Annotated in this window: 32 protein-coding genes (2 of these 32 running past the window's edge); 13 read left to right on the top strand and 19 right to left on the bottom strand. The window is 74.7% G+C overall.

Annotation, left to right across the window (positions count from 1 at the left end):
• On the bottom strand, positions 1 to 9097 hold the 5' portion of the coding sequence (locus tag CLV43_RS43755) for a type I polyketide synthase (protein WP_425445803.1). Its footprint begins 4925 nt before the window's first position; the window shows 9097 of its 14022 coding nt (coding positions 1-9097); it begins with the start codon at positions 9095 to 9097; the stop codon falls past the left edge of the window.
• A gap of 341 nt (positions 9098 to 9438) precedes the next feature.
• Between CLV43_RS43755 and CLV43_RS43750 the strand changes: the two genes are divergently transcribed.
• Positions 9439 to 10641, top strand: coding sequence for a cytochrome P450 (locus CLV43_RS43750; protein ID WP_106196394.1), 1203 nt, complete (start codon positions 9439 to 9441; stop codon positions 10639 to 10641).
• A gap of 173 nt (positions 10642 to 10814) precedes the next feature.
• On the top strand, positions 10815 to 11294 hold the full coding sequence (locus CLV43_RS43745) for a DinB family protein (protein ID WP_106196393.1): 480 nt from the start codon (positions 10815 to 10817) through the stop codon (positions 11292 to 11294).
• Positions 11295 to 11345: 51 nt separating this feature from the next.
• Here the strand turns inward: CLV43_RS43745 and CLV43_RS43740 are convergent, their stop codons facing one another.
• Positions 11346 to 12554, bottom strand: a complete 1209-nt coding sequence (locus CLV43_RS43740) for a cytochrome P450 (protein WP_245887479.1) — start codon at positions 12552 to 12554, stop codon at positions 11346 to 11348.
• Positions 12555 to 12742: 188 nt separating this feature from the next.
• On the opposite strand from CLV43_RS43740, the gene CLV43_RS43735 reads away from it, so the two are divergent.
• Complete coding sequence (locus tag CLV43_RS43735) at positions 12743 to 13624, top strand: 3-hydroxyacyl-CoA dehydrogenase family protein (RefSeq protein WP_106196391.1); 882 nt, start codon at positions 12743 to 12745, stop codon at positions 13622 to 13624.
• A complete protein-coding gene (locus tag CLV43_RS43730) occupies positions 13621 to 13878 on the top strand; it encodes an acyl carrier protein (RefSeq protein ID WP_106196389.1) in 258 nt (85 codons plus the stop codon). Before CLV43_RS43735 ends, CLV43_RS43730 begins: the two co-directional genes overlap by 4 nt.
• Before the next feature lie 37 nt (positions 13879 to 13915).
• Here CLV43_RS43730 and CLV43_RS43725 read toward each other — a convergent pair whose 3' ends face one another.
• From CLV43_RS43725 to CLV43_RS43705, 5 genes are all read right to left on the bottom strand, one after another.
• A complete protein-coding gene (locus CLV43_RS43725) occupies positions 13916 to 14584 on the bottom strand; it encodes an O-methyltransferase (RefSeq protein WP_106196387.1) in 669 nt (222 codons plus the stop codon).
• Entirely contained in the window at positions 14577 to 15656 is a 1080-nt protein-coding gene (locus CLV43_RS43720; protein ID WP_211304846.1) for an HAD-IIIC family phosphatase, read from the bottom strand. Before CLV43_RS43720 ends, CLV43_RS43725 begins: the two co-directional genes overlap by 8 nt.
• Positions 15657 to 15671: 15 nt before the next feature.
• Positions 15672 to 29441, bottom strand: a complete 13770-nt coding sequence (locus CLV43_RS43715; RefSeq protein ID WP_106196386.1) for a type I polyketide synthase — start codon at positions 29439 to 29441, stop codon at positions 15672 to 15674.
• Between the two features lie 200 nt (positions 29442 to 29641).
• Positions 29642 to 30199: a TetR/AcrR family transcriptional regulator gene (locus CLV43_RS43710; protein WP_106196384.1), complete on the bottom strand. Its 558-nt coding sequence runs from the start codon at positions 30197 to 30199 to the stop codon at positions 29642 to 29644.
• Positions 30200 to 30291: 92 nt separating this feature from the next.
• Positions 30292 to 33762, bottom strand: coding sequence for a DEAD/DEAH box helicase (locus CLV43_RS43705; RefSeq protein ID WP_245887478.1), 3471 nt, complete (start codon positions 33760 to 33762; stop codon positions 30292 to 30294).
• Between the two features lie 111 nt (positions 33763 to 33873).
• On the opposite strand from CLV43_RS43705, the gene CLV43_RS43700 reads away from it, so the two are divergent.
• A complete protein-coding gene (locus CLV43_RS43700; RefSeq protein ID WP_106196383.1) occupies positions 33874 to 37017 on the top strand; it encodes an ATP-binding protein in 3144 nt (1047 codons plus the stop codon).
• Here CLV43_RS43700 and CLV43_RS43695 read toward each other — a convergent pair.
• The 6 genes from CLV43_RS43695 to CLV43_RS43670 all read right to left on the bottom strand — a co-directional run bounded on the left by CLV43_RS43695 (position 36995) and on the right by CLV43_RS43670 (position 44689).
• Positions 36995 to 37783, bottom strand: coding sequence for an ABC transporter permease (locus tag CLV43_RS43695; protein ID WP_106196381.1), 789 nt, complete (start codon positions 37781 to 37783; stop codon positions 36995 to 36997). The genes CLV43_RS43700 and CLV43_RS43695 overlap by 23 nt on opposite strands.
• Positions 37780 to 38739 carry an ATP-binding cassette domain-containing protein gene (locus tag CLV43_RS43690; RefSeq protein ID WP_106196379.1) on the bottom strand — a complete coding sequence of 320 codons (960 nt, stop codon included), beginning with the start codon at positions 38737 to 38739 and terminating at the stop codon, positions 37780 to 37782. The genes CLV43_RS43695 and CLV43_RS43690 overlap by 4 nt, the downstream gene beginning before the upstream one ends.
• 95 nt (positions 38740 to 38834) lie before the next feature.
• The gene (locus CLV43_RS43685) at positions 38835 to 39662 is read right to left on the bottom strand and encodes a carbohydrate ABC transporter permease (protein ID WP_106196377.1); all 828 of its coding nucleotides are present in this window, start codon (positions 39660 to 39662) and stop codon (positions 38835 to 38837) included.
• Positions 39659 to 40537 (bottom strand): carbohydrate ABC transporter permease, encoded by an 879-nt coding sequence (locus CLV43_RS43680; protein WP_211304845.1) that lies wholly within the window; start codon positions 40535 to 40537, stop codon positions 39659 to 39661. The genes CLV43_RS43685 and CLV43_RS43680 overlap by 4 nt, the downstream gene beginning before the upstream one ends.
• A 5-nt stretch (positions 40538 to 40542) precedes the next feature.
• Positions 40543 to 41865, bottom strand: a complete 1323-nt coding sequence (locus CLV43_RS43675) for an ABC transporter substrate-binding protein (protein WP_106196374.1) — start codon at positions 41863 to 41865, stop codon at positions 40543 to 40545.
• A 25-nt stretch (positions 41866 to 41890) separates the two neighbouring features.
• The gene (locus CLV43_RS43670; protein WP_106196372.1) at positions 41891 to 44689 is read right to left on the bottom strand and encodes an alpha-L-rhamnosidase; all 2799 of its coding nucleotides are present in this window, start codon (positions 44687 to 44689) and stop codon (positions 41891 to 41893) included.
• A gap of 178 nt (positions 44690 to 44867) precedes the next feature.
• Here CLV43_RS43670 and CLV43_RS43665 point away from each other — a divergent pair, with 178 nt between their 5' ends.
• A complete protein-coding gene (locus CLV43_RS43665) occupies positions 44868 to 45791 on the top strand; it encodes an AraC family transcriptional regulator (protein ID WP_106196371.1) in 924 nt (307 codons plus the stop codon).
• A 71-nt stretch (positions 45792 to 45862) separates the two neighbouring features.
• Here the strand turns inward: CLV43_RS43665 and CLV43_RS43660 are convergent, their stop codons facing one another.
• Positions 45863 to 46393 (bottom strand): hypothetical protein, encoded by a 531-nt coding sequence (locus CLV43_RS43660; RefSeq protein ID WP_106196369.1) that lies wholly within the window; start codon positions 46391 to 46393, stop codon positions 45863 to 45865.
• A gap of 205 nt (positions 46394 to 46598) precedes the next feature.
• Between CLV43_RS43660 and CLV43_RS43655 the strand changes: the two genes are divergently transcribed.
• The 4 genes from CLV43_RS43655 to CLV43_RS43640 all read left to right on the top strand — a co-directional run bounded on the left by CLV43_RS43655 (position 46599) and on the right by CLV43_RS43640 (position 51015).
• Positions 46599 to 47852, top strand: coding sequence for a sensor histidine kinase (locus CLV43_RS43655; protein WP_106196367.1), 1254 nt, complete (start codon positions 46599 to 46601; stop codon positions 47850 to 47852).
• Positions 47849 to 48505: a response regulator gene (locus CLV43_RS43650; RefSeq protein ID WP_106196365.1), complete on the top strand. Its 657-nt coding sequence runs from the start codon at positions 47849 to 47851 to the stop codon at positions 48503 to 48505. The genes CLV43_RS43655 and CLV43_RS43650 overlap by 4 nt, the downstream gene beginning before the upstream one ends.
• 100 nt (positions 48506 to 48605) lie before the next feature.
• Positions 48606 to 50117 (top strand): carotenoid oxygenase family protein, encoded by a 1512-nt coding sequence (locus CLV43_RS43645; RefSeq protein ID WP_106196363.1) that lies wholly within the window; start codon positions 48606 to 48608, stop codon positions 50115 to 50117.
• Positions 50092 to 51015, top strand: a complete 924-nt coding sequence (locus tag CLV43_RS43640; RefSeq protein ID WP_106196361.1) for a winged helix-turn-helix transcriptional regulator — start codon at positions 50092 to 50094, stop codon at positions 51013 to 51015. The genes CLV43_RS43645 and CLV43_RS43640 overlap by 26 nt, the downstream gene beginning before the upstream one ends.
• Positions 51016 to 51085: 70 nt before the next feature.
• Here CLV43_RS43640 and budC read toward each other — a convergent pair whose 3' ends face one another.
• A complete protein-coding gene (budC, locus tag CLV43_RS43635; RefSeq protein ID WP_211304844.1) occupies positions 51086 to 51871 on the bottom strand; it encodes a meso-2,3-butanediol dehydrogenase in 786 nt (261 codons plus the stop codon).
• A gap of 146 nt (positions 51872 to 52017) precedes the next feature.
• Here budC and CLV43_RS43630 point away from each other — a divergent pair, with 146 nt between their 5' ends.
• Both CLV43_RS43630 and CLV43_RS43625 read left to right on the top strand, forming a co-directional pair.
• A complete protein-coding gene (locus CLV43_RS43630; protein ID WP_211304843.1) occupies positions 52018 to 53004 on the top strand; it encodes a helix-turn-helix domain-containing protein in 987 nt (328 codons plus the stop codon).
• 251 nt (positions 53005 to 53255) lie between these two features.
• Positions 53256 to 53921 (top strand): DUF1345 domain-containing protein, encoded by a 666-nt coding sequence (locus tag CLV43_RS43625; RefSeq protein WP_106196360.1) that lies wholly within the window; start codon positions 53256 to 53258, stop codon positions 53919 to 53921.
• On the opposite strand, the gene CLV43_RS43620 is transcribed toward CLV43_RS43625, so the two are convergent.
• From CLV43_RS43620 to CLV43_RS43605, 4 genes are all read right to left on the bottom strand, one after another.
• On the bottom strand, positions 53902 to 55149 hold the full coding sequence (locus tag CLV43_RS43620) for an acetyl-CoA acetyltransferase (protein WP_106196358.1): 1248 nt from the start codon (positions 55147 to 55149) through the stop codon (positions 53902 to 53904). The two genes, CLV43_RS43625 and CLV43_RS43620, sit on opposite strands and share 20 nt — an antisense overlap.
• A 58-nt stretch (positions 55150 to 55207) precedes the next feature.
• The gene (locus CLV43_RS43615) at positions 55208 to 55459 is read right to left on the bottom strand and encodes a DUF6289 family protein (RefSeq protein ID WP_106196357.1); all 252 of its coding nucleotides are present in this window, start codon (positions 55457 to 55459) and stop codon (positions 55208 to 55210) included.
• Positions 55460 to 55577: 118 nt separating this feature from the next.
• On the bottom strand, positions 55578 to 56780 hold the full coding sequence (locus tag CLV43_RS43610; RefSeq protein ID WP_245887477.1) for a sensor histidine kinase: 1203 nt from the start codon (positions 56778 to 56780) through the stop codon (positions 55578 to 55580).
• Positions 56777 to 57433, bottom strand: a complete 657-nt coding sequence (locus tag CLV43_RS43605) for a response regulator transcription factor (protein WP_106196355.1) — start codon at positions 57431 to 57433, stop codon at positions 56777 to 56779. The genes CLV43_RS43610 and CLV43_RS43605 overlap by 4 nt, the downstream gene beginning before the upstream one ends.
• Before the next feature lie 127 nt (positions 57434 to 57560).
• Between CLV43_RS43605 and CLV43_RS43600 the strand changes: the two genes are divergently transcribed.
• Positions 57561 to 57671, top strand: partial view of a hypothetical protein gene (locus tag CLV43_RS43600; RefSeq protein WP_106196354.1) — the 5' portion only. It continues 246 nt past the right edge of the window; only the first 111 of its 357 coding nucleotides appear in the window; the start codon lies at positions 57561 to 57563; its stop codon lies off the right edge, out of view.

Here is a 57671-nt window from a genome sequence, read left to right as displayed (position 1 = left end):
GGTCGCCGAACAGGCCGCTCAGGTCCCAGCCGCGGTCGGTCGGGAAGTCGGAGATGGCGTCGGTGCCGCTGTCGAGCAGGTCCCAGAACTGCTCCGGGGTGCTGACGCCACCGGGGAAGCGGCAGCTCATCGCCACGATCGCGATCGGGTCGTCGGTCGCGACCTCCCGCGCCGCGGGTGCGGCGACGGGCTCGTCGTCCCCGGCCAACCCGGCGCGCAGGTGGGCGACTAGCGCTTCCACCGACGGGTGGTCGAACACCAGGGTCACCGACAGCGGCACGCCGGTGCGTTCGGCCAGCCGGTTGCGCAGCTCCACGGCCGTGACGGAGTCGAAGCCGAGGTCCTGGAAGGCGCGGTGCACGTCCACCGAGCTGGGGTCGGCGTGGCCGAGGACGTCGGCGACGGTGCCGCGGACCAGGTCCAGCAGCAGCCGGTCGCGTTCGGCCGCCGCCACGGCGGTCAGCGCGGGCTTCACCGCATCCGGCAGCACCGCTTCGGGCAGGTCGGCGAACATCCGGGTCGGGCGGGCCGTGGTGTAGACGTGGGCGTAGCGCTGCCAGTCGAAGTCGCCGACCACCACACGGGTGTCGCCCAGGGTCAGCGACCGGCGCAGGGCGGCCAGCGCCCGGTCCGGCGGCATCGCGGGCAGGCCGTCGCGGGCGATCCGCTCGCCGACGGCGCCACCGGCCAGTCCGTCGGCCGCCCAGAGGCCCCAGGCCGCGGACGTGGCGGGCAGACCCACCGCACGCCGGTGTTCGGCCAAGCCGTCGAGGTAGGCGTTGGCCGCCGCGTAGACGGCCTGGCCCGCGCCGCCGAGGGTGGCGGCGAGCGAGGAGAACAGCACGAACGCGGACAGGTCGAGGTCGAGCGTCAGCTCGTGCAGGTTCCGGGCGCCCGCGACCTTCGGCCGCAGCACACCGCGGGCCCGGTCGGGGGTGATGGCGCCGACGACGGAGTCGTCCAGGACGCCCGCTAGGTGGAACACGGCGGTCAGCGGGGCGTCGGCCGGGACGGCGGCGATCACCTCGGCGAGCCGGTCGCGGTCGGCGGCGTCGCAGGCCGCGACGGTGACGCGCGCGCCGAGCCCTTCCAGGTCCCGCACCAGTTCCGCGGGGGCGTGACCGGTCCGGCTCGCCAGCAGCAGGTGCCGGGCGCCGAGGCCCGCCAGCCAGCGGGCGACGTGGCCGCCGAGCGCTCCGGTGCCGCCGGTGACCAGCACGGTGCCGTCGGTCCGCCACGGCGTGCCACCGGGCGGGGTGGCGGCGCGGTGCAGGCGGCGGCCGAAGACGCCGGACGCGCGCACGGCGACCTGGTCCTCGCCACCGGGGTCGGCGAGCGCACCGGCCAGCCGGTCGGCGACCCGTCCGTCCACATCGGACGGAAGGTCGACCAGTCCGGCCCAGCGGTGCGGGTTCTCCACGCCCGCGACGACACCGAGCCCCCAGAGCGCGGACTGGGCGGGGTCGACGGACGTGCCGGAGCCGCCGACCGGCACCGCGTCACGGGTCGCCCACCACAGCGGGGCCGCGACACCGGCGTCGGCGAGGGCCTGGATCACCGCGACCGCGCGCAGCAGTCCCGGCTCGGCCTCCGGGTGGTCGAGCGAGCACAACGACAGCACGCCGACGGGCGCGCCGTCCGCGGTCGCGAGGCGGACGCGGTCCGCCACCGTCGCGCGATCGTCGTCGCCGACCTCCGCGGTCACCACGGACGCGCCGCGGTCGCGCAGGGCGTCCAGGAGCACGGTCGGCGCGCCGCCCTCCGGGACGAGCACCAACCAGGTCCCGGACAGCCTCGTCGAGCCGCCGGTGACCGGCTGCCAGGCGGTGCGGTAGCGCCAGGAGTCCGCTTCGGACCTCTCGCGGCCGCCCCGGTACCACTCCGCCAGCGCGGGCAGCGCCGGGCGCAGCGAGTCCAGCTCGGCGGGCAGCCCGTCGCCGCTGGTCACGGCGTCCCAGAACCCGCGCTCCACCGCGGACTGACCGGTGACCGGTGCCGCGGCGGGCGGAAGCCAGTACCGCTCGCGCTGGAAGGGGTAGGTCGGCAGCGGCACCACCCGGCCGGTCGGCAGGGCGGACGGCCAGTCCACCTCGACGCCGCGGACGTGCAGGCCCGCCAGGGAGGTGAGCATCCGCGCCGCTCCCCCGTCGTCGCGGCGCAGCGAGCCGACGGCGGTCACCGTCGCGCCCGCGTGCTCGGCGATCTCCTCGACGTTCGTCAGCAGCGCCGGGTGGGCGCTGCACTCGACGAACGCGCGGTGCCCGTCGGCCAGCAGCGACCGCACCGCGGCCAGGAAGTCGACCGGATGGCGCAGGTTGTCGTACCAGTACCCGGCGTCCAGGCCACCGGTGTCGAGGAGGCCACCGGTCACCGTGGAGTAGAACGGGACCTCGGCCGGGCGCGGGCGGATCCCGGCCAGCGCGGTCAACAGCTCGTCGCGCAGGGACTCGACCTGCGGGGAGTGCGCGGCGAAGTCGACACCGGGCACGACCCAGCGCCACACGCCGTCCTTCGCGAGCGCGGCGCTGAGCTCGTCCAGCGCCGCGACGTCGCCCGCGACGGTCACGGCCGACTCGCCGTTGACCGCGGCCACCGACAGGCCCGGCCACGGCGCGAGCCGTTCCAGCACCTCGGCGCGCGGGCGCAGCACGAACATCATGCCGCCGGTGCCGGTCGTCGCCCGCAGTGCGCGGCTGCGCAGCGCCACTACGGTGACGGCGTCGGCCAGCGACAGCGCGCCCGCGACGCAGGCCGCGGCGACCTCGCCCTGCGAGTGCCCGACCACCGCGTCCGGCCGCACGCCGAACGACCTCCACAGCGCGGCCAGCGACACCATGACCGAGAACAGCGCCGGCTGCACGACGTCGACCCGGTCCAGGTCGGGCCCCTCGCCGCGCAGCACGTCCAGCACCGACCAGTCCAGGTGCGCGCGGAACGCCTCGTCGCACTCGCGCAGCCGGTCGGCGAACACCGGGTAGCGCCCGGCCAGCTCCAGTCCCATGCCCAGCCACTCGACGCCCTGGCCGGGGAACACGAACACGGTCCTGCCCCGCTTGCCCACGGTGCCGCGGACGACACCCGGCGCGGACTCGTCCGCCGCCAGCGCCCGCAGTCCGGCCGCCAGGTCCGCGGCGTCCTCGCCGACCACGGCGGCGCGGTGGTCGAACGCGGTGCGCGCGGTCGCCAGCGACCGCGCGACGTCGGCCGGGGCCGCGTCCACGGCCAGCAGCCGGGAAGCCTGCTCCCGCAAGGCTTCCGGCGTGCGCGCGGACAGCACCCACGCCACCGGGCCCGACCCGGGATCGGCGGCGGGAGCCTCGGGCGCGGCCTGCTCCAGGATCACGTGCGCGTTGGTGCCGCTCAGCCCGAACGCGGACACGCCCGCCCGCCGGGGCCGTCCGCCGGTCTCCCACGGCCGGTTCTCCGTGGCCAGCTCGACCGGGGCGGACGCCCAGTCGATGAACGAGGACGGTGTCTCGGCGTGCAGGGTGCGCGGCAGGACGCCGTGCTCGAAGGCCAGCACCACCTTGATCACGCCCGCCAGGCCGGAGGCGGCCTGGGTGTGGCCGATGTTCGACTTCACCGAGCCGAGCAGCAGCGGACGGCCCTCGGGCCTGCCCTGGCCGTAGACCTCCTGCACCGCTTGGGCCTCGATGGGGTCGCCGAGCCGCGTGCCGGTGCCGTGGGCCTCCACGACGTCCACCTCCGCGGCGGTCAGCCCGGCCCCGGCCAGCGCCTGCCGGATGACCCGCTGCTGCGCGAGCCCGCTCGGCGCGGTGAGGCCGTTGCTGGCGCCGTCCTGGTTGACCGCGCTCGACCGCACCACGGCCAGCACCCGTCGACCGGCCGCGCGGGCGGTCGACAGCCGTTCCAGCAGCACGAGACCGGCGCCCTCGCCGATGCCGAAGCCGTCGGCTCCTTCCGCGAACGCCTTGGACCGGCCGTCCACCGCCAGCGCGCGCTGCCTGCTGTACGTACCGAACGCCAGCGGCGCGCCCATCACGGTGACGCCACCGGCCAGTGCCAGCGAGCACTCGCCCGAGCGCAGCGACCGCGCGGCCAGGTGGAGCGCGACCAGTCCGGACGAGCACGCGGTGTCCACGGTGATCGCCGGGCCTTCGAGCCCGAAGGTGTAGGACACGCGGCCGGACAGCACGCTGGTGGAGATGCCCGCGACGATGTGGGTCTCGACGCTCGGGTCGGCCTGCGCCGGGTCCCCGCCGTAGCCCTGGTAGGCCGCGCCGACGAAGACCCCGACGGGTGCGCCGCGCAGGTCGTCGGCGCGGATGCCCGCGCGTTCGAACGACTCCCACGCCAGCTCCAGCGCGAGCCGCTGCTGCGGGTCCATGGCCAGCGCCTCGCGGGGCGAGATGCCGAAGAAGCCGGGGTCGAACCGGTCGGCGTCGTGCAGGAAGTACCCGCCGCGCACGTAGCTGTGGCCGGGGCGGTCCGGGTCGGGGTCGTAGCGGCCCTCGACGTCCCAGCCGCGGTCCAGAGGCAGGTCCGTGCAGGCGTCGCGGCCGTCGGCGACCAGCCGCCACAGGTCCTCGGGCGTCCGCACGTCGCCGGGGAACCGGCAGGCCATGGCGACGATCACGACCGGGTCGTCGGCGTCGTCGGCGACACCCGCCGGGAGGACGGTGTCCGCGGTCTCGTTCCTGCCGCCGAACAGCTTCCCGACCAGGTGGCGGGCGAGCGCGTCGACGCTGGAGTGGTCGAACACGACGGTCACCGGCAGGGGCAGGCCGGTCACGGTGGCCAGCCGGTCGCGCATGGACACGGCGGTCAGCGAGTCGAACCCGAGGTCGCGGAACGCGCGGCCGTCGGCGATCTCGTCCGGCGAGTCGTAGCCGAGCACACCCGCGGTCTGGTCGCGGACGAGGTCCGCCAGCGCGCGCAGCCGGTCGGCCGCGGGCAGTCCGCGCAACCGGTCCCGCAGCAGGGCGGCGATGTCGTTGCCGTCGTCGGGTTCGGTGTCGTCGACGCCGAGGACGCGCCGCACCTCGGGCAGGTCGGCGATCAGCGGGCTGGGGCGCGCGGAGGTGAACACCGGCGCGAACCGGGTCCAGTCCACGGCGGCGCAGACGGTCAGGGCGGAGTCGCCGGAGAGGATGCGGCCGAGGCCGTCCAGCGCGGTGGCCGGGTCCATGAACGGGATGCCCTGCGCCAGCAGCCGGTCCTCGGCGAGCTCGGCGGCCATGCCACCGCCCTCGGTGGGATCCCAGATGCCCCAGGCGATCGAGGTCGCCGCCAGGCCGCGGCCGCGGCGGTGCTCGGCCAGCCCGTCGAGGAAGGCGTTCGACGCGGCGTAGGCGCCGTGCACGGCACTGCCCCACACGCCGGAGATCGAGGAGAACAGGACGAAGTCGGTGACGTCGGCGCCGACCTCCGCGTCCAGGTTGACCGCGCCCGCCATCTTGGCCCGCGCGGTGGCGGCGAACTCGGCCACGTCGGTGTCCGCCAGCGCGACCAGCTCGCCGGACGCGGCGGCGTGCAGGACCGTGCCGATGCGGTGGCCGTCGGCCCGCAGGCCCGCGACCGCCGCGCGCAACGCCTCGGCGTCGGCCACGTCGCAGGCCACAGCGGTGATCTCGGTGCCCAGCGCGGCCGCGCGGGCGACGAGGTCCGCCGGTGCCGCGCCTCCGCGGCTCATCAGCACGACGCGCCCGGCACCGCGCCCGGCCAGCCACTCGGCGAGCTGGACACCGATCCCGCCGGTGCCGCCGGTGACCAGCGTCGTGCCCGTGGGCCGCCACGCCGTGTCCGCGGGCAGTGCCGTCCGCACCAGCCGTCGCACCGACAGGCCGTTCGCGCGGACGGCGATCTGGTCCTCCGGTCCCGCGCCGGCCAGGGCGCGGGCCAACAGCGGCGCGGTCGAGGAGTCGAGGACCGCGGGCAGGTCGACGAGGCCGCCCCAGCGGCCGGGGTGTTCGAGGGCGGCGACCCGGCCGAGCCCCCAGGCGACCTGCTGGGCCGGAGCGGTCACCGGGTCGTCGGCACCGGTCGTCACGGCGCCGCGGGTGGCGCACCAGAGCGGCGCGGTCCCGTCGAGCGCCCGGACCAGGTCGAGGGTGCTCGCGACACCGCGGGGCAGGAACGGGTGGTCGGGGTGCGGGCGGTCGTCCAGGGCGAGCAGGGACAGCACACCGGTGGCGCCTGCGAGGGCTTCGCGGTCGGCCGCGGTCGTCGTCACCGCGCCGGGACCCACTGCTTCCAGGACGGCGGCGAGCACGGCGGCGTCCAGGTCCGGTGGCGTGACGACGACCCAGCGGCCGTCGAGCGGGGCGTCCTCGCGGATCGCGAGCGGCACCCAGGACACGGAGTAGCCCCAGTCGTCGAGGCTCGTCGCCGACTCGTCCGCGGTGGACTTCATCGGCAGCCAGTAGCGCTTGCGCTGGAACGGGTAGGTGGGCAGGTCCGGGGTGCGCACGGCGCCGGCGGGCAGCACGGCGGTCCAGTCGACGGCCACCCCGGCGGTCCACGCCTGCCCGAGCGCGAGCGCCCAGGTGACGGGGCCGCCCTGGTCGCGGCGCAACGTGGGGATGACAGCGATGTCGGCACCGGCCTGCTCGGCGGTGTCGTGCACTGCCAGGGTGAGCACGGGGTGGGCGCTGGGCTCGACGAACACGCCGAACCCGTCCCCCACCAGGCTCCGCACCACGTCGGCGAGGCGCACCCGCTGCCGCAGGTTGCGGTACCAGTAGCCGGCGTCCGCCGACGCGTCGCGCACCCACTCACCGGTCACCGTCGAGCACCACGGGACCTCGGGCACCAGGGCGACGACGTCCCGCAGGACCTCCGCCAGCTCCTCGCGGACCTCCTCCACGACAACGGAGTGCGACGCGTAGTCCACGGCGATCCGGCGCACGCTCGTCGAGCCGCACCGGGTGACGAACTCCTCCAAGGCGGCGGTGTCGCCGGACACCACGACCGCGCCGGGCCCGTTGACCGCCGCGATGGACACGCCATCACCGAGCAGCGCCTCGACCTCGGCCAGTGGCGCGGCCACCGACACCATCCCGCCACGACCCGCCAACCGCCCGATCGCCTTGCTGCGCAACGAGACCACACGGGCGCCGTCCTCCAACGACAACGCCCCGGCCACCACAGCGGCCGCGATCTCACCCTGCGAATGACCCACCACCGCGGACGGCTCTACACCCGCCGAACGCCACAGGTGCGCCAAGGACACCATCACCGCCCACAGCACCGGCTGCACCACGTCCACGCGCAGCAACAACGCCTCGTCGGACAACGCCTCCCGCAACGACCAGTCCACGAACGGCGCCAACGCCCGCTCGCACTCAGCCATCCGCGCCGCGAACACGGGCGAGGACGCCAACAGCTCGACACCCATCCCGACCCACTGCGACCCCTGACCGGGGAACACGAACACCACCCGACCGTCGGACCTCACCGGTCCGGTGCCGAGCACAGCGCCGTCGGCGGGCACACCGCCTTCGGCGAGGACGTCCAGCCGTGCGGCGAGATCCGCCGCGTCACACCCGGCCACGACGGCCCGGTGCTCCCACGCGGACCTGTCCAGCGCCAGCGACGCGGCCACGTCCGCGGGCCGCGCGTCCCCGTTGCGGGCCACCCACGCCGACAGCCCGGCGGCCTGCGCGCGCAGAGCGGCGCCCGACCGCGCGGACAGCACCCACGGCACGACGCCACCGGCCTCGACGACCTCGGCGGGCTCCACCGCCGGGGCCTCTTCGAGGATCACGTGCGCGTTGGTGCCGCTGATCCCGAACGCCGACACGCCCGCACGGCGCGGCCGGTCGGAGGCGGGCCAGGCGCGGGCCTGGGACAGCAGCCGGACCGCGCCGGTCGACCAGTCCACGAACGGCGAGGGCTCGTCGGCGTGCAGGGTGCGCGGCAGCAGCTCGTGCCGCAGCGCCTGCACCATCTTGATCACACCGCCGATGCCCGCGGCGGCGGAGGTGTGGCCGATGTTGGACTTCAGCGAGCCGAGCCACAGTGGACGGTCGGCCTCGCGGTTGCGGCCGTACTCCGCGAGCAGCGCCCCGGCCTCGATCGGGTCGCCGAGCCGGGTGCCGGTGCCGTGGCCCTCCACGGCGTCCACGTCGACCGGGGCGAGCTCGGCCGCGGCCAGCGCGTCGCGGATGACCTCGCGCTGCGCGGTGGCGTTCGGCGCGGCCAGGCCGTTGCTGGCGCCGTCCTGGTTGACCGCGCTGGACCGCAGCACCGCGAGGACGCGGCGGCCGTTGCGCAGCGCGTCGGACAGCCGTTCCAGCAGCACCACCCCGACGCCCTCGGACCAGCCGGTGCCGTCGGCCCCGGCGCCGAACGCCTTGCAGCGCCCGTCCGGGGCGAGGCCGCCCTGCTGGCTGAACGAGACGAACGGGTCGGGCACGGGCATGACCGTCACGCCGCCCGCGAGCGCGAGCGCGCAGTCACCCGCGCGCAGTGCGCGGGCGGCGAGGTGCAGTGCCACCAACGAGGACGAGCACGCGGTGTTGACGGTGATCGCCGGGCCGCGCAGCCCGAGGGTGTAGGCGACCCGGCCGGACACGACGCTGGTGTGCGTCCCGGTGTCCAGGAACCCTTCCGCCCCAACGGGGACGTCGAACGCGCGCGAGCCGTAGCCGTTCTCGATGGCACCGAGGAACACGCCGGTCCTGCTGTCGCGCAACGACGAAGGCGCGATGCCCGCCCGTTCCACCGCGTCCCACGAGGTCTCCAGCACGAGCCGCTGCTGCGGGTCCATCGCCAGCGCCTCGTTCGGGGACACGCCGAAGAACCCGGCGTCGAAGTCGCCCGCGTCGTCGAGGAACCCGCCCTCGCGGCACAACGACTTCCCCGGCACGGCGGGGCCGGGGCGGTACAGCTCGGCGGTGTTCCAGCCGCGGTCGGCGGGCCACTCGGCGATGGCGTCGCGGCCGCCGGCGACCAGGTCCCACAGGTCCTCCGGGGACCGGACCCCGCCGGGGTAGCGGCAGCTCATCGCCACGATCGCGATGGGCTCGCCCGCCTTGGCCTCCAGGTCGCGCACCTGGGTGCGGGCGTCGGCCAGCTCGCCCATGGCGCGGCGCAGGTACCCGAGCAGCTTCTCGTCCTCGGCCATCGGGGTCACACCGTCCCGAAGTGGTCGCCCGCGCGCTGTGCCCCGTGCCAGAACATCCGTTACCCCGTCTTCGACTTCTTCCGCGCAGAACTCGGCGGCCCTGAAGGACCCAGCCCAAGCTAGGAAGTGGGCATAGCGCGTGAATATCGCCCTTCACCAGCGACGACGCGGCGGGGCACCGCACCGGGATCCGGCGCTATCACGGCGATAGGGACGATGACCGATCATCACGGCCGAGGTCACCCGAACGACCGGGCCGCCGCGCGGACGTGGGAACGCGGCGCGGGCGACCGGGACGTGACGATCCGGCGCGGGCCGCCTCGGGGACCGACTGGCCCGGGAGGAATCGCATGAGCACGCAAGAGACGACGCCGCAGTACCCGGTCGGCGACACCAGCCGGCTGAGCGCGGACCCGTGGTACCGGGCCGCCCGCGAGGAGGGCCCGGTGGCCAGGGTGCGGATGCCCTACGGCGGCGAGGCGTGGCTGGCGCTGCGGCACTCGTCGGTCCGCACGGCGCAGTCCGACCCCCGGTTCAGCCGCGCCGCCTCGGCGGAGCTCGGCGAGGCGGCGCCGCGGATGGTGCCGGGCACCCCGCCGGTCGGGTCGGTGCTGACCATGGACGGCGCGGACCACACGCGGGTGCGCAGGTTCATGGCCAAGGCGTTCACCGTGCGCCGCATCGAGCAGCTGCGGCCGCGGGTGCAGGAGATCGTGGACGGGCTGCTCGACGAGATGGCCGCGCACGGGTCGCCCGCGGACCTGAAGAAGTTCGTCGCGGAACCCCTGCCGGTCATGGTGATCTGCGAGGTGCTGGGGGTGCCGCCCGCCGACCGCGCCGACTTCCGCGTGCTCACCGAGACGATCATGTCCGGGGTGTTCACCTCCGACGAGGCCCAGGAGTCGATCACCAGGTTCCTCGGCTACCTCAACGGGCTGGTCGCGACCAAGCGCGCCGAGCCCGGCGAGGACGTGCTCAGCACGCTGGTGACCGCGGTGGACGGCGAGGACCGGCTCAGCGAGATCGAGCTGGCCTCCCTGGCGATCGCCCTGCTGGTCGGCGGGCACGAGACGATCCTCAACACCGTCCTCAACTTCACCTACACGCTGCTGACCACCCCCGACGAGCTCGCCAAGCTGCACGCCCGGCCGGAGCTGGTCAACCAGGCCGTGGAGGAGCTGCTGCGGCACGTCCCGATCAACTCCGGCGGCGCGTTCGGCACCGTCGCCAAGGAGGACGTCCAGTTCGGCGAAGTCGTCGTGCGGGCGGGCGAGACCGTGGTGGCCGACATCGCCTCGGCCAACCGCGACGCGGGCGTGTTCCCGGACCCGGACGTGCTGGACCTGGACCGCAAGGGCGTCCAGCACCTGACGTTCGGGTTCGGCCCGCACCACTGCATCGGCGCCCAGCTGGCGCGGATGGACCTCCAGGTGACCCTGGGGACCCTGCTCCGCCGCTTCCCGGACCTGCGGCTCGCCGTGCCGCCGGAGGAGGTCGAGTGGCGCGAGGGCGTGCTCATCCGCGGCGTGGAGGCGCTGCCGGTGGCCTGGTGACCGTCCTCCGCGCGGTGTGACGGGCCCAGGGGCGCACGGGTACCGCTTCGGACACAAGGGACGGGGCCGCGGGCCCCGTCCCTTCGCGCGTTCCCCGACCCGCCGGTCCTGCACCCGCCGACGGCGCCTGGTTGACTGGCGCCGCCGTGCCGTGCCGGGAGAGAGGGCTTGCGATGGGGTCGTTCGACGTGCCGCTGGACGACGAGCGCACGCAGCTCGACGCCTTCGTCGAGGAGTACCGCGGCGCGATCGAGGCGACCCTCGACTCGCTCACCGAGGAGCAGGCCCGCAGCAGGCTCGTCCCGTCGGCGACCACGCCGCTCGGGCTGCTCAAGCACGTCACGTGGATGCAGCGGGTGTGGTTCGAGGAGTGCGTCGGCGGCACGACCCGCCGCGAGCTCGGCCTGGTCCAGGGTCCGGACGACTCGTTCCGGCTCTCCGACGACGACACCATCGCCTCGGTCACCGCTGCCCACCGGCAGGCCTGCGCCACGGCCAGGGCAGCGGTCGCGGACCTGCCGCTGGACACCGTCGTGACCGGTCACCGGTCCGGACCGCGCACGCTGCGCTGGGTGTACCTCCAGGTGCTGCGGGAGCTCGCGCACCACTGCGGGCACGCCGACATCCTGCGCGAGCAGCTGCTCACCGGCTGAGTCCCGCAGCCTGCCAGGAGGGCGGGGCCGCCACCGCGGCCCCGCGCCGGGTCACCAGGTGATCGGCAGCTCCACGACGCTGCGCATGAACGTGCCGGTGCGCCACTTCAGGTCCTCGTCCGGCACGGCGATCCGCAGCTCCGGGAACCGCTCCAGCAGCGTCTCCACCGCGATCTGCATCTCCATCCGCGCCAGCGCCGCGCCGAGGCAGTGGTGGGCGCCGTGGCCGAAGCCGACGTGCGGTCCCGGCTGGCGGGTCAGGTCGAGCTCGTCGGCCCGCTCGAACACGTCCTCGTCGCGGTTGGCCGACCCCAGCGACGCCACCACCGGTTCCCCGGCGCGCACGAGCACCCCGCCGACCTCGACGTCCACCAGCGCGTAGCGCGCCAGCACGGGGCCGAGCCCCAGCGGGATGTACCGCATGAGCTCCTCCACGGCCTGCGGCACCAGCTCCGGGTCGGCGCGCAGCCGGGCCAGCTCGTCCGGGTGGCGCAGCAGCGTGTAGACGAAGTTGGGGATCTGGCTGGTGATGTTCTCGTGGCCAGCGCCGAGCAGCACGATCGCCAGGCTGAGGATCTCCTCGGCGGTGAACCGGTCGTCCTGGTCGCGGGCCAGCACCAGGCCGCTGAGCAGGTCGTCGGCGGGTTCCTCCTGGCGCTGGCGCAGCAGCTCCGACATGTACTGCACGAGGCTGCCCAGGCGTTCCTGGGTCTCCTCCGCGGTCAGCGTGGTGGACGAGGCGAACACCTCCGACCAGACCAGGAACCTGTGCTGGTCGGCCACCGGGACGCCGAGCAGCGTGCAGATCATCGCGACGGGCAGCGGGGAGGCGAAGTTCTCGATCAGGTCGACCGGCGAGCCCTGCTCGACCATCCGGTCCACCAGCTCGTTCGCGACCTGCTTCGCCTTGGGGCGCAGGCGTTCCACGTTGCGGTGGGTGAAGGCCTTGCCCGCCAGCCTGCGGATGCGGGAGTGCTCCGGCGGGTCCATCGACAGGATCACGCCGGGGCCGACGGTCTGCGGTGACGTGCGCGGCTCGTCGAGGCCCGCGGCGGCCGCGGCGGCGCGGCTGAAGCGCTGGTCCCCCAACACGGTCCGGACGTCCTCGTGGCGGGTGGCGAGCCAGCCCTCCTCGCCGTAGGGCATCTTGACGCGCACCAGCTTCCGGCCCGCGCGCGCCCTCGCGTAGCGCTCGTCCAGCTCCAGGTCCTCGGCGCGGTTGAAGGGGTAGCCGACCGGCTCGGCCCGAGTGGTGTCCACGGTGTCCTCTCCCAGGTGTCGCCGGGCCGGGCGGGGGTGCGACAGGTGACCCGGTCTGCCGGTCGGGGAGGTTAGCCGGCGGGCATAGCGCGGTCCTAGCGGGAACGCGGGCGCGGCCACGCTATCGGGACGATAGCGGCGGTGGCCGACCATGGCGGGCAGCAGCACATCCGACGCAAGGAGGTCCCGTGACGGCCGCGGCACGCGAGGAAGGTGGTCCGCTGGTCGTGGTGGGCGCGGGGGTGATGGGCACCGGGATCGCCACGCTCGCCCTCGTGCACGGGGTGCCGGTGACGCTGGTGGACCTGGACCGGGCCGTCCTGGACCGGGCGGAGGTCGCCATCGCGCGGAACCTGCGGACGGCGGCGCTGCTGGGCGCCGCTCCCCCCGACACCGCGCCGGGTGCCCTGACGACCTCCACGTCGCTGCCCGACGCGCTGACCGGGTCGACCGCGGTCGCCGTGGTCGAGGCGGTGACCGAGGACCCGGCGACGAAGGCGGCGGTGCTGGCGCGGGTGTCGGCGGCGGTGCCGGAGGGCACGCCGTTGATCTCGAACACCTCGTCCATCCCGATCGACGAGCTGGCGGCGGCCGTGGCGCGTCCGGCGGACCTGCTCGGCACCCACTTCATGAACCCGGCCTACCTGATCACCACCGTCGAGGTCGTCCCCGGTCCGCGCACGGCGCCGGACGTGGTGGCCTCGGCGACGAAGCTCCTCGGCGAGCTGCGCCGGACACCGATCGTCGTGCGCGACTCGCCGGGGTTCGTGACCAGCAGGCTGCTGCACCCGATGATCAACGACGCGGCCCGGCTGGTGGAGGAGGGCGTGGCGTCCGTCGAGGACGTCGACGCGCTCATGCAGGGATGTCTGGGACATCCCACCGGTCCACTGAGGACGGCCGACCTGATCGGCATCGACAACCTCGTCGACGCGCTCGACGTGCTGCACCTGCGCACCGGCGACGAACGCAGCCGTCCGTGCGGGCTGCTGGTGGCGAAGGTGCGCGACGGGCACCACGGCCGCAAGAGCGGCCGGGGGTTCTACGACTACGAAGAGGCGCTGCCATGACGGTCTCGGTTACCCCGGACACCATCGAGCGGGAGCTGGTCGAGTTCCTGGAGACGCGGACGAAGGCCGGGTGGACGGCCACCCGCGACCTGTTCGGCGAGGGCGGGCTGTCGTCGCTGTTCGCGATGGAGCTGGTGGTGCACCTGGAGCAGCGGTACGGGATCGCGATCTCGGGGGCGGACCTGAAGCTGGCGAACTTCCGGACGGTGCGGGCGATGGTGGAGCTGGTGGTGCGGCTGCGGGACGGCGGCTGAGCGCCGGGCGGGGGACGACGGTGTCCCCCGCCCCGTGTCAGACCGTCCTGCGCCGCACCAGGGTGAGGCCGTCCGCCACCGGCAGCAGGACGACGTCCACCGAGTGGTCGTCGCGGACGCGGGCGTTGACCTCGCGGACGCCCTCGGTGTCCGGGTCGGTCGCCGAGGGGTCGACGACCCGGCCGAAGAAGAGCGTGTTGTCCAGGACGACCAGGCCGCCGGGGCGGACCAGCCGGACGGCCCGCTCGTAGTAGGCCGGGTAGCCCGCCTTGTCCGCGTCGATGAAGACGAGGTCGAAGGTGTCCGCCCCGCCGTCCTCCAGCAGCGCGTCCATCGTGGACTCGGCCGGTCCGACGCGCAGGTCGATCCGGTCGGCCACCTCGGCGCGCTTCCAGTACGGCGCCCCGATGTCGGCCCAGCGGGCGGTGATGTCGCAGGTGAGCAGGCGGCCGTCGGGCGGCAGCGACCTGGCCATGCAGAGCGCGCTGTACCCGGTGTAGGTGCCCAGCTCCAGCACGGTCCTGGCGCCCACCAGGCCCACCAGCATGGCCAGGAACTGGCCCTCCTCCGGCATGACCTGCAACGAGCGGCCGCCGGGCAGCTCGGCGGTCTCCTCGCGGAGCTCGCGGAGGACCGCGTCCTCGCGCAGGGACATCGCGCGCACGTACCCGGCCAGTTCCGCGGAGACGTCCAGCTGGTCAGCCACGGCGCACCTCCACCGCGGCCAGGTCGACCGCGTCGAGCGTCACGACCGGCGACACCGGTCGGGGTTCGGGCAGCAGGTGCAGCCGCAGGACGTCGTCGGACACCGCGGGCGCCAGCGTGGCCAGGCACGCGCAGGCCTCGTCGTCGAAGCCCGCGAACCGGTAGGCGATGTCCATCATGCGGTTGCGGTCGGTGGGCCGGAAGTCGGCGGCCAGGTGGACGCCCGCCAGTGCCGCCCGGTCGACGACCCAGTTGAGCAGCGTGGACCCGGCGCCGAACGCGACCACCCGGCAGGAGGTGGCGAGCAGCTTGAGGTGCCACACGTCGGCGGTGCGGTGCAGCAGGACGATGCCGACGGCGCCGTGCGGGCCGAAGCGGTCGGACATGGTGACCACCAGCACCTCGTGGTCCGGGTCGTCCATGAGAGCGCGCAGGTCGGCGTCGTCGTAGGGCACGCCCGTGGCGTTCATCTGGCTGGTGCGCAGGGTCAGCTCGGCCGCGCGGGCCAGTTCGCGTTCGGTGGCGCGCACGACGGACATGCGCAGGTCGAGGGTGCGCAGGAAGTCCTCGTCGGGGCCGGTGAACCGCTCGCGCTCGGTGTCGCGGCGGAAGCCCGCCTGGTACATCCGCCGTCGGCGCGCCGAGTCCTCGGTGACGACGGGCGGGGTGAACTCGGGCAGCGCGGCCAGGTCGGCCGCCTGCTCGGCGGGGTAGCAGCGCACCTCGGGGAGGTGGAAGGCGACCTCGGCGCGTTCGGTCGGCTGGTCGTCCACGAACGCGATGGTGGACTCGGCGAAGTCCAGCCGCTCCGCGATCTCCTTCACCGACACCGATTTCGGGCCCCAGCCGATCCGCGGCAGCACGAAGTACTCGGCCAGGCCCACCTGTTCGAGGCGGGCCCACGCGACGTCGTGGTCGTTCTTGCTGGCGACCGACTGCAGGACGCCGCGCGCGTCCAGTTCGGTGATCACGCGCCGGATCTCCTCCGGCACCTCCACGTCGTCGCCCTCGGCCAACGTGCCTCGCCACAGCGTGTTGTCGAGGTCCCACACCAGGCACTTCACGATCGTCATGCCGCTCCGTTCTCGTCAGCCCGTGCTGAAGTCGGTGTCGAGCAGTGCGAACAGCTCGTCGGCGCTGGCGGACTCCAGCTCGCCGCCACGCGCGGGGGCGCCGCGCTCGTCCCAGCGCCGCACCAGCGCCCGCAGCCGGGCGCCGACCTTGTCGTCGGCGGGCAGGGCGTCGAGCACGCCGGTCAGCCGGTCGAGGTCCGCGAGCGCCTCCGCGACCGGGTCCGGTGGCGCGCAGAGCCGTTCGTGCAGGTGCCGGGCCAGTGCGGCCGGGGTGGGCTCGTCGAACACGACGGTCGCGGCGATGGCCAGACCGGTCGCGGCGACCAGCCGGTTGCGGAACTGGACGGCCAGCAGCGAGTCGAACCCGGCCGCGGCGAACGGCGCGTCGGCGCGGACCTCGCCGGGGCCGGTGTGGCCGAGCGCGGCCGCGGCCTGCTCGGTGACCAGGCCCAGCAGCACGCGCAGCTGCTCGTCGGCGGCCAGTCCGGCCAGGCGGTCGGCCAGGCCGTCGCCGACCGGGACGTCCCGCCGCGCCTCGCGGCCCTCGGGGAGTTCGGCCAGCAGGTTGAGCTGGCGCGGGGAGGACACCGTGGACACGAGCGAGGACCAGTCGACGTCGAGCACGGCGGTCTCGGGCTGGTCGTGGTCCAGGGCCTGCCGGACGGCGGCCATCACGTCGTCCACGTCCACCGCGCGCTGCTGCGGGTCCCAGCCGCCGACCGCGACCACCGCGGCCCGTCCGCCGCCTGCCCGCAGCCGGCGCACGTGGGCCGCGGCTCCGGCACTGCGGGCGGCAGCAGCGCCTTGCCGGGCCGCGCCCCAGAGGCCGCTGAGCGGGTGCAGCAGGACGACGGTGGCGGCGATCGGGAGGTCGTCCAGGGAGCCGAGGTCCCCGTCCGGCAGCACGCCCGCGGGCGACTCGGCGGCGAGGACCTGGATGACGGTGTCCGGCACGTCGTCGGCGCTTGCCTCCTCGACACCGTTGCGGTCGAACCAGGCCGTCAGCCCGGCGGCGAGGTCGGCGTCCGCCCCGCGCACCAGGACCTTGCCGGGCCGCCACGGGCGGTCGGCGCGCGGCGGTGAGCCGAACGGGACCAGCCTGCGCACGCGCACGCCGTCAGCCCGCACCCTGAGCTGGTCCTCGCCCCCGCCGAGGACCCCCGACAGGTGGGCGACGACCGCGTCGTCGACCTCGGCGGGCAGGTCGACCAGGCCGCCCCAGCGCTCCGGCTGCTCAAGGCCGAGCACCTGGCCCAGGCCCCAGACGCGGGCCTGGTCGGGGTCGTGCTCGGCGTCTGTGGTGACCAGCCACAGCGGGGTCCCGGCGTCCAGCCGCCGCACGAGGTCGAGGGTGGCCTCGGCGGGCAGCAGCGACACGACGGCCACGGCCATGCCGATGTCGGCCGGGTCGGTGACGACCCTGGCGCCGGGGAGCCGGGCAGCCGGGTGGCCGCCGACAGGGGTCACGACCACCCAGCCGTCGAGGGGGCGCGGTCGCGGATCGGGTTTCTTGCGCCACTCGGTGCGGTAGGTGAGCTGTCGGGCCGGTGCCGCGCCGGTGCGGCCCGGCGTGGGCAGCCAGTAGCGCTCGGTCTGGAACGGGTAGGGCGGCAGCGCGACCAGCCGCCCGGCACCGGTGACCTGGCTCCAGTCCACGTCGGCGCCCGCCACCCACGCCCGCGCCAGTGCCGAACGCAGCTCGCGGCGGCCCGCGGAGTCGCGGCGCAGCGTGCCGAGCACGGCGACCGGCCTGCCCGCGGCCGTGCCCTCGATCGCGGCGACCAGCACCGGGTGCGGGCTGACCTCGACGAACAGCGTGTGGCCGTGGCCCATGAGCTGCTCGGTGGCCGCGCCGAAGCCGACGGGTTCGCGCAGGTTGCGGTACCAGTACTCGGCGTCGAGGGCGGTGCCGTCCACGAGCTCGCCGAGCACGCTGGACAGCAGCGGCACGTCAGCGGCCCGCGGCCGGATCCCGACCAGCGCGGCGAGCAGTTCGGCGCGCAACGGCTCCACGTGCGCCGAGTGGGCGGCGTAGTCGACCGGGATCGACCTGGCCCGCACGCCGTCGCGGGCGCAGTCGGCGACCAGGTCGGCCAGCGCGTCCGGCTCCCCGGCCACCACCACGGCGTCAGGTCCGTTGACCGCGGCGATCTCGATCCGACCGGCGTACCCGGCCAGCCGCTCCCGTGCGGCGGCCTCACCGGCGGCCACGGCGACCATGCCGCCGTTGCCCGAGATGGCCAGGATCGCCTTGCTGCGCAGGGAGACCACCCGTGCACCGTCCTCAAGGGACAGTGCGCCCGCCACCACGGCGGCGGCGATCTCGCCCTGCGAGTGGCCGACCACGGCCGCGGGCTCGACGCCGTGCGCGCGCCACAGCGCCGCCAGCGACACCATCACCGCGAACAGGGCGGGCTGCACGACGTCGACCCGGCTCAGCGCGGCCTCGTCGGCCAGCACGTCCCGCAGCGACCAGTCCACGTGCGCGGCCAGCGCCTCCGCGCACTCGTCGAGCCGGGCCGCGAAGACCGGCTCCGACCCGGCCAGCTCCAGCGCCATGCCGGTCCACTGGGTGCCCTGGCCGGGGAAGACGAACACCACTCCCCCACCGGTCGTGCTGCCGCGCACGACGTTCGGGGCGGTGTCGGGTGAGGCGAGCCCGGTGAGGTGGTCGCCGACGACCACGGCCCGGTGCTCGAACCGCGGCCGCGCCGCCAAGGTCCTGGCCACGTCCGCGGGCGCGTGGTCCCGCACCGACCCGTGCAGCCGGGCGAACTGGTCGGCCAGGGCGCGGGCGGTGCGCGCCGACAGCAGCAACGGCAGCGAGTCGTCCGCGACGGGCTCGGCGGCCTCGACGGGGACGTGTTCGAGGACCACGTGCGCATTGGTGCCGCTCATGCCGAACGCGGACACCCCGGCCCGGCGCGGCCCGTCCCACGGGCGCGACTCGCGCAGCAGCAGGGCGTTCCCGGCCGACCAGTCCACCTGCGTGGACGGTTCGGCCGCGTGCAGGGTGCGCGGCTGCACGCCGTGCCGCATGGCCATGACGACCTTGATGATCCCGGCGATCCCGGCGGCGGCCTGGGTGTGGCCGATGTTGGACTTGACCGACCCCAGTCCGAACGGCCGGTCGCGGTCCTGCCCGTAGGTCGCCAGCAGGGCCTGGGCCTCGATCGGGTCGCCCAGGGTGGTCCCGGTGCCGTGCGCCTCCACCAGGTCCACATCGGACGGTGCCAGGCCGGCGGCGGCCAGCGCCCGCCGGATCACCCGTTGCTGGGCGAGACCGTTCGGGGCGGTCAGGCCGTTGGACGCGCCGTCCTGGTTGACCGCGCTGCCGCGCACCAGCGCCAGCACGGGGTGGCCGAGCCGGCGGGCGTCGGACAGCCGTTCCACGACCAGCACGCCCACGCCCTCGGACCAGCCGGTGCCGTCGGCCTCGGCGCCGAACGACCGGCAGCGCCCGTCCGCGGACAGGCCGCGCTGCCTGCTGAACTCGACGAACAGGTCGGGACTGGCCACCACGGCCGCCCCGCCGACGATCGCGAACGAGCACTCGCCCGACCGCAGCGACTGACCGGCGATGTGCAGCGCCACCAACGAGGACGAGCACGCCGTCTCGACCGTGACGGCCGGGCCCTCGGTGCCCAGGGTGTAGGCGATCCGGCCGGACGCGACGCTGGTCACCGTGCCCGCGAGCAGGTGGCCCTCGACCTCGCCCGCCGGTCCGGTGCCGTAGCCCTGTCCGGCGACACCGACGAACACCCCGCCGTCGCTGCCGCGCAGCGCGGAGGGGTCGATGCCCGCCCGTTCCAGGGCTTCCCAGCTCGCGGTCAGCAGCAGCCGCTGCTGCGGGTCCATGGCCAAGGCCTCGCGGGGCGAGATGCCGAAGAAGGCGGCGTCGAAGTCACCCGCGTCGGCCAGGAACCCGCCGCCGCGGGCGTAGAACGTGCCCGCCTTGTCGGGGTCGGCGTCGTAGAGCCGGGCGAGGTCCCAGCCGCGGTCGCCGGGCAGCTCGCCGATGGCGTCCCGGCCCTCGTCGACCAGCCGCCAGAGGTCCTCCGGGCTCGTGACGCCGCCGGGGAACCGGCAGGCCATCGACACGATCGCCAGCGGCTCGTCCGGGACCGCCGACGGCACCGGGGTCTCGGCCGCGGGGACGTCGTCGCCCAACGCGGCGGCGAGCGCGGCGATCGACGGGTGGTCGAAGACCACGGTCACCGGCAGCGCGCGACCGGTGCGCTCCACCACGCGGTTGCGCAGGTCGACGGCCATGAGCGAGTCGAAGCCGAGGTCGCGGAACGACCGGTCGGCGTCCAGCGCCACCGCGTCGCCGTGCCCCAGCACCTCCGCGGCCAGCTCCGCGAGCTCCCGCTGGGACAGCGACCTCACGACAGCGTCCACAGTGGACTGCTCCGGGAGGCGCGCCTCGGGGAGGTCGCGGAACAGCGCGCTCGGCCGGGTCGCGGTGAACGGCGGCAGGAAGCGCGCCCAGTCCACGTCCGCGACGACGACCGCCGTCTCGTCACCGTCCAGGGCGTCCTGCAAGGCCGCCAGCGCGACGGCGGGCGACAGCGCGGTCAGGCCGTGCCGCCGGATGCGCTCCCCCGTCTCGCCCGCGGCCATGCCCGGTCCCGCCCACGGGCCCCAGGCCACCGACGTGGCCTTCAGACCGCGTCGCCCGCGGTCGACGGCGAGCGCGTCCAGCGCGGCGTTGGCGGCGGCGTACCCGGCCTGCCCGCCGCTGCCCCACGTCGCGGCCACGGAGGAGAACAGCACGAACGCGTCCACGTCGCCGACGAGGGCGTCCAGGTGCCGGGCGCCGCGGACCTTGGCGGCGGTCTCGGCGGCGAGGTGGTCGGGTGTGCAGTCGACGAAGGGGCGGTCGGTGACGACCCCGGCCGCGTGGAACACGGCCGTGAACGGCCCGGCCTCGGCGACCAGCCGTTCCACCTGGTCGCGGTCGGCGACGTCGCACGCCAGCACGGTCGTCGGCACCCCGAGGTCGGGCGCCTCGCCGCCCGACCGGCTCACCAGCACCAGCTCCTCGGCACCGTTCCCGGCCAGCCAGCGGGCCACGTGCCCGCCGAGCCCACCGGTACCGCCGGTCACCAATACGCGGCCACGGGGCCGCCAGCGGGAGCCGGACCGGGGCCGGTCGGCGCGCACCAGCCGCCGGGCCCGCACGCCGTCCGGCCGGATGGACACCTGGTCCTCGCCAGAGTCGCCGGTCAGCACGGACACCAGGTCCGCCACGTCGGCGTCCGGTGACCAGTGGACCAGTCCGCCCCACTTGTCGGGGTGTTCCAGGGCCGCGACCCGGCCCATCCCCCACAGCGGTGCCTGCTCCGGGTCGTCGGGGTCGGCCAGCACCCACACCGGGGCCTCCGCGCCCGCCACCACCCCGACCAGCTCGTCGGGCGCGCAGCCGGGCAGCACCAGCACCCCGGACGGGTCGCCCTCGCCCAGCGCGGCGGCGATCCGGTCGGCACCCGGCAGGTCGCCGACCAGGCGCCACGATCCCGGAGGCCGGGTGCCCGTGACGGTGACGGGGGTCCACTCGACCCGGTAGCGCAGCCGGTCGAGCGCGGCCGTGAACCGGGCTCCCGGCCAGAAGCGCGTGCGCTGGAACGGGTACAGCGGCAGGTCGACGTGGGGACCGCGCGCCGGCCAGCGCACCGGCACGCCGCGGAGGTGGGCGTGGGCGAGCGCGTCGACCACCGTGTCCACCTCGGGCCGGTCGTCGCGCAGCAGCGGCACAGCGCCGTCGACCAGCGTCGACAGGACCCCGCCGGGGCCGAGCTCGAACGCGGTGGCGGCGTCGAGGGCGCGGACGCCGTCGGCGAACCGGACGGTCTCGCGCACGTGCCGCACCCAGTACTCCGGCGAGCGCAGCTGCTCGGCCGTGGCGACCGCGCCGGTGCGGTTGGAGATCACGTCGAGCCGTGGAGGGCGGTAGGTGAGACCTGACGCGACCTGCCGGAACTCGGCGAGCACGGGGTCCATCCGGGCGGAGTGGAACGCGTGGCTCACGGGCAGCCGCTTGGTGCGCCGACCGCGGTCGCGGAACAGCCGCGCGACCCGTTCGACGGCGTTGGTGTCACCGGAGAGCACGACGGCGTTCGGGCCGTTGACCGCGGCGACGGCCACCTCGTCCGCCACCTCGCGGGCCTCGGCCTCGGTCGCCTCGACGGCGACCATGGCGCCGCCGGGCGGCAGCGCGTCCATGAGCCTGCCGCGCGCGGCGACCAGGTCGACGGCGTCGGCGAGGTCCAGCACGCCCGCCAGGTGCGCGGCGGTCAGCTCGCCCACGGAGTGGCCGAGCAGCACGTCCGGCCGCACGCCGCGGTCCTCGAGCAGCCCGGCCAGCGCGACCCCGATCGCGAACAGGGCGGGCTGGGCGTAGCGGGTGCGGTCGAGCAGGCCGTCCCCGCCGTCGGACATGACCTCGCGCAACGGCCGGTCCAGGTGCCGGTCGGCCAGTGCGCACACCTCGTCCAGGGCGGCGGCGAACACGGGTTCCGCCGCGTGCAGGGCGACCCCCATCCCGGCGCGCTGGCTGCCCTGGCCGGGCAGCAGGAACGCGATCCGGCCGGGGTCGCCCGCGAGACCGGTGGTCAAGCGCGTGCCGAGCACGGCCCGGTGCGGCAGGTGCGCCCGTCGGGTGGCCAGCGCGTCGGCCGGGTCGGGAGCCCCTGGGAGCGCGCGGACCCGGTCGACCTGGGCCTGGAGCGCTTCGGCGGACGCGGCCGACACCAGCACCGGGGTCGGCAGGCCCGCCGGGCGGACCGGGTGCTCCGGTGCGGGTGGCGCGCTCTCCAGGATGACGTGGGCGTTGGTGCCGCTGATGCCGAACGCCGACACCCCGGCCCGGCGCGGCCCGTCGTGGGCGGGCCAGGGTTCGCGCTCGGTGACCAGCCGCAGCACGGCCGGGTCCCAGTCGACCTCCGGGTTCGGCTCGGCGGTGTGCAGGGTCGGCGGCAGCTCGGCGTGCTTCAGCGCGAGCACGGTCTTGATCACGCCTGCCACGCCCGCCGCGGCCTGGGTGTGCCCGAGCACCGACTTCACCGCGCCCAGCAGCAGCGGCCGGTCGCGTCGCCCGTAGGCCGCGCGCAGGGCGTTGCCCTCGATCGGGTCGCCGAGCCGGGTGCCGGTGCCGTGCGCCTCGACGGCGTCGACCTCGTCCGCCGCGACGCCCGCGTCGGCCAGCGCGGCGGCGATGACCCGCTGCTGGGACAGCCCGTTCGGCGCGGTGAGGCCGTTGGAGGCGCCGTCCTGGTTGACGGCGCTGCCGCGGATCACCGCGTGCACCCGGTGCCCGTGGGCCAGGGCGTCGGACAGCCGTTCCAGCACGAGGACGCCGACGCCCTCCGACCAGCCGGTGCCGTCGGCGTCGGCGGAGAACGACTTGCAGCGGCCGTCCGGGGCCAGCCCGCGCTGCCTGCTGAACTCGGTGAACAGCCACGGCGTGCTCATCACCGACGCGCCGCCCGCGATGGCCTGCTCGCAGTCGCCCCGGCGCAGCGCCTGCACGGCCAGGTGCAGCGCGACCAGCGACGCCGAGCACGCGGTGTCCACGGTCAGCGCCGGACCCTGCAGGCCCAGGACGTAGGAGATCCGCCCGGACAGCACGCTGGCCAGGGTGCCGGTCAGCCGGTGGCCCTCGGGGACGGCGGGGTCACCGGCCAGCGCGACCGGGTAGTCCTGGCCGTTGGTGCCGACGAACACGCCGACCGGGCGGCCGCGCAGGTCGGTCGGCGCGATCCCGGCGTCCTCCACGGCGTGCCAGGTGGTCTCCAGGAGCAGCCGCTGCTGCGGGTCCATGGTCAGCGCCTCGCGCGGGGAGACGCCGAAGAACCCGGCGTCGAAGTCGGCCGCGCCGGTCAGGAACCCGCCCTCGCGGCAGTAGCTCGTGCCGGGGTGGTCGGGGTCGGGGTGGTGCAGCGCGTCGAGGTCCCAGCCGCGGTCGGTGGGCCACGGCCCGATGGCGTCCTGCCCGGACACCAGCAGCCGCCACAGGTCGTCGGGGGTCTCCACGTCGCCGGGGAACCGGCAGCCCATGCCCACCACGGCGATCGGCTCGTGCTCGGCCACGGCGGTCCGCGGCACCACCGGGGCGTCCACCGGGATGCCCGTCGGTGTACCGGTGGGGGCGTCGAGGTGGTCGGCGAGCGCCCGCGGGGTCGGGTGGTCGAACAGCGCGCTGGTCGGCAGGCGCAGACCGAGTGCGGCGTTGAGCCGGTTCCGCAGCTCCAGCACGGTCAACGAGTCCAGGCCCAGCTCCGCGAACGCGGTCCGCGCGGGCACCGCGTCGCCCGAGGCGTGCCCGAGGACGGCCGCCAGGTGCGTGCGGATGACCTCCAGGGTGGACCCGCGGGGCTCGGGAGTGGTCGTCACGCCGGGAAGTTCGCTGACCAGCGCGGCCCGCAGCCCGGCCGCCCCGGCGTACCGGCCCCAGTCGACGTCGGCGACCACGGTGGTCGCCTCGGTGACCCGTCCGATCAGCTCGACGGCCCGGTCGGGGTCCATGCCCGGCAGGCCGCGGGCGGCCAGCTTCGCGGCGAGGTCGTCCTCCAGCATCCCCGGACCGCCCCACACGCCCCAGGCGATGGACAGACCCGGCAGACCCGCTTTGCGGCGGCGGGCCACCAGCGCGTCGAGGGCGGCGTTCGCGGCGGCGTAGTTGGCCTGCCCGGCGTTGCCCACCACGCCCATGACGGACGAGAACACGACGAACGCGTCCAGCTCGCCCGCGAGCTCGTGCAGGTGCGTCGCCGCGGTGACCTTGGCCCGCAGCACGGACGCCAGCCGGTCGGGGGTGAGCGCGTCCAGGGTGGCGTCGTCGCGGACGCCCGCCGCGTGCACGACCGCGTCCACCGGGTGCTCGGCCAGCAGCCGCGCGACCGCGTCGCGATCGGTGACGTCGCAGGCGAGCACGGTGACAGCGGGCCCGGGATCGGGGAGTCCAGGGGTGTCCGGGCCCCGACGGCCGACCAGCAGCACCCGGTCGGCACCCGCGGCGACCAGCCAGCGGGCGACCGTCGCGCCGAGCCCGCCGGTGCCGCCGGTCACCAGCACCGTCCCCCGTGGACGCCAGCCGTCCGACGAGCGCAGCCCCGGCAGCAGCCTGCGGCCGTGCAGTCCGTTCCGGCGGACCGCGAGCTGGTCCTCGTCGCCGAAGGCGAGCGCGGCGACCACCAGCGCGGCGCCCTGAGCGTCCAGGACGTCGGGGAGGTCGATCGCGCCGCCCCAGCGGTCCGGGTTCTCCAGTCCGAACGACTTGGCCAGCGCGACCGCCGCGGCCTGCGCGGGCGACGGGTCCTCGGTGCCGTCGACGACCACCGCGCCGCGGGTCAGCACCCACAGCGGCCGGGTCGTCGACCGCGCCAGCTCCACCGCGGCCCACAGGTCGGCGTGCTCGCCCAGCGACAGCACGCCCGCGAAGTCGCCGTCGGGCAGTCCGTCGGTGGTGACGTCGAGCCCGGCGTCCCGCAGGGCCGTGACGACCTCGGCCCCCGAGCCGTCGGGCGGGAGCACCGCCAGCCATCGTCCGGTGGGCGCGGCGGCCACGGGGGTGAGCCGACGCCAGCCGATCCGGTAGCACCACCCGTCGTCCACCGCGTCCGTCGTGGGACGCGCGGGGTCCAGCCAGAACCGGTCGCCCCCGAACGGGTACGTCGGCAGGTCTACGGACCCGGTCACGTCGGCGAAGAACGGCGTCCAGTCGACCGGGACGCCGTGCACGTGGAGCCTGCCCACGGCGGTGGTGAACTGCCGGGGACCGTCCTCGTCGCGGCGCAGGGTGCCGGTGACGACCGCGTCGGGCACCGACTCGGTGACCCCCGGCGTGAGCACGGGGTGGGCGCTCGTCTCGACGAACGCGCCGAACCCGTCGCGCGCCAAGAGGTCCACGGCCTCGGCGAACCGCACCGGCTGCCGGAGGTTGCGGTACCAGTACCCCGCGTCGAGGTCCGCGCCGTCGGCCCAGTCCGCGGTGACCGACGACAGGAACGGCACCCGTGCCGCGCGGGGCGCGATGCCGTCCAGTGCGGCGCGGACGTCCCGCTCGATCCGTTCCACCTGCGCCGAGTGCGACGCGTAGTCCACCGGCACGCGCCGGGCCCGTGGCACCGAGGCCACCACCGCGGCCACTCCGGCGACGTCACCGGAGACGACGACCGACGACGGGCCGTTCACCGCGGCCACCGACACGCCGTCCGGGAGCAGGGCCCGCACCTCGTCGAGCGGCAGCGGGACGGACGCCATGGCGCCGCTGCCCGCGATGGCCAGGATCGCCTTGCTGCGCAAGGAGACCACCCGTGCACCGTCCTCAAGGGACAGTGCGCCCGCGACCACGGCGGCGGCGATCTCGCCCTGCGAGTGGCCCAGCACCGCGTCCGGCTCGACACCCACCGAGCGCCACAGCTCCGCCAGCGACACCATCACGGCCCAGAGCGCGGGCTGGACGACGTCCACCCGCTCCAACGCCTCCGCGTCACCGAGGACGTCGGCGAGCGACCAGTCCACGAACGGGTCCAGCGCGGCCTCGCACGCGGCCATCGAGCGCGCGAACACCGGTGACCAGTCCAGCAGGTCGCGGGTCATCCCGGTCCACTGGGCGCCCTGGCCGGGGAAGACGAACACGACCTTGCCGCCGTCGCCCGCGGCCTCGCCGACCACGAGCTCCCGCAGACCGGCCAGCAGCTCCGCGCGGTCGGCACCCACGACGACGGCCCGGTGGTCGAACGACGTCCGCGTGCGGAGCAGCGACGCCCCCACGAGCGCGGGGTCGGCGTCGGCCCGTGCCGGCAACCGGGCGGCCTGCTCGCGCACGGCGTCGGCCGTGCGCGCGGACAGCACCCACGGCCGCACCCGCGCCGGGACGTCGACGGTCCCGACCGGCTCGTCGGGCGCCTCGGCCAGCACGGCGTGGGCGTTGGTGCCGGACACGCCGAACGACGACACACCCGCGAGCCGGGGCCGGTCGGCGGACCGCGGCCACGGCCGGGGCTCGGTCAGCAGGGCCAGATGTCCCCGCGACCAGTCGACCCGCGACGAGGGCGCGTCCACGTGCAGCGTGCGGGGCAGCAGCCCGTGCCGCAGCGCCAGCACCGTCCTGATCACGCCGACCACCCCGGCGGCGGCCTGGGTGTGGCCCACGTTCGACTTCAGCGACCCCAGCCACGCCGGGCGCGCCGGGTCGCGGTCCTGACCGTAGGTGGCCAGCAGCGCCTCGGCCTCGATGGCGTCACCGAGGACCGTGCCCGTGCCGTGCGCCTCGATCGCGTCGACGTCCGCCGCGGCGACCCCGGCGTCGGCCAGCGCGGCGCGGATGACCCGCTCCTGCGACGGCCCGTTCGGCGCGGTGAGCCCGTTCGAGGCACCGTCCTGGTTCACGGCGCTGCCCTTGACGACCGCGAGCACCGGGTGGCCGTGGCGGCGGGCGTCGGACAGCCGTTCCAGCACCACGACCCCGACGCCCTCGGCGAGGCCGAACCCGTCGCCCGCCTCGGCGAACGCCTTGCACCGCCCGTCCGCCGACAGGGCGCCGAGCTGGGAGAACTCCACGAACATGGACAGCCCCGGCAGCACCGTCGCGCCGCCCGCCAGGGCGAGGTCGGTCTCCCCGGACCGCAGCGACCCGACCGCGAGGTGCAGGGCCACCAACGACGACGAGCACGCCGTGTCCACCGTGACCGCGGGCCCTTCCAGGCCCAGCGCGTAGGCGACGCGGCCGGAGGCCACGCTGCCGGTGGACCCGGTGAAGCCGTAGCCCTGCAAGCCGGACGCCGGGTCCAGCGGCGAGCCGTAGCCGAGGGTGTAAAGGCCGGTGAACACGCCGGTACGGCTGCCGCGCAACGCCTCCGGCACGATCCCCGCCGACTCCAGCGCCTGCCACGACGTCTCCAGCAGCAGCCGCTGCTGGGGGTCCATGGCCAGCGCCTCGCGGGGCGAGATCCCGAAGAACGCGGCGTCGAACCGGTCCGCGTCGTGCAGGAAGCCCGCCTCGCGCTGGTAGTGGCGGCCGGGTGTGCGGGGGCGCGGGTCGTAGCCCGCGGTGTCCCAGCCGCGGTCGACCGGGAACGGCCCCACCGCGTCCACGCCGTCCACCAGCAGCCGCCACAGGTCGTCGGTGTCGGCCACGCCGCCGGGGAGGCGGACTCCCATGCCCACCACGGCGATCGGGTCGTCGTCCACCCGCGCGGGGCGGGCCGGTGCCGCGGCGGCGGGTTCACGCCGTCCGTCCAGGTACCCGGCGAGCCGGGCCGGGGTCGGGTGGTCGAACACCACGGCCGCGGGCAGCGCGACGCCGAGCACCTCGGCGAGCCGGGCCCGCACCTCCAGCGCGGTGGCGGAGTCCAGACCGAGGTCCACGAAGGACCGCCGGTGGTCGGCCGGGGTAAGCGGGTCGCCGCCGAGCACGGCGGCGGTCACGGAGCACACCACGTCCAGCGCGGCGACGGGCCGGTGCGCCGCGGGCTCCGCGGCGGTGACCTCGTCGAGCTCCACCGGTGCGTCCACGTCGCCCGCGGGCCAGTCGATCCGCGCGCCCGCCGCGTACAGCTCGCCCAGCGCGGCGTTGACCGCGTGCGACCCGCCGTGCCCGCGGCGCAGGGTCGCGCACACGCTGCTGCTGTTGCCCGCCTCCTCGACCAGCTCCAGCATCGCGCCGGTGAGCAGCGGGTGCGGGCTGACCTCGAGCAGCACGTGCCGGTCGCCGGTCGCCAGCAGGGAGCGCAGCGCCTCGTCGAACCGGAGCGGGTCGCGCAGGTTGCGGCACCAGTAGTCGGCGTCCATCGGCAGCCCGTCGAGTGGACCGCCGGTCAACGACGAGTAGTACGGCAGGCCCGGCGCCACCGGTCGCACCGGGGCCAGGTCCGCGCGCATCCGCGGCACGATCGCGTCGAACTGCGGCGAGTGCGTGGCCAGGTCGACGGCGGACCGGCGGGCGGAGATCCCGGCCGCGGCCATCGCGGCCACCAGCTCCGCGGCCGCCTCCGCGCCGCCCGACACCAGCACCGACGTGGGGGCGTTCAGCCCGGCCACGACCAGCTCGCCGTCCCAGCGGGACACCCACTCCGCCACCACGTCCAGCGGCGCCCGCACCGACACCACGTCACCGCGACCGGCCAGCGGCACCTGAGCGAGGCCCCGCAACGCCGACACGCGCGCCCCGTCGTCCAGGGTCAGCGCGCCGGTCACCACCGCCGCCGCCACCTCGCCGAGGCTCTGCCCCACGACCACCGCGGGCCGCACGCCCAGGTCGTCCCACACCGCCGCCAACGACACCTGCACGGCGAACAGCAGCGTCTGCACCACGTCGACCCGGTCGAGCGCCGACCTGGTCAGCGGGTCGGCCACGACCTCGGCCACCGGCCAGTCGACGAACGGCTCCAACGCCTGCGCGCACTCGTCCATCCGGGCCCGGAACACCGGCGAGGCCGTCATCAGCGCGCTGCCCATCCCCGGCCACTGCGAGCCGATGCCGGGGAACACGAACACCGGGTCGGCCTCGGGCGCCGACCCCAGCGCCACCGCGCCACCGCGGGCGAGGTCCGCCAACCCGTCCAGCAGGGACTCCCGGTCCCGTCCGCTCACCGCGGCCCGGAACGGGCGCGCCACCGCCGCCCGTGCCATCAGCCAGCGCCCCACGGTGTCCGCGTCCACGTCGGGTCGCGCCCGCAGCCGTTCCGCCAGCCGTCGCGCGGTCTCCCGCAGTGCCGGGAGGCCGTCCGCGGACAGCACCCAGGGCAGCGGACCGCGGTCCCCCGCTGACGACACGTCCATCCGCTTCCTTCCCCACCCGCGTTCGGCACCTCGGCGGCAGGCGGTCCCCGAGACCCGCGCGGGACACGCCGACGACGGGCTCTCGGCCCGTGCGCCATTGCACCGGGTCGGTCGCCGCGCGCGGATAGCGTCCGGATAGCACTCACCGGCGGCACGCGGGACCGCCGGACCAGGGCGGTCCGGTCGGGTCTCCGGGTCGGTCAGCGCTCCGGGCTGATCCCCACCACGGCCAGCGCCAGCAGCCTGCGGGCCTGACCGGCGGGATCGGCGTGGTGCTCGGTGGCCAGGGCGATGCCCGTCACCAGCGCCACCAGGTCGGCGGTCGTCACGTCCGCCCGCACCTCACCGGCCCGCACGGCCTCCAGCAGCAGCGGGTCGACCGCGCCCACGAGCTGGGTCGAACAGGCGTGCACGTGCTCCGGGGTCGCCTCGTCCAGCGCCAGCGCCGCGGCCAGCCCCCGCGCGGTCGTGGCGTAGTCGGTGAGCGCGTCCAGCCACTCCAGCAGGGCGGACCGCGCGTCGTGCGACGCGGCCAGCTCGCGGGCGCGTTCGGCCAGGTCCTCGATGCGGCCGCGGAACACCGCCTCCAGCAGCTCGCGCCTGCTCGGGAAGTGCCTGCGCACGGTCGCCGACCCGACACCGGCGACCCGCGCGATCTGCTCCAGCGAGGCCTCCGCGCCGTGCAGCGCGACCTCCTGCTCTGCCACCGCGAGGATCTGCGCGTAGTTGCGCCGCGCGTCCGCACGCTGACCTGGCATCGCACACCTCCGGGACGGCCAAGCGGCGGGGTCCGCCACATCCACGCATCCTAGCGTCCCGGACCTGCGGGGCGGCCGACGTGCCCCGACTGTCAGAACCCCTTGCGCAGCGGCCGCCGTGGTGGCGGCAGCTCGTCGTCCGGCGCGGCGACGCGGTCGTAGGTCGCCAGCCAGCCGGTGGCGCGGTAGTCGCCGCGGCGGGTGAACACCGCGAGACCGGTCTCGGCGTCGGAGTCCGGGTCGGGCGGGTAGTCGAGGTCGGTGGTCGCCTTCGTGACGACGACGGGGCCGCGGACCTTGCCGCGCCAGGCGACCGCGGTCGCGCCCGCGATGCCGGACACGACCCCGCCCGCCGCCGTCGCGGTGATGCTCGCCCCGGTGGCCCGGTCGCGCAGCAGCGCGGTGTACCCGGCCTGGTCCAGCTCGCAGCCGGTCGGCGGGACGCCGGGCTTCCAGTCGGGGGCGCGCAGGCCGGACTCGACGGCCGAGCGCCACATGGCGGGCACCAGGTCCTTGGCGCGGGGGCGGGTGGCCATCTGCTCGCACAGCCACAGCAGGCGGCCGGAGCCGCGGTGCGGCGCGAGGTGGCGCCACCGGAGGCGCTGGTCCAGGTCGGCGGCGACGATCGCGATCCACGGGTGCACCGTGCCGAGCACGCCCTGCGCGGCCAGCCAGGACAGGTAGCGGGGCGCCTGGTCCATGACCGGGTGGATGGTGGAGAGCGGGATGCCCGCCACCACGCGGCGGGGCTCGCGGAACAGGTGCGGCGAGCGGGCGGCGAGCAGCAGGGCCGCCCACGCCAGGTCGCCCGGCGAGGTCGACACCGACGAGCCGAGGCCCTTGACCGACGTGGTGTGGGTGATCCGCGACGTGCGCCCGCCCGCCTTGATCGCGGTGGCGACGGCGGGCCGCACCTGTTCGGCCACCGGCACCCCGGCGAGCTCCGGGACGGCGACCGCGAGCACCAGGCTCAGCGCCTCCTCGGCGGCGTCCGGGTCCTGCGGCACGGGGAGCAGGCCGAGCGTGCGGCGCAGCCGCTGCCCGGTGTAGGTCGACACCATCATCCGGGCGGTCAGCCTGCCCAGCTCCGTGGTGGCCAGCACCAGGTCCTCGCCGCGCCGGACGCCGGTGAGGTGGCCCTCGGCGACCAGGAAGTCCACCGCCGTCTGCACGGGCTCCAGGTCGTCGTCGCCCTGGGCGTGGGCGAGGGTCTCCACCCACCACGCCTGCGCGTCGGCCAGCGTGGTGATCCGGGCCTGGAGCACCTCGGCGAGCACGTGGTCGGCCAGGCTGTCGTAGATCCGCGAGTACACCGAGTACCCGGCCACCAGCCGGGTCTGCCACGCGGCCCGCTCGGTCTCCTCGGTCAGCAGGTAGGACCACCCCTGGGTCTCCCCCGCGCCGATGCGGCCCGCGCGGCCGAACATCTGCTGCACGGTCGAGGTGTCCATCGGCTCGCCGCCGATCTTCGTGTCCCGCACGACCACGGCCCGCGCGGGCAGGTTCACCCCCGCCGCGACGGTGGACGTCGCCACCAGCACGTCGGCCTCGCGGCTGCGGAAGGCGCGTTCGGCGGCGTGCTTGTGGTCGTAGTCGGCGTAGTGCATCCGCACCCCGACCGACGCGCACACCTTCGTCAGCGCGTCGACGTCGTCGGCCGCCGCGGTGTGCACCGGGGCGCCCCGCGAGGCGGCGACCGCCATCGCGGTGGACCGGACGTTGCGCTTGGACCCGCAGAACACCAGCACGCTGCCCGCCTCGGCGGTGTGCCGTTCGGTCAGCTCCACCACGGCCTGCTCGCGCACCCGGTTGCCACCCGCGAACCCGGTGCTCGCCGGGAGCACCGGCAGCTGCCAGGTCACCCGCGACGGCCGCCAGGTCGTGGTCACCAGCGTGGCCTGCAACCACTCGGCGACCTCGGCGGCGTTGGACACCGTCGCCGACAGCCCGACGATCCGCACCGGCGACTCCGCGCCGCGCACCCGCGCCAGCAGCGCCTCCAGCAGCGCGCCGCGGCCGGGGCTGCCGAGCAGGTGGATCTCGTCGACCACCAGGCAGCCGACCTCGCCCAGCGCGGCCTGCAGCGACCCCGCGCGGCAGATGGCCTCGAACTTCTCGGTGGTCGCCACCCACAGGTCGGCCTCGCGGACCTTCGCCACGTCCACGGCGTACTCACCGGACAGGCGTTCCACCCGCAACCCGTTGCGCCGCCACGCTTCCAGCTCGGTGTTCAGCTCGTCGGTCAGCGACCGCTGCGGCACCAGCCACGCGGCCTTGCGGCCTTCCTCCAGGATCGACCGCAGGGCGGCCAGCTTCCCGATCGTGGTCTTGCCCGCGCCGGTGGGCGCGGCGATCAGCAGGTGCTCGTCGGTGTCCAGGATGTGCGGCGCCGCCTGGCTCTGGGCCGGGTTCAGCAGCGGGAACGCCAGGAACGGCAGCCACTCCGGCGGCACCAGCGCGGCGGCGGGCGTCGAGTCGGGCACGGTCGCCGGGTCGACGGGCTCGTGCAGGTCCCACAGCACCTCGAACGCCAGCATCGCCGCCAGCGCGCCGTCGCCGGTGACCTGGTCGCACCGGTCCGGCACGAGCCCGCCCACCTCGGACAGCCACGCGCCCGCGGTGACCGGCGCCAGTCGACCGCCCGGTCCGACCGAGGAGACCAGCTCCTCCTCGATCCAGTGCGGCACCGACCGGAACGGCACCTCGGCCTGCTTGAGCCGTTCCCGCAGGCCGTCGAACCGGGGCTGTTCGGGCAGCACGACCCGCGCGTCGACACCGGGCGGCAGCTCCGGAACGTCCAGGTGCGGGTCGACCGTCTTGCGCCACCACACCAGGCGGTGCTCGCACGAGTCCACCAGCGCCGTCGGCAGGACCGGGATCGACGCGGTCGGGGTCGCGGCGACGGCCGTCGACCCGGTGAGGATGGAGCGGATCCGGGCCGCCATCACCGCGGTCGACACCCGGCGCCGCGCCGGAGCGGGCGTCTCGGGCCCGGCGACCTCGGGTTCGGGGACCTCGGGCTCGGTGACGGCGGGCTCGGTGACGGCGGGCTCGGTGACGGCGGGTGCGGGCTCGACGGCCTCCGGCTCCACCGGTTCCGGCTCGACCTCGCGGACCGGCCTGGTGGGGCGGGCCGGTGCGACCGGCTTCGCCGGGGACGGCCGTTGCGCGACCGACCGCCGCACGACCACGGGCTCCGGGCGTTCGAGCGCGGCGAGCTGCGCCTCCTCCCGCAGCCGCTGCGCCACCGCCTCCGGCCGCAGCTCCCCCAGCACCGCCCGCTGCGCCAGCTGGAGCTCGCGCAACGTGAACGAGGCCGGGCACGCGGGGCACACCACCGCGGCCTGGAGCTGCTGCCGCCCCTTGTGCGGGTGCGACCGGTACAGCCCGTGCAGCTGCCCCTCGCAGCGCGGACAGCGGCGTTCGACCGGCATCGGCGAGAGCTGCCACCCCGGCTCGGCGTAGCGGGCCATGGCGGGCTCCGGCCGCACGCCCCAGCGCGCGAAGGCCACGCCCGCCACGGACGTGTCCCTCGACGGCGGCACCGCCGCGTCCTGGTCCACCCGATCGCCTCCCCCCGCGCTCGGGCGTCCCCGACCGGAACCGCGATGTTATGCCACCCGGAGGCGCGACGCGGGAGGTCGTCCGCCCGGTCGCCGCACTAGCCTGACCGCGTGACGACCGAGCTGGCCCTGCTGTCGCGGGTGGCCTTCCGCGGGCAGGAGATCACCAGGCCCCGGTTGCGGGGGCTGCTGGCGCTGCTCGCCGCCGACCTGCGCTCGGGCTGCGGCACCGGCAGGCTCGTCGAGGGGCTGTGGCCCGACGAGCTGCCGGACCACCCCGCGAAGGCGCTGCAGGTCCTGGTCTCCCAGGCCCGTGCCCAGCTGGGGTCCGAGGTCATCGTCCGGACTCCGGTGGGCTACCGGCTCTCGTTGGCGGAGGACCAGGTCGACGCCTCCGCGGTGCTGCTCCGGGCCGCCGCGAGCGCACAGCACTCGCGCTCCGGCGACCAAGCGGCCGCGCTCGACCAGGCCGAGGCCGGTCTCGCGCTGTGGGACGGGCCCGAGAGCTGGGACTCCCACCCCGCCGACCCGGTGTCGGAGCTGCGTTCCCAACGGGCCTCCACCCACCGCGCGCTCGTGCGGGCCCGAGCACTGGCGCTCGCCCGCCTCGGTCGCCACGCCGAGGCCGCGGATCCCCTCGCCGCACTGGTCGCCGAGCACCCGCGCGACGAGGAGGTGCTGGCCGAGCTGCTGCGCTGCGAGGCGGCGACGGTCGGCGCCTCCGCCGCGCTGGCCCGCTACGACGCCTACCGCCGGTCCCTGCGCGACGAGCTGGGCACCGACCCCGGCCCCGAGCTGCGCGCCGTGCACCAGGGGCTCCTGCGCGGCGGGACGCAGGCGGTCCGGCACCGGGTGCCGCACGAGCCCAACGAGCTGCTCGGCCGCGAGGACGACATCGAGGCCGTCACCGCCCTGCTGCGCACCTCGCGGGTGACTTCCGTCGTCGGCGCGGGCGGCCTGGGCAAGACCCGGCTCGCGCACGCGGTCGCCCGGCGGGCCGAGCAGCGCGTGGTGCACGTCGTCGCGCTCGCGGGCGTCACCGCGGCGGCCGACGTCGTCGCCGAGGTCGCGTCCGTCCTGGGGGTCGGGGAGACCACGATCGGCAGGGCGGGCAGGCGGGTCGACGTCGTCACCGGCATCGTCGACGCGCTCGGCCCCGGTCCCGCGCTGCTGGTGCTCGACAACTGCGAGCACGTCGTCGACGCCGCAGCGGACCTCGTGCGGGCACTGGTGTCCACCAGCGGGGACCTGCGCGTGCTCACCACCAGCCGCACCCCGCTGGGCCTGTCCTCGGAGTCGGTCTACCCGTTGCCGGAGCTGAGCCCGGCCACCGCGGTCGAGCTGTTCTCCCGGCGCGCCCGCGCGGCCCGCCCCGACGTCGACCTGCCCGACGACGTGGTGCGCGAGGTGTGCGGCCACCTCGACGGGCTCCCGCTCGCCGTGGAGCTCGCGGCGGCACGGGTGCGGGTCATGTCGGTCGCCGAGATCGCCCGCAGGCTCGACGACCGGTTCGCGCTGCTGCGCGGCGGCGCCCGCGACGCGCCACCCCGGCACCGCACGCTGCACGCCGTGATCGACTGGAGCTGGAACCTCCTCGCGCCCGAGGCCCGTGCGGCGGTGCGCGCGCTCTCGGTGTTCCCCGGCGGTTTCACCGCCGACGCCGCCCGCTACCTGGTCGGCGACGACGACGTGCTGGAGCAGCTGGTCGACCAGTCGCTGCTCAAGGTGTCCGACACCGGCTCGGGCACGCGCTTCCTGATGCTGGAGACCGTGCGCGAGTTCGGCGCCGCCCACCGGGAGGACGCCGGTGAGGCCGCCGCGGTGACCGACCGCTTCCTGGTGTGGGCCCGCGACTTCGGCGTGGCGCACCACGAGTCGCTCTTCGGCGCCGACCTGCTCGCGGGCGTGCACCGGATCAGGGCCGAGCAGGACAACCTGGTGCTGGCGCTGCGCCACGCGCTCGAACGCCGCGACGGCGCCACCGTCGCGGCGACGACCGCCGCGCTAGGCGGCCTGTGGACGACCGAGTCCAACCTGACCCGCGCGGCGACGCTGACCGGGGACCCGACGTGGGCGCTGTCGCACTACCGCCCCGAGCCCGCCTTCGTCGACGTCACCCGCACGGCCGTGGTCCTGTGCGTGATGAGCGGGTTCCTCTTCCTGTCGGGGCCGACCCCGGCGCGGTCGCTGGTCGCCCTGCGCGCGCTGCCGCCCGCGGAGCCGACCACGCTGATCCGGGCGGTGGACGCCCTCTTCCGGGCACTGGTCGGGGGCGCTCAGGACCTCGAAGCGCTGTGCGGCAGCGACAACCGGCTGCTCGCGGGGGTCGCCAACACGGTGGCGGCCTACGCGTTCGAGAACGACTACGACCTCGACAACGCGCTGGCGGCGGCCAGGCGGACGCTCGCCGCGTTCGAGGACGCCGACAGCCCGTGGCTGCCCGCGGTCGCGCACTCCCGGATCGGCGAGCTGTGCCTGCCGCTCGACCGGGCGGACGAGGCCAGGGGCCACTTCACCGCCACGATGACGATGCTGGAACGGCTCGGGGCTGGCCCGACCGCCGCCCGCGGGCGGTGGGCGGTGGTGCTCGCCAACCTGCAGTGCGGCGACGTCGACGAGGCCGAGCGCTGGCTGGAGCAGGCGGAGCTCGGCGGGGACGAGGTCGGCGACGTGCGGATGTTCGCCGCGGGCATGCGCGCGGAGATCCTGCTCGCACGGGGCGACACCGACGCGGGACTGCGGCTGTGGCGCCAGGCCGTGGAGCGGCTGGGGCTCGCCCCGGAGCTGTCGCGGGGGCGGGAGCCGTGGGAGTCGGAGGTGCGGACCGTCGCCGTCGTCGCCCACGCGAGGCACGGCAGGCTGGACCTCGTCCGGGAGGTAGCGGCCGCGACGCGCACGACGCTGACGGCCAGGCTCACGAGGTTCGGCGCGAGCCCCGTTCCGTCCTACTCGGACTTCCCGGTCAACGGCGCGCTGCTGGTGGCCGCGGCGATGCTGGAGCTCGACCACGCCGAACGCGCCGACGACCCGCGCGCCAGGGCGTCCGCCGCCCGGATGATCGCGCTGGCCGAGCGGTTCCGCTTCTCGCGGGGGTTCCAGCCGACCATGTCCCCCGCGCACACCAGGGCGACCGCCGAACGGGCCGACAGGTCGGCGTACGAGGACGCGGTGTCCTCCTACGCCGACCTGGGGTACGCCGACCTGCCCGCCGCCGCGCTGGCCCTGCTGGGGACTACCGCACGGGATCCCGCCTGAACAGCGCCCGAGCCCAGAGGTAGCCGACCACCGCGAGGCCGACGCACCACGCCACGGCCACGGCGGCGCTGCCGCCGACGGGTGTGCCCGCCAGCAGGCCCCGCAGCGTGTCGATGACCGGCGTGAAGGGCTCGTTCGCCGCGAACCAGCGCACCGGTCCCGACATCGAGTCCGGCGGCACGAACGCGCTGCTGAGGAACGGCAGGACCTGGACCACGAGCACGAACCCGCTGGTGCCCTCGGCGTTGCGGGCGGCGAGGCCGATCGCGACGGCCAGCCAGGTGAGCGCGAGGACGAGCAGCACGAGCAGACCGGCCGCCGCGAGCCACCCGACCGGGTCTGCGGCAGGCCGGAACCCCAGCAGCAGCGCGACGAGCACGACCAGCACGGCGCTCGCCACCGTCCGGATCACCGCCGCGCCGACGTGCCCGACGAGCACCGAGGCGCGGAAGACGGGCATCGTGCGGAACCGGGCGATGATGCCCTCGGTCATGTCCCTGTTCACCGCCAGCGCCGTCGACTGCGACCCGTAGCCCGCGGTCATCAGGACGATGCCGGGCACCAGGTAGTCGATGTAGTCGCCGTCGTGCACGGCACCGGTGACGCCCGCCCCCATGGCGCTGCCGAACACGCCGACGAAGAGCAGCAGCATCACGATCGGCACCCCCAGCGACATCATCACCATCGCCGGGTAGCGCCGCAGGTGCCTCAGGTTGCGCCGCAGCATCGTCGCCGAGTCGTTCACGGCGTGCGGGAACGTGCTCATCGGACGCTCTCCTTCACGGTCGTCGCCTGCCCGGTGAGGGCGAGGAAGACGTCGTCGAGGTCGGGGGTGTGGATCGACAGCTCGGCCACCTCCACCCCCGCGTGGTCGAGGCCGCCGAGCAGGTCCCGCAACGCCCGGACGCCGCCGTCGCCCGCGACCTGGAGGGTGAGCTCGTCCTCGTCTCGGGGCGCGTCGCCGAGGACCGCGGCGGCCGCGGCGAGCGCCGTGGTGTCGGCGAACCGCAGCAGCACGTGACCGCCGGGGACGCGGCGCTTGAGCTCGTCCGGGGTGCCCTCGGCGACCACCCGGCCGTGGTCGAGGACCGCGACCCGGTCGGCCAGCTCGTCGGCCTCCTCCAGGTACTGGGTGGTGAGGAAGATGGTGACGCCGTCGGCGACGAGACCGCGGATGACCTGCCACGTCGTGCGGCGGCTGCGCGGGTCGAGGCCGGTCGTCGGCTCGTCGAGGAAGATCACCCTCGGGTCGCCGACCAGCGTCATGGCCAGGTCGAGCCGACGCCGCATGCCGCCGGAGTAGGTGGCGGCAGGCTTCCCGGCGGCCTCGACGAGGTCGAAGCGGGCCAGCAGCTCGTCGGCGCGGCGCCGTCCCGCGGCCCGGCCGAGGTGGCGCAGGTCCGCCATCAGCACCAGGTTCTCCCGGCCGGTGAGCAGGTCGTCCACGGCCGAGAACTGCCCGGTGACGCCGATCGCCGCGCGGATCCCCTCGGGGTCGCGGGCCAGGTCGCGGCCCGCGACCAGGACGTCGCCGCCGTCGGGGCGGATCAGCGTGGACAGGATCTGCACGGTCGTCGTCTTGCCCGCCCCGTTGGGGCCGAGCAGGGCGAAGACCGCGCCCTGCGCGACCTCCAGGTCGATGCCGTCGAGCACGACGTGGTCACCGAACGACTTGCGCAGCCCGGTGGCCCGGACCGCCGGTTGGGGCGCGGTGGTGGTCACGTCCCTCCTCCCGTGGTGGTGGCCCTGGTGGCCACGGCACGGGAAGCGTGCGCGGTCGGGGGTTCAGCGCGGTTGCACCGCGGTTCAGACCGGTTTCAGCCCTTCACCGCGCCCGCCGTCATGCCCGCCACGATCCGGCGGTTGGCGACCAGGAACGCCAGCAGCGGCGGCACCGTGATCAGCAGGATGTTGGTGAACAGCAGGTTGTACTGGGTGCCGTACTGGCTCTGGAAGTTGTACAGCGTCAGCTGCACGGTCACGTTCCGGTCGCCCGGCAGGAAGTACAGCGGGTTGGTGAAGTCGTTGTACACCACCACCGACTGCACCAGGACGGCCGTGACCGCGACCGAGCGCATCAGCGGGAAGACGACCAGGAAGAACACCCGCAGCGGGCCCGCGCCGTCGATGACGGCGGAGTCGTCGAGCTCGCGCGGCACGGTGGCGAGGAAGTTGCGGAACAGCAGGACGCAGAACGACAGGCCGAACGCCACCTCGACCAGGATCAGCCCGGTCATCGTTCGGAACAGCCCGAGGCCTTGTAGCACCCGGATGGTCGGCACGACGGCGGGCGGGATGATCAGGCCGGACAGCACGAGGAAGTCGACCAGCCGCGTCCACCGGCTCGGGCGGCGTTGCAGCACGAACGCGGTCATCGCCGCGAGCACGACCATGACCGCCACGCTGGCGACGGTGAGGATCGCGCTGTTCGCGAACGCGATGACCAGCGTGTAGTCGCGGGCGGTGACGACCTCGACGAGGTTGCGCGCGAACCGGAACTGGTGCGGCCAGGAGAAGTCGAGCTCGGCGGCCTGGGCGCGGTCCTTGAACGCGGTGAGCACGACGAACGCGAACGGCACCAGGAACACCACTGCGGACACCAGGATCGCGGTGCCGCCCAGCACGTGCCTGCCGCGCGGCCTCACAGCTCGACCTGCTTGCGGCCCAGCAGCAGCGAGAGCGGCAGCACGACCACCGTCACCACCAGGAACAGCACGACGTTGCCCGCGGTGGACAGCCCGTAGAACCCGGCCTGGTACTGCTTGTAGATCACCGACGCGATCACGTCGGAGGTGAAGCCGGGGCCGCCGCGTGTCATGGTCCAGATCAGGTCGAACGACCGCAGCCCGCCGATCAGCGACAGGATGACGACCGTGACCGTCGCCGGCCTGCACAACGGCAGCAGGACGTGCCAGAAGGCGGCGAACCGGCCCGCGCCGTCCACCGTGGCGGCCTCGAAGTACTCGCGCGGGATCGACACGATCCCGGCGATGTAGATCAGCGTCGCGAGCCCGACCCCCTTCCACACGTCGACCAGCGCCACCGACAGCAGCGCGTAGGACGGGTCGGTCAGCCAAGCGGGCCCCTTGATCCCGATGGCGGCGAGCCCGTCGTTGATCAGCCCGTCGCCCGGCCGCATCAGGACGGTGAAGGTGATGCCCACCCCTATGGTGCTGACCAGGACCGGGAAGAACACCACCGAGCGCAGGTAGGCGCGGCCGACCACGTCGGAGGTGAGCAGCACCGCCAGCGGCAGCCCGAGCACGACCTTGAGACCGGAGGTGACCACCGCGTAGACCGCGGTGTTCGTCATCCCCTTGACCAGGGCGGGTTCCCGGAAGAGCACCGCGAAGTTCTCCAGGCCGATGAACTCGTGGTCGAACAGCGTCCACCTGGTGAGGCTGAAGTAGAACGACGCGACCGTCGGCGCCAGGAAGAGCGTCCCGTAGACCACCGCGGCGGGCAGGTAGAACCAGTGCGGGTACACCGACCCGGCCCGGTGTCGGCGCGCGATCGCCACCCCGCTCACCAACCCGGTAGTCCGAGCTGCTTGGCCTGCTTCTCCACGTCGCGGTCGTAGAGGGCGGCGCCGTCGGCGGCGGAGCGGATGCCGGACCCGACCTCGACGGTGATCTGCTCCAGCGCGGGGCCCTTGACGGGCGAGACGAACTCGAGCGCGGGAGTCGTGCCGCCCGCGGCGGCGAAGTACGGCAGCATGTCCTTCACCGCGCGCGGCAGGTCGTCGGGCAGCGGGCAGTCCTTCACCACGTACGGGCCGGTCGGCGCGTAGGCCTTGGTCTGCGCCGCGCAGCCCTCGGGGCTCGCGACGAAGGCGAGGAACCTCTTGGCCGCGGCCAGCTTCTCGCCCCCGGTGGTCTTGGGGATGTAGATCCCGGACGGGGTCCACACGGTGAGGCCGTTCTTGGCGGCGTCGTCACCGGGCAGCGCGAAGAACCCGATGTCGTCGACCTTGTCCGGGTGGTTGGCCACCAGCGTGCCGACGACGAACGTGAGGATCGGGAAGTGGGCGCCCTGCCCCGCCGCGAGCAGGCGCAGGCCGTCCTCGTACTTGGCGGAGGCGAAGTCCGGCGACAGGTACCCGGCGTCGTGGACCTCCTGCAGGCGTTGGAAGCCCTTGAGCGCGGCGGGCGACCTGGCGTAGCTCGTCCTGTTGGCCGTGTAGTCGTCGGCGAAGCGCGGTTCGGCGGCGGCGACGTTGTGGTAGTCGGCGAGCACGAACATCTGGGAGGTCCAGGTGTCCTGGTAGGTCTGGACGACCGGCGCGACGCCGGCGGCCTTGATCTTCGCGTTGTTGGCCATGAACTCGGCCCACGTCCTGGGCACCTGGAGGCCGAGCCTGCTGTAGACGGCCCGGTTGTAGAGCACCCCTCCGCCCATGGCGCCGCCGATCGGGACGCCGAACACCCCGTCCCCGGCGGACACGGTGGGGAAGAAGGTGTCCTGGACGTTGGCCAGAAAGCCCTCGCCCTTCAACGAGACCAGCGTCTCGGCGGGCTTGAGCGCCTGGAGCAGCGACCCCGAGTTGTAGAGGAACACGTCGGTCATGTCCCCGGTGGACAGCCGCGTCTTCACGACGTTGTCGCCCTCGCCGCCCTGGGGCCGGACCTCGACTTCCACCTGCACGTCCGGGTACTTCTCGCCGAACGCCTTGGCCAGCCCCTCCGCGGGGCGGACGCTCGCGTCGGAGTTGTCGACCAGGAACGTCAACGAGACCTTGCCGTCGCCGGAGCCGAGGTCACCGGGACTGCACGAGGCCAGGGCGAGAGCCGTGACGAGGACGGCGGCGACCACGGTCCACCGGGGTCGGCGTGGCGGCAGTGCTTTCATCGTGACCTCCGGGGCCGGGTGCGGTTCAGCGGTCGGCGTCGACGGGCGGGGCGAGCAGCCCGTCCACGCGCGACCGGAGCTCGGTGGGGACCGGCGCGAGCGCGCCGGGCCCGAGTGCGGCGACCAGCGCCGAGGCGGGGGCGCCGAGGTGGGGCAGCAGCCTGCCCGCGGCGCGCGCCTCGCCGTCCACGACTCCGGCGGCGACGGCGGCCTCGACGACCGCGGTCCACGTCGGCCGGTGGTCGAGCACGTCGCGGACCGTGGCGTCGGCGGGCAGACCCCGGTCCGCGGCGACGGGGTCGGGCACGGTCCACTCGTGGGCGCCGTGCCCCACGACGACCGGGTCGGGCCGACCGGGCACGTGCACGGTGGCCGTGGTGCCGACCGGGACGACCACGCCCAGCACGAGCGTCCCGTCCGCCCTGCTCCAGGACACCGACGCCGCGCCGTAGGGCGTGAGGTGCCGGGCCGACGCCCAGGTGAGGTCGGGGCCGATCAGGGGGCGGACCAGCAGCTCGCGGTAGCCGGGACCGGCGGGGGCCAGCCCGGCGACGGTCCGGTGCAGCCAGTCGGCGACCGCGCCGAGCGCGTAGTGGTTGAACGAGGTCATCTCGCCGGGGTTGACCCGACCGTCGGGCAGCATGCTGTCCCAGCGCTCCCACACCGTGGTCGCGCCCATGGTGACCGGGTGCAGCCAGGACGGGGCCCCGGTCTGCGACAGCAGCCGGTAGGCGACGTCGAGGTGCCCCGAGGCGGTCAGCGCGTCCATCACCAGCGGCGTGCCGATGAACCCGGTGCCGATCCGGAACCCGGCCCCGCGGACCAGGTCCGCCAGCCGGTCGCCCGCACGGGCGCGCTGCTTGGCGGTGGGCAGCAGGTCCCACACCAGCGCCAACGCGTAGGCGGTCGGCGAGTCGCTGAGCACCCGGCCCGCCGCCGTCACGTACTCGCGGGCGAACGCCTCCCGCACCCGCGTCGCCAACGCGGCGTACCGCGCGGCCGCCTCGTGCGCGCCCAGCAGCGCGGCCGACTCGGCGACGAGCAGCGCGGAGCGGGCCAGGTGCGCGGTGGCGACCACGTCGGGGTCGGTCTTGGCCGCGAACGGGTCGTCCGGCGGCGCGTCGGGGTCGAGCCAGTCGCCGAACTGGAACCCGCCGGACCAGAGCCCGTCCTCCCCCGCGAGCCCCGCCGCGTGGTCCACCCAGGCCCGCATGCTCGGCCACTGCGAGCGCAGCAGCGCCAGGTCGCCGGTGCGCTGGTGGACGACCCACGGCACCAGGACGGCCGCGTCCGCCCAGCCCGCCGCGGCCCGCGGAGCGTCGGGCAGCACGTCGGGCACGACCGACGGCACCGAGCCGTCGTCGTGCTGGCCCGCGGCGAGGTCGGCCAGCCACGACGTGAGGAAACCCGCGCTGTCGAACAGGAAGCACGCGGTGGGCGCGAACACCTGGATGTCGCCGGTCCACCCCAGGCGCTCGTCGCGCTGCGGGCAGTCGGTCGGCACGTCCAGGAAGTTGCCGCGGGCGCTCCAGACCACGTTGTCGTGCAGGTGGGCCAGCAGGTAGTCGGAGCACTCGAACCAGCCGGTGCGGCGCAGGTCGGTCCCGATGACGACCGCCCGCACGTCCTCGGCCCGCAGACCGGGGACACCGGTCACCTCCGCGTAGCGGAACCCGTGGAACGTCAGCGAGGGCTCCAGGACGGCCCGGCCGCGCGCCGCCACGTAGCTGTCGGTCGCGCGGGCCGAGCGGAGCGGGCGGACAGCCAACTCGCCGTCCTCCAGCACCTCCGCGTGCCGCACCACCACCTCGTCGGCGAGGTCCCGGTCGCCGACCTCCAGCCGGACCCAGCCGACGACGTTCTGCCCGAAGTCCACCAGGGTCGCGCCGGACGGGGACGTCCACACCAGCACGGCGGGCACCACGGCGGTCACCCGCACCGGCGGCCCGTCCGGGGCGACCAGCCGGTCCAGGCGGCTGTCGAGCACGTCCACCGGCCCGGCTGCCCAGCTCGTCGGACGCAGGTCGGTGCGCTGCCCGTCGTAGAGGTCGTCCGCCACCACGCCGCTCTCGTACGCCGTCCACGAGCCGTCGGTGGCCAGCACGTGCACGGTGCCGTCGACGGTGGTCACCTCCAGCTGGGCCAGCAGCGCGAGCCGGTCGCCGTAGGTGGCGCGGCCGCCGTCGAAGCCGAGCCTGCCCCGGTACCAGCCGTTGCCCAGCAGGACCTCCAGGACGTTCACGCCGGGGCGGACCAGGTCGGTCACGTCGTGGGTCTGGTAGCGCAGCCGGTGCTCGTAGCCGGTCCAGCCGGGCGCCAGCACGTGGTCGCCGACGCGCTCGCCGTTGAGACCCGCGACGTAGACCCCGTGCGCGGTGGCGTAGAGCCGGGCGGACACGACCCCGTCGGGCACGGTCAGCTCGCCGCGCAGGATCGGGGCGGGCGCGTCCAGCCCACCGATCGCCCGCGGGCTGACCAGGCGCGCGGTCCAGTCGGTGGCGGACAGCAGTCCCGCCTCGACCCAGGTCGGGTCGCTCCACGGGGACCACTCGTCGTCGCGGACGCGGACGCGCACCCCGACCCGTTCCCGCGACACCAGCGGCGCGCCCGGCCACCCGACCAGCACCTGGTCGGCCGACTCGACCCGGAACCGCCGCGGCGCACCGGTCCCGCGGGTGAGCTCCACCTCGTAGGCCCGCTGGCGGAACCCCTCCTCGGCCTCCGGCACGCACCACGACAGCCGCGGTCGCGCGTGTCCCGTCCCCAGTGCCGGTCCGGGGTGGTGCTCGAACCGGAGGTCGGTCGGGGCGGCGGCGCCGGGCATGGGGCTCCTCGATGGTGAAACGATTCAACAGGCGGCCCCACGACGCCGTTAACGGAGGGTGTCGCGGGGGTTTCTCGCCTAGATCGTGGGCTGGCGGCCCGCGCGGTGCTAGCCCGTGGTGCACCGGTGGTAGCACGATCTTCACCTCGGCCACCGGGACGTCGTAGGGTTGGCCGGCATGGACGGCTTGCCCGTGGGCAACGCGAACGACCTGCTCCACTTCACCGACGGGTCGCTGGCCTACGCCGGGCGCCACCGGCACGACACCGGCCACCGCCTGCACACCCACAGCTTCGTCGAGGTCGCGGTGGTGACCGGCGGCGAAGGCGTGCACGTGTCCCCCGACGGCCACCGGCCGGTCCGCGCGGGCGACGTCCTGCTGCTGCGCCCCGGCGTGTGGCACGGGTACGAGGAGTGCACCCGGCTCGACGTGTTCAACTGCTGCTTCTCCCCCGAGCTGCTGCACCGCGAGCTGGCCTGGACGCGCGAGGACCCGCTGCTGGGCTACCTGCTGTGGACCGGCCCGTACTCGGCCGAGCGGCGCGGGATGCTCACGACCAGGCTGCCGCCGGAGGCGTTCGCGGAGTGCGTGGGGCACCTCGACGCGTTGGCGGAGCTGCGCTTCCGCGCCGCGCACCTGCACCGCGGCGACATCATCGGGCGCCTCGCGCTGTTCCTGAGCGCTGTGGCGCGCACCGTCGCGGGCGACCGCGAGGCCTCCGCGCACCCGACGCACCCCGCCGTCGTGCACGCCATGCGGCTGATGGAGGCCAGGCCGGAGTACCGGTGGACGCTGTGCGACCTGGCCGACGAGCTGCACCTGGCGCAGGGGTACGTGGTGCGGTTGTTCAAGAACACCACCGGCCTACCGCCGATGGCCTACCTGTCGAGGCACCGCGTCGAACTGGCCGCGGGCCTGCTGCTGCACACCGACCAGCCGATCGCGCAGATCGCCCGGTCGGTGGGGTGGCCGGACCAGAACTACTTCGCGCGGCGCTTCAAAGTCCACTTCGGACTGAGCGCGTCGACCTACCGGGCTCGGTTCGGCCAGTCCTCCGTGCGGTTGGAGGCCGCGATCGCCGTCGGGGCGGGCGGAGGCTGACGCCGCCGCTCCGCCCCGTGTGCTTCGGTCCGCACTGAAACAATGGGAATGACAACAGTCCGCACGACGCGTCAGCCGAGGAAACCGCCCTTCAGCTTCTTCTCCTTGGCGAACCGGGCGCGCATCGCGGGCCGCGTCACGAACCAGAGCAGCGCGGCCAGGACGGCCGCCTGGGCGACCTGCTCGACCCGCATCCACCACGGGTAGCTGTCGGACAGCACCAGCGACAGCAGGCCCAGCAGGCCGCCGATCGAGATCCAGAGGACCCGGCGGTAGGCGGCGCGGTGGCCGCGGCGCAGCCGGTAGCCGACGCGCAGGTACATGGCGGACACCAGGAACACCCCGGCCACGCGGAACCACACCTGCTGGTGGAGCACGGACCGGAACCGCTCGACGTCGGTGCCGGGCGGCAGGACCGCGTGCGCCAGCTGGTAGTCGACCAGGCTGTCGCGGAGGACGAACACCAGGACGGTCAGCACCACGCTCAGGCCGAGGTTGGCGAACAGCAGGACGAAGACCGTCCGCAGCTCGGGTGGCACGGGCCCGTCGGCGGGGTCCGCGGGAGCGGTGACGCGAGGGGCCTTCGGCAGGCCGGTGTCCATGGTTGCCTTCTTCCGCCGGGTCCGAGCGCCGATCGCCGGACTGGGACCATCGTGTCGGCCCGGTGGTGCCCGGCGCATCGGTCGCCGAGCGACGCGCACCCCTCCGGAAGTCGACGATCCGCGCGGCCCGGCCTACGACTTTCGGACCGCACGCGTAGCCGGTCGGCCACCTGTGGGCACCGCCGGACCGACCTAGACTGGGGCCGTGGCCACTGTGGACAGCGCACCGGACGCACCCGCTTTCGGCTGGTGGCGGACGCCGCGCGGGGCGGCGCTCGACGTCGTCCTCGCGCTCGTCGTCACGGTGCTGCCCGTCGCGACGTGGCTGCTGGCCGTGCGGGTGGCGCCGTTGCTGCCCGCGGTCGCCACCGCCCAACCGGCCATCGCGGCGCAGACGGTCTCGTTCGCCTCGGCCTTCGCCCACCTCGCCGGGTCGGCCTTCGACCTCACCCTGGTGGCGCGCCGCCGCTTCCCCGTGGCCGTCGCGCTGGTGGTGGTCGCCGCGGAGGCGTTCGGCCACTCGACGCTGCTGGGGCTGACGATCGCCCTGTACACCCTCGCCGCCTACGGGACGTCGCGGGCGGTGCTGGCCGGGATCGGCCTGCTCGCCGTCGTCGCGGGCCTGAAGCCGTGGACCTGGGCGGACATCCCCAGCACCGCCGAGCTGTTCGTGGTGCTGGGGTTCACCGGCGTCATGGTCCTGGTGGCCGTCGTCCTGCCGGTGGTGCTGGGCCTGTACCTCAACGCCCGCCGCGGCCTGATGGCGTCGTTGCGGGAACGGGCGAAACGGCTGGAACGGGAGCAGACGCTGCTGGCGCGGCAGGTGCGGACCGAGGAGCGCACCCGGATCGCCAGGGAGATGCACGACGTCGTGGCGCACCGGGTGAGCCTGATGGTCGTGCACGCGGGCGCGCTGGAGATGAAACCGGACCGCGAGCCGGAGACGGTGGCCGAGGCCGCGAGCAAGATCGCCGACATCGGCAGGCAGGCGCTCGGCGAGCTGCGGCAGGCCGTCGGCGTGCTCAAGGTCGACAACGCCGACGACAGCGCGCCGCTGGCCCCGCAGCCGACGCTGGACGACCTGGCAGAATTGGTCGAGCAGTCGCGCAGCGCGGGAGTGCCGGTCGACTACCGCGTGGAGGGCAGGCGGCGGCTGGCGAACGTGGCGGAGCGGACGGCGTACCGCATCGTCCAGGAGGGTCTGACCAACGTGCACAAACACGCGTTCGGGGCGCGCACCGAGATCTCGCTGCGCTTCCTGCCCGACCGGCTCGAGGTGAGCGTCCGCAACGACGCGCCGCGCCGGTCGACCGGCATCGACCTGCCCAGCGGCGGGCACGGGCTGGCCGGGCTCAAGGAGCGGCTGACGCTGGTGGGCGGCGAGTTCGAGTCCGGTCCGTCGCGCAACGGCGGCTTCCGGATCGCGGCCCGCATCCCGATCGCGGTGCCCGCCGGATGATCCGGGTCCTGATCGCCGACGACGAGGAGCTCATGCGCGTCGGCCTGCGCACGATGCTGGAGGCCGACGACGACATCAGCGTGGTCGCGGAGGCCCGCAACGGCGACGAGGCCGTCGCCGAGGCGCGGCGGCACCGGCCGACCGTGGTGCTGATGGACATCCGGATGCCCCAGTCCGACGGGCTCACCGCGACCAAGGCGCTGGCCGCGCTGGCCGAGCCGCCGAAGGTCATCGTGCTGACCACGTTCGACCTGGACGAGTACGTGCACGCGGCGCTGCGGGCGGGCGCGGTCGGCTTCCTGCTCAAGGACACCCCGCCGCGCGACCTGATCAAGGCCGTGCACGTGGTGGCCGACGGCCAGGCGATGCTGTCGCCGTCGGTGACCCGCAACCTGATCTCGGCGTTCGTCGAGCGCGACTCCCCCGTCGGCGACGACGCCCGCAACCGGCTCAAGGCGCTGACCGACCGGGAGCGCGAGGTGCTGGCCCTGGTCGGCCGGGGGCTGTCCAACACCGAGATCGGCGAGCAGCTGCACAACAGCCAGGCCACGGTGAAGGCGCACATGAGCCGCCTGCTGACCAAGCTCGACCTGTCGAACCGGGTGCAGGCCGCGATCCTCGCCCACGACGCGAACCTGGTCGAAGGCGGCTGACCTGCGCACTGATCCCCCCGGCGCGGCGGTTGACCGGTCACTCTGCCTGTTGTAGTAAGGAGGGGACCCGCGCGACACCGCTGTCGACAGGAGCCCGACCATGGACGTGGAAGTTCTCGGACGCGTGCTCAGCACCCTGCCCGAAGACGACGACCACCCCTACCGGACCGGGCCGTGGCAGGGGCAGACCGCGGAGTGGCGGGCCGACAACCTCGCGGTCGAGGGCGAGATCCCCGCCGACCTCGACGGCGTGTACCTGCGCAACACCGAGACCGCGCTGCACCCGGCGATCGAGCGCTACCACCCGTTCGACGGCGACGGCATGGTCCACGTCGTCGGCTTCCGCGACGGCAAGGCGTTCTACCGCAACAGGTTCGTCCGCACCGACGGGTTCCTCGCCGAGCAGGAGGAGGGCCGCTCGCTGTGGTCGGGGTTCATCGAGGACCCGAACAAGGCGGTGCGGCAGCAGGGCTGGGGCGCGCGGGGGCGGATGAAGGACGCCTCCAGCACGGACGTCGTGGTGCACGCCGGCGTCGCGCTGACCAGCTTCTACCAGTGCGGCGAGCTGTACCGGCTCGACCCGCTCACCCTGGACACGCTCGGCAAGTCCGACTGGCACGGCGAGTTCCCCCGTTCCGAGGGCGTCAGCGCGCACACCAAGGTGGATCCGCACACCGGTGAGCTGCTGTTCTTCGGCTATGGCACCGAGGCCCCCTACCTGCACTACGGCGTGCTCGGCGGTGACGACAAGCTCCTGCACCACACCGGTATCGAGCTGCCGGGGCCGCGGCTGCCGCACGACATGGCGTTCACCGAGAACTACGCGATCCTCAACGACTGCCCGCTGTTCTGGGACCCCGAGCTGCTCAAGCAGGGCGCGTACCTCGCCCGCTTCCACCGCGACGTCCCGCTGCGCATCGGCGTCGTGCCGCGCCGGGGCACCAACGCGGACGTGAGGTGGTTCGAGGCGGACCCGACGTACGTGCTGCACTGGGTGAACGCCTACGAGGAGGGCGACGAGATCGTCCTGGACGGGTTCTTCCAGGGCGACCCGATGCCGAAGGCCGACGGTGAGACCGGCAGCCACCGCATCTACCGCGGCCTCGCCCTCGACCGCCTGCAGACCAGGCTGCACCGGTGGCGGCTCGACCTCGTCACCGGGCAGGCCAAGGAGGAGCGGATCTCCGACAGCATCACCGAGTTCGGCATGATCAACGCCGCGCACGGCGGCCGCCCGTACCGCTACACCTACGCCGCGACCGGCGAGCCGGGGTGGTTCCTGTTCAACGGCCTGGTCAAGCACGACGTGCTGACCGGCGCCGAGGAGCGCTACGCGTTCGGCGACGGCGTGTTCGGCAGCGAGACGGTGATGGCGCCGCGGCCGGGCGCCACCGGCGAGGACGACGGCTACCTGGTCACGATCACCGTCGACATGAACCGGAACCTGTCCGAGTGCCTGGTGTTCGACGCCCGCGACGTGGCAGGCGGCCCGGTGGCGCGGGTTCGGCTGCCCGAGCGGGTGTCCAGCGGGACGCACGCCACCTGGGCCGCCGGGGCCGAGCTGCCGGGCTGGCGGAAGGGCGACGATGCCGCCGCCTCCCTCGGTCTCTGAGGACGTCCGGGTCACCGACCTGCCCGCGGGCGGGCGGAACCCGATCGGCGTGGCGCTGGGGCTGCTCGGCGACGAGTGGACGCTGCTGATCCTGCGCCACGCCTTGCAGGGCGTGCGGCTCTACGGCGGGTGGATGCGGGAGCTGCCGATCTCCAACGCCGTGCTCACCGGCAGGCTCGGGCGGCTCACCGAGCTGGGGCTGCTCGACCGCGTCGCCTACCAGCGGCGGCCAGAGCGCTTCGAGTACCGACTGACCCGGCGCGGCCGCGGTGTGTGGCCGATCCTGCTCGGCATCTGGTCGTGGGAGCTGTCCTGGGTGCCGCGCTACACCGAGGCGCTGCCCGGCATGCGCCACCAGGTGTGCGGGGAGCTGTTCTCCCCCGTGCTGGTGTGCGGCGCGTGCGGGGAACCGGTGGGGCCGCGCAACCTCGTCGGCGGGTTCGGCCCGAGCGGCACGTGGGAGCGGTCCATGCCGTCGGCGACGACCCGGCGGCGCTCCTCCGGCGCCCAGCGGGCCGGGTTCTTCCCGCAGACCACGGCCCTGGTCGGCAACCGCTGGTCGTGCGCCCTGCTGGGCGCGGCCTTCCAGGGCACCCGCCGGTTCAGCGACTTCGAACGCCAGCTGTCCGCGCCGCCCGTGATGGTCGCCGACCGGCTGCGGACGTTCGCCGACCTCGACGTCATGACCCCCGACTACCGCCTCACCGCCAAGGGCCTCGCGTTCTTCCCCGTCGTCGTGCACACCATGGACTGGGCCCAGACCTGGTTCCGCTCCCCCGAGGGCCCGGCGATGGTCTACACCCACCGGACCTGCGGACACCCCTTCGAGCCCCGGTACCGCTGCTCGGTCTGCGCGGTGCGGCTGCGCGGCGGGGCGATCGACCGCGTGCCCGGCTAGCTCGGTGTCACCTCCGCCTCGCACTGGTGGACCCCGCGTCCGCCTTCCCTGCCCCTGATGGGCGGACGCGTCAGGCGTCGACCCGGTACAGGGCGGCCTGGCCGGTCGACGCGGTCAGCCCGCCGTCGACCGGGACGTGGGCCCCGTTGACGTACCCGGCGTCGGGCCCGGCCAGGAACGCGACCACCCCGGCGACCTCCGCGGGCTGCCCCGCCCGCCCCATGGGCACGCGGTCCGCGAAGCGCGCCAGCAACGGGGACCCCTCGGCCAGCGCGTCGCGCAGGAACTGGCTGCTCAGCGTCACGCCGGGGTGGACGGCGTTGACCCTGATCTCGCCGCCGTGGTCCAGCGCCATCACGTCGGTCAGCCTGGCCAGCGCGCCCTTGGTCATGTTGTACCCGGCCTGTCCCCAGTCCCCGCCGAGCGCGCTCACCGACCCGACGTTCACGATGCACCCGCGCACCGCCCGCAGGTGCGGCAGCGCGGCCCGCGAGGCGTAGAACGCGCCGTCGACGTTGGTGCTCATCATCGTGCGGTAGGCGTCCGGGTCGAGCCCCTCGACGGTGCCGGGGATCGCCACGCCCGCGTTGTTGACCAGGACGTCCAGCCGCCCGAACCGCTCGGCCACCCCGTCCAGCGCGGCGGTGATCGCGGCGGGCGCGGAGACGTCCGCGACCGCGATGTGCATGTCCGCGCCCTCGGGCCCTTCCTCGACGGTCCGCCGGAGGGTCGCCTCGGTGCGGCCCAGTACCACCACGGTGTGACCGTCGGCGGCGAACCGGTGCGCGATCGCCACCCCGATGCCGGCACCGGCACCCGTGACGACGACGACGCGACCGGAGTTCTGCTGGTTCACGGATATCCCTGTCCTTCTGCTCGGGCATTCGTCCTGAACGCCGCTGGGTAGCCTAGGAAGGACGGCCGCGCGCACGCTTGGACGGCGCCGCCGTCCGGATGGGAGATCGGCGCCAGGAGATGGCGGGAAATCGCAAGGGGTGCGTCGTGGAATCCACCGCAGCGGACGGGAACGCGTCGGCGGGCGCGTTCTCGTTGGACTCCACCGTCCCGAATGCCGCGGCGCACGGGTTCGCCGCCTTCCGCGACGGCTGGGAGGCGGAAGTCGGCGCCGGGTTCCCGCTGCCCGCGTTCAGCCCGGCCACGACCGCCGACTTCCGGGTCAGGGGCCGGGCCGCCAGGGTGCGCGACGTGGCGGTGACCGACGTCCACGGCACGACGCCCATCCGCACCGCGAGCGTCCTCGGCGGCACCGAGGACCAGGTCCGCCTGGTCGTAGTGCGGCGCGGCGCGTGGACGCTGGGCGGGCCGCACGACCGCACCGCGTACACCGTGCGGGCCGGGCGGTTCCTGCTGCGGCACGTGGGGAGGCCGTCGCACTTCCAGACGGAGCCGGGCACCACCGCGAAGATCCTCGTGCTGCCCACCGCGACGCTCGCCCCACTGCTGGGCGACCGGATCGTCACGGGGCTGGCGGACTCGGCCGAGGTCCGGTTGCTGGTGGCCCACACGAACATGGTCCACACGACCGTGGCCGACCTGGGTCCGGCCGGTCTGCGGGCCGTCCGCAACACGCTGGTCGAGCTGGCCAAGGCCGTGGCGCTGCGCCGGTTCGACGACGTGGAGCCACAGCTCGCCCCCGCGCTCACCCAGGCCGCGAAGGACCTGGCGGACAGCAGGCTCACCGATCCGGGGCTGTCCTCGGAGGTGCTGGCCCGTGAGCTGCACACCTCCGCGCGCACGCTGCAACGGGCGTTCGCCGCGACCGGCGAGTCGGTGACCTCCTACATCCGCCGCAGGCGGCTGGAGGAGGCCGGGCTGGCCCTCACCGCGCCGACCGGCCCGTTGAGCGTCTCGGAGGTCGCCGCCCACTGGCAGTTCTCCGACAGCAGCCACTTCACCCGCGTCTTCAAGAAGCACTACGGCCGGACGCCCACCGAGTACACCCGCGCCACCGGATCGCACGACGGCTGACCCACACCGCCGCGGCACATCGGCATTCTTTCGCCATTCCCGAAAAGGCGGGGAACACCCCTCCACCGCCTGTCCGGAATGGTCGCGGACGTGCTCCCAAATGGGACGAGGCCACCCCAGGACGAACGCGCTACCGCCGCCGCATAAAGTGCCCCCCACCCTGTGCGCCGACCACTCGGCGCGGCCGGCAGGAATGCGGAACACCTGCCTGCCGAATGCGGAATGAACGGTCTGCCCCGAAAGGACCCTGCATGGCGATCCGAGTCGTGCCCACCACCGTCCGCCAGCAGGTCTCCCGCCTGGTGGAGGTCACCCTGATCCTGCTGGGACTGGTCTCCGTCGCGATGCCGACCGTGGACCTGCGGGTCCTGGTGTGCTGGGACCTCGTGGCGGTCCTCTACCTGGTGATCCGCTGGCAGCGGGTCCGGCGGAGCAGGCGGTCGCGGACCGACGACCCCGCCGACCGCCCCGACTGGCTCGGCAGCCTGATGAGCAAGCGGGGCGGCTTCGCGTTCACCCTGCTCACCAGCCTCGTCGGGATCACCGCGGGCCTGAACATCGTGGTCAACGACCTGCTCAGCGACCCCACCATGAAGGCGCTGGTCAAGCCGGTCGGCGTGCCCGCGGTCATCGCGGCCTGGATGATCCTGCACTTCGGGTACGCCGAGCGGTACGCGCACCAGTTCTACGAGGACCCGTCCGTGCGGCCGCTGGTGTTCCCCGAGCTCACCCGGCCGGCCATGCTGGAGTTCGCCTACCTGTCCTTCACGATCGGCACGTCGTTCGCCGTGTCCGACGTGGAGGTCCGGGACTCCCGGATGCGGGCGCTCGTGCTGGGCCACAGCGTGCTGTCGTTCTTCTACAACACGGCGATCCTGGGCATCGCGATCGGCGTGATCAGCGGCTCCGTGGGCTGAGGGTCCCGTCGCCCACGACGAAGCTGACGGTCGTGGTGGTGCTGCCGCCGATGTTCAACGTGGCCGCGCGGCGGGCGCCTGGCACCTGGTAACCGCCCGCCTGGTCGGTGACCTGCTTGTAGGCGTCGACGAGCATCCGCACGCCGGTCGCGCCCACCGGATGCCCTCCCCCGATCAGTCCGCCGCTCGGGTTCATCGGGATCCGGCCGCCGATCTCCAGGTCGCCGGACTCGACCGCCTTCCAGCTCTCGCCGGGCGCGGTGATGCCGAAGTGGTCGATCGCGGCGTACTCGCTCATCGTGAAGCAGTCGTGCGTCTCGACGAGGTCGAGGTCGTCGACCCCGCCGATGCCCGCGCGGCCGAACGCGTCGCGGATCGTGTCCCGGACGTGCGGCAGCACCAGCGGGTCGTCGGCGCTGCGGGCGAGCTTCTGCTCCAGCGACAGCCCGACCGTGCGGTGGCCCCAGCCGAGCACGCGGGCCCGCGGCCGGGCGGCGACCTCCGGGTGGTCGGCCAGGTAGTCGCCCGTCACCAGCACGACCCCGGCGGCGCCGTCGGTCATCGGCCCGCAGTCGGCCTTGCGCAGCCTGCCCTCGACGAACGGGTTGGCCTCGTCGTCGGCGCTGAAGCTCCGGTCGGTGAACGACCACGTCCTGGTCTGCGCCAACGGGTTCGCGCGGGCGTTGCGGGTGTTCAGCTCGGCGATGGCCAGCAGGTGCCCGCCGTCGATGCCGTAGCGCCGGTCGTACTCGTCGGCCAGCGCGCTGAACATGTGCGGCCACAGGTACTTCGCGTCCTGCCCCTCGTGCCCGACCCACGCCGCCGCGCCCATGTAGCGGGCGCCGACGTCACCGGGCACCGTCTTCTCCAGCTCGACCCCGAGCACCAGCGCGGTGTCGTACCGCCCGGACTCCAGGTCCGCCATCGCGGCCAGCGCCGCCAACGACCCGGACGCGCACGCACCCTCATGCCGGGTCGCGGGCACACCCCACAGGCCCGGCTCCACGGTCGCGGGCAGCGCCCCGAAGTGCCCCTGCCCGGTGAACAGCTGCCCGAACGCGTTGCCCACGTGCACGACACCGACCTGGTCGGCCCGCAGGTGGGCCGCGGCCAACGTCTCCCGCACCGCCTCCGCCGCGATCCCCGCGACGTCCAGGCCCTCCCGGCTCGCGTTGCGCGCGAAGTCCGTCTGGTACCCGCCGACGAGCCAGATCTCCGTCGCGGTCATCGGCGTCCTCCACGGTGGGGCGAAGCGTTCCCTGACCCCACCGTAGCCGGACGAGCCGTCAGGCGGCCTCGCACTTCGCCTGGGTGACGGTGGCGTAGCGGGTGAACGAGCCCCACGTGTCGACGGTGCCGTCGCAGAACCTGGTCGTACCGCCGACCGGCAGCTCGCGGTCGGCGGAGGAGTAGAAGGTGGTGGTGCACTGGTAGCCCGACTTGCAGGCCGGGAGGGCCTGCGCGGTACCGGCCGACACGAGCGGGACGACCGCGGTCGCGAGGACGAGGGACAGGGCGGTCGCTAAGCGGCGGGTCATGGGACTCCCTTGGTCGTCGTGGACGTCCATCCGACGTTAGGGCGGGTGCGGAGCCGCGGATACGGCTGTTCGGGCCCAGCGGACCGCAAAGCCGTAGTGCCGTGGGCTTCGGGCCCGGTCAGCCCACCGCGGCCCCGACGAGGTCCTTGCCCGGCACGCCGACCGGACCGGGCAGGGTCGTGGTGACGGTCAGACCGCCGCCCTCGCGCGGTTCTGCGTGGACGTCGCCGCCGTGCGCCCTGGCGACGGCGCGGACGATCGACAGGCCCAGGCCCGCGCCGGGGGTGGTGGCCGACTGGCGCGGGGTGGTCAGCCTGCGGAACGGCTCGAACAGGGCGGGGACGTCGTAGCGCGGGACGACCGGGCCGGTGTTGGTGACCTCCAGAACCGCCGAGCCGTCCGCGGCCGTGCCGGTCCGGACCCGGACCCAGCCGCCGCTGGGGACGTTGTGGCGCACGCCGTTCTCCACGAGGTTCTGCACCAGCCGTTCCAGCAGCACCGGGTTGCCCGTGGTCGGGGCCTCCCCCGGCTCGACGTCCACCCGGCCCTCCCCCGCCGGGGTGTGGTCGACGACGTGGTCCGCGAGGTCGGCGAGGTCCACGTAGGACGCCTCGGTGATCTCGCGCTCGGAGCGGGCCAGCAGCAGGAGGCCGTCGATCAGCCGCTCGTGCCGGGTGTTGATCTCCAGCAGGGTCTCGCCGAGCTGGAGCACGTCCGGCGACGCGGTGGGGCGCTGGAGGGCGATCTCCAGCAGCGTCCGGTTGAGGGTCAGCGGTGTGCGCAGCTCGTGCGAGGCGTTGGCGATGAACCGGCGCCGGCCGTCGAAGGAGCGGTCGAGGCGCTCCACCATGAGGTCGAAGGTGTCGCCCAGCTCCTTGATCTCGTCGTGCGGCCCCTCCAGGGCGATGCGCTCGTGCAGACTCCGGTCGGCCGCGGGCGCGCGCGCTATCCGCCTGGCGGTGTCGGTGACCCGGTGCAGCGGCTGGAGCAGCCTGCCCGCGATCAGCCGGCCGAGCGCGACGGCGACGACCCCGACGACGGCCAGCGCGATCCCGCCCTGGGTGAGCACCGAGTCCAGCACGTCCTGCCTGGCCTCCCGCGCGTACTCGGTGATGAAGGTCCGCCCCTCCTCCGGCGGCGCGAGCGCGGCCGGGTCGGTGGTCGAGTTCGTCACGGTGAGGGCGGGCTGGTCGTGCGTCCGCTGGGCGACCAGGGCGTAGGTGACGGCCAGCATGAGCACGCCCGCGAGGAGGAAAAGCCCGCCGTAGACCAGGGTCAGGCGGGCGCGGATGGTCAGGTTCGACGGGGTGAGCCTCTTCACGGGATCCGGTACCCCACTCCGGGATCGGTCAGCACGACGGCCGGGTCGCCGAGCTTGCGGCGCAGCTTGGGGATCGTCATCCGCACGGTGTGCGTGAACGGGTCCGCGTGCTCGTCCCACGCCTTCTCCAGCAGCCGTTCCGCGGACACCGCGGCACCGTCGGCGCGCAGCAGCTCGAACAGGACCGCGAACTCCTTGCGGGACAACGGGACGTACCGCCCCTCCCGGTACACCTCGCGCCGGTGCGGGTCGAGCCGGATGCCCGCGCGGTGCAGCACCGGCGGCACGGCGGGCCGGGACCGCCGCCCCAGCGCCACGACCCGCGCGGACAGCTCCGCGAACGCGAAGGGCTTCGGCAGGTGGTCGTCCGCGCCGAGCGCGAGCCCCGCGACCCGGTCGTCGACCTCCACGGCGGCGGTCAGCATCAGCACCCGCACGCTGCCGTCGCGGGCGGCGAGCACCCGGCACACCTCGTCGCCGTGCACCACCGGCAGGTCGCGGTCGAGCACCACCGCGTCGTGGTCGTGCACGTCGACCCGCTCCAGCGCCGCTCCCCCGTCGTGCACGACGTCCACCGCGTGCGCGTCGGCGCGCAGCCCTTCCGCCACCGCGCCAGCGAGCAACGGCTCGTCCTCCACCACCAGGATCCGCATGCCCCCATGGTGACCGCACCCCCGTCACGTCGACGTCATCGTTCTCGGAGACGCCCCGGTGATGCCGCGTCCGGTCGACTGCGTCCCACGGCCGGGACAGCCCCGGCCGGTGTCACGGGAGGTGACCATGCGCACCAGGACGACGCTCGTCCTCTGGCCGCTGCTGGTGTGGGGACTGGCCGCGTGCGGCGCGGCGGACAACGGGAACGACGTGGCCTCGGCGGGCACCGGAGCCACG

It is taken from the genome of Umezawaea tangerina (assembly GCF_003002815.1).
Lineage (GTDB): Bacteria > Actinomycetota > Actinomycetes > Mycobacteriales > Pseudonocardiaceae > Umezawaea > Umezawaea tangerina.
This window is presented reverse-complemented; position numbering and strand designations above follow the sequence as displayed.

Bases quoted from the DNA above. Each gene is read 5' to 3' on its own strand.
- CLV43_RS43715 (WP_106196386.1), bottom strand. From the start codon at position 29,441: ATGGACGTGTCGTCAGCGGGGGACCGCGGTCCGCTGCCCTGGGTGCTG.
- CLV43_RS43670 (WP_106196372.1), bottom strand. From the start codon at position 44,689: ATGCCCGGCGCCGCCGCCCCGACCGACCTCCGGTTCGAGCACCACCCC.
- CLV43_RS43645 (WP_106196363.1), top strand. From the start codon at position 48,606: ATGGACGTGGAAGTTCTCGGACGCGTGCTCAGCACCCTGCCCGAAGAC.
- CLV43_RS43675 (WP_106196374.1), bottom strand. From the start codon at position 41,865: ATGAAAGCACTGCCGCCACGCCGACCCCGGTGGACCGTGGTCGCCGCC.
- CLV43_RS43605 (WP_106196355.1), bottom strand. From the start codon at position 57,433: ATGCGGATCCTGGTGGTGGAGGACGAGCCGTTGCTCGCTGGCGCGGTG.
- CLV43_RS43660 (WP_106196369.1), bottom strand. From the start codon at position 46,393: ATGGACACCGGCCTGCCGAAGGCCCCTCGCGTCACCGCTCCCGCGGAC.
- CLV43_RS43710 (WP_106196384.1), bottom strand. From the start codon at position 30,199: ATGCCAGGTCAGCGTGCGGACGCGCGGCGCAACTACGCGCAGATCCTC.
- CLV43_RS43745 (WP_106196393.1), top strand. From the start codon at position 10,815: ATGGGGTCGTTCGACGTGCCGCTGGACGACGAGCGCACGCAGCTCGAC.
- CLV43_RS43640 (WP_106196361.1), top strand. From the start codon at position 50,092: ATGCCGCCGCCTCCCTCGGTCTCTGAGGACGTCCGGGTCACCGACCTG.
- CLV43_RS43620 (WP_106196358.1), bottom strand. From the start codon at position 55,149: ATGACCGCGACGGAGATCTGGCTCGTCGGCGGGTACCAGACGGACTTC.
- CLV43_RS43720 (WP_211304846.1), bottom strand. From the start codon at position 15,656: ATGACGATCGTGAAGTGCCTGGTGTGGGACCTCGACAACACGCTGTGG.
- CLV43_RS43615 (WP_106196357.1), bottom strand. From the start codon at position 55,459: ATGACCCGCCGCTTAGCGACCGCCCTGTCCCTCGTCCTCGCGACCGCG.
- CLV43_RS43625 (WP_106196360.1), top strand. From the start codon at position 53,256: ATGGCGATCCGAGTCGTGCCCACCACCGTCCGCCAGCAGGTCTCCCGC.
- CLV43_RS43730 (WP_106196389.1), top strand. From the start codon at position 13,621: ATGACGGTCTCGGTTACCCCGGACACCATCGAGCGGGAGCTGGTCGAG.
- CLV43_RS43650 (WP_106196365.1), top strand. From the start codon at position 47,849: ATGATCCGGGTCCTGATCGCCGACGACGAGGAGCTCATGCGCGTCGGC.
- CLV43_RS43750 (WP_106196394.1), top strand. From the start codon at position 9,439: ATGAGCACGCAAGAGACGACGCCGCAGTACCCGGTCGGCGACACCAGC.
- CLV43_RS43695 (WP_106196381.1), bottom strand. From the start codon at position 37,783: ATGAGCACGTTCCCGCACGCCGTGAACGACTCGGCGACGATGCTGCGG.
- CLV43_RS43665 (WP_106196371.1), top strand. From the start codon at position 44,868: ATGGACGGCTTGCCCGTGGGCAACGCGAACGACCTGCTCCACTTCACC.